At 64.5% G+C, this 57,139-nt stretch carries 48 protein-coding genes and 1 riboswitch (2 of these 49 cut by a window edge); of the genes, 31 read left to right on the plus strand and 17 right to left on the minus strand.

Annotated features, from left to right (window positions below; translation table 11 throughout):
- The 4 genes from FJ956_RS07905 to FJ956_RS07920 form a co-directional block, all read left to right on the plus strand.
- On the plus strand, positions 1 to 411 hold the final stretch of the coding sequence (locus FJ956_RS07905; protein WP_181170087.1) for a CpaE family protein. Its footprint begins 873 nt before the window's first position; only the last 411 of its 1,284 coding nucleotides appear in the window; its start codon lies beyond the left edge, outside the window; it ends in the stop codon at positions 409 to 411.
- 30 nt (positions 412 to 441) lie between these two features.
- Positions 442 to 1,938: a CpaF family protein gene (locus FJ956_RS07910; protein ID WP_140673264.1), complete on the plus strand. Its 1,497-nt coding sequence runs from the start codon at positions 442 to 444 to the stop codon at positions 1,936 to 1,938.
- 131 nt (positions 1,939 to 2,069) lie between these two features.
- Positions 2,070 to 3,083 carry a type II secretion system F family protein gene (locus tag FJ956_RS07915; protein WP_140673266.1) on the plus strand — a complete coding sequence of 338 codons (1,014 nt, stop codon included), beginning with the start codon at positions 2,070 to 2,072 and terminating at the stop codon, positions 3,081 to 3,083.
- A gap of 13 nt (positions 3,084 to 3,096) precedes the next feature.
- The gene (locus FJ956_RS07920; protein ID WP_140673268.1) at positions 3,097 to 4,113 is read left to right on the plus strand and encodes a type II secretion system F family protein; all 1,017 of its coding nucleotides are present in this window, start codon (positions 3,097 to 3,099) and stop codon (positions 4,111 to 4,113) included.
- 89 nt (positions 4,114 to 4,202) lie between these two features.
- On the opposite strand, the gene FJ956_RS07925 is transcribed toward FJ956_RS07920, so the two are convergent.
- Positions 4,203 to 5,030, minus strand: coding sequence for a tetratricopeptide repeat protein (locus FJ956_RS07925; protein ID WP_140673270.1), 828 nt, complete (start codon positions 5,028 to 5,030; stop codon positions 4,203 to 4,205).
- Between the two features lie 125 nt (positions 5,031 to 5,155).
- Between FJ956_RS07925 and FJ956_RS07930 the strand changes: the two genes are divergently transcribed.
- From FJ956_RS07930 to pdeM, 5 genes are all read left to right on the plus strand, one after another.
- Complete coding sequence (locus FJ956_RS07930) at positions 5,156 to 6,520, plus strand: leucyl aminopeptidase family protein (RefSeq protein WP_140673272.1); 1,365 nt, start codon at positions 5,156 to 5,158, stop codon at positions 6,518 to 6,520.
- A 72-nt stretch (positions 6,521 to 6,592) separates the two neighbouring features.
- Positions 6,593 to 6,943 (plus strand): MarR family winged helix-turn-helix transcriptional regulator, encoded by a 351-nt coding sequence (locus FJ956_RS07935; RefSeq protein ID WP_040985896.1) that lies wholly within the window; start codon positions 6,593 to 6,595, stop codon positions 6,941 to 6,943.
- A gap of 38 nt (positions 6,944 to 6,981) precedes the next feature.
- Positions 6,982 to 7,833 (plus strand): NlpC/P60 family protein, encoded by an 852-nt coding sequence (locus tag FJ956_RS07940; protein WP_140673274.1) that lies wholly within the window; start codon positions 6,982 to 6,984, stop codon positions 7,831 to 7,833.
- Positions 7,834 to 8,097: 264 nt separating this feature from the next.
- On the plus strand, positions 8,098 to 10,644 hold the full coding sequence (locus tag FJ956_RS07945) for a ligase-associated DNA damage response DEXH box helicase (protein WP_140673425.1): 2,547 nt from the start codon (positions 8,098 to 8,100) through the stop codon (positions 10,642 to 10,644).
- 47 nt (positions 10,645 to 10,691) lie between these two features.
- A complete protein-coding gene (gene pdeM, locus FJ956_RS07950) occupies positions 10,692 to 11,408 on the plus strand; it encodes a ligase-associated DNA damage response endonuclease PdeM (RefSeq protein WP_140673276.1) in 717 nt (238 codons plus the stop codon).
- Between the two features lie 3 nt (positions 11,409 to 11,411).
- On the opposite strand, the gene FJ956_RS07955 is transcribed toward pdeM, so the two are convergent.
- Genes FJ956_RS07955 through FJ956_RS30460 form a run of 4 tightly spaced genes read right to left on the minus strand, consistent with a single transcriptional unit; the run spans position 11,412 to position 16,173 of the window.
- Positions 11,412 to 12,350 (minus strand): DmsC/YnfH family molybdoenzyme membrane anchor subunit, encoded by a 939-nt coding sequence (locus tag FJ956_RS07955; RefSeq protein WP_140673278.1) that lies wholly within the window; start codon positions 12,348 to 12,350, stop codon positions 11,412 to 11,414.
- Positions 12,351 to 12,356: 6 nt separating this feature from the next.
- Positions 12,357 to 13,091, minus strand: coding sequence for a 4Fe-4S dicluster domain-containing protein (locus tag FJ956_RS07960; protein ID WP_140673280.1), 735 nt, complete (start codon positions 13,089 to 13,091; stop codon positions 12,357 to 12,359).
- Positions 13,088 to 16,018, minus strand: coding sequence for a molybdopterin oxidoreductase family protein (locus FJ956_RS07965; protein WP_140673282.1), 2,931 nt, complete (start codon positions 16,016 to 16,018; stop codon positions 13,088 to 13,090). The genes FJ956_RS07960 and FJ956_RS07965 overlap by 4 nt, the downstream gene beginning before the upstream one ends.
- Positions 16,015 to 16,173 carry a hypothetical protein gene (locus tag FJ956_RS30460; RefSeq protein ID WP_181170088.1) on the minus strand — a complete coding sequence of 53 codons (159 nt, stop codon included), beginning with the start codon at positions 16,171 to 16,173 and terminating at the stop codon, positions 16,015 to 16,017. Before FJ956_RS30460 ends, FJ956_RS07965 begins: the two co-directional genes overlap by 4 nt.
- Positions 16,174 to 16,297: 124 nt before the next feature.
- On the opposite strand from FJ956_RS30460, the gene FJ956_RS07970 reads away from it, so the two are divergent.
- On the plus strand, positions 16,298 to 17,185 hold the full coding sequence (locus tag FJ956_RS07970) for a LysR family transcriptional regulator (protein WP_140673284.1): 888 nt from the start codon (positions 16,298 to 16,300) through the stop codon (positions 17,183 to 17,185).
- A 290-nt stretch (positions 17,186 to 17,475) separates the two neighbouring features.
- Here FJ956_RS07970 and FJ956_RS07975 read toward each other — a convergent pair whose 3' ends face one another.
- The 4 genes from FJ956_RS07975 to FJ956_RS07990 form a co-directional block, all read right to left on the minus strand.
- A complete protein-coding gene (locus tag FJ956_RS07975) occupies positions 17,476 to 18,732 on the minus strand; it encodes an Hsp70 family protein (protein ID WP_140673286.1) in 1,257 nt (418 codons plus the stop codon).
- Between the two features lie 198 nt (positions 18,733 to 18,930).
- Positions 18,931 to 19,722 carry a TIGR02186 family protein gene (locus FJ956_RS07980; protein ID WP_140673288.1) on the minus strand — a complete coding sequence of 264 codons (792 nt, stop codon included), beginning with the start codon at positions 19,720 to 19,722 and terminating at the stop codon, positions 18,931 to 18,933.
- Positions 19,722 to 20,645, minus strand: a complete 924-nt coding sequence (locus FJ956_RS07985; protein ID WP_027169296.1) for a sulfite exporter TauE/SafE family protein — start codon at positions 20,643 to 20,645, stop codon at positions 19,722 to 19,724. Before FJ956_RS07985 ends, FJ956_RS07980 begins: the two co-directional genes overlap by 1 nt.
- 192 nt (positions 20,646 to 20,837) lie before the next feature.
- Complete coding sequence (locus FJ956_RS07990; RefSeq protein WP_140673290.1) at positions 20,838 to 24,914, minus strand: SEL1-like repeat protein; 4,077 nt, start codon at positions 24,912 to 24,914, stop codon at positions 20,838 to 20,840.
- A 454-nt stretch (positions 24,915 to 25,368) separates the two neighbouring features.
- Between FJ956_RS07990 and FJ956_RS07995 the strand changes: the two genes are divergently transcribed.
- From FJ956_RS07995 to FJ956_RS08020, 6 genes are all read left to right on the plus strand, one after another.
- Positions 25,369 to 25,833, plus strand: a complete 465-nt coding sequence (locus tag FJ956_RS07995) for a MerR family DNA-binding transcriptional regulator (protein ID WP_140673427.1) — start codon at positions 25,369 to 25,371, stop codon at positions 25,831 to 25,833.
- Positions 25,834 to 26,066: 233 nt separating this feature from the next.
- A complete protein-coding gene (locus FJ956_RS08000; protein ID WP_140673292.1) occupies positions 26,067 to 27,863 on the plus strand; it encodes an acyl-CoA dehydrogenase in 1,797 nt (598 codons plus the stop codon).
- A 52-nt stretch (positions 27,864 to 27,915) separates the two neighbouring features.
- The gene (locus tag FJ956_RS08005; RefSeq protein ID WP_135872877.1) at positions 27,916 to 29,088 is read left to right on the plus strand and encodes an acyl-CoA dehydrogenase family protein; all 1,173 of its coding nucleotides are present in this window, start codon (positions 27,916 to 27,918) and stop codon (positions 29,086 to 29,088) included.
- A gap of 33 nt (positions 29,089 to 29,121) precedes the next feature.
- A complete protein-coding gene (locus tag FJ956_RS08010; RefSeq protein ID WP_140673294.1) occupies positions 29,122 to 30,330 on the plus strand; it encodes an acetyl-CoA C-acetyltransferase in 1,209 nt (402 codons plus the stop codon).
- 12 nt (positions 30,331 to 30,342) lie between these two features.
- The gene (locus FJ956_RS08015) at positions 30,343 to 32,562 is read left to right on the plus strand and encodes a 3-hydroxyacyl-CoA dehydrogenase NAD-binding domain-containing protein (protein ID WP_140673296.1); all 2,220 of its coding nucleotides are present in this window, start codon (positions 30,343 to 30,345) and stop codon (positions 32,560 to 32,562) included.
- Between the two features lie 10 nt (positions 32,563 to 32,572).
- On the plus strand, positions 32,573 to 33,115 hold the full coding sequence (locus FJ956_RS08020) for a thioesterase family protein (RefSeq protein WP_140673298.1): 543 nt from the start codon (positions 32,573 to 32,575) through the stop codon (positions 33,113 to 33,115).
- Between the two features lie 16 nt (positions 33,116 to 33,131).
- Here FJ956_RS08020 and FJ956_RS08025 read toward each other — a convergent pair whose 3' ends face one another.
- The gene (locus FJ956_RS08025) at positions 33,132 to 34,781 is read right to left on the minus strand and encodes an ankyrin repeat domain-containing protein (protein ID WP_140673300.1); all 1,650 of its coding nucleotides are present in this window, start codon (positions 34,779 to 34,781) and stop codon (positions 33,132 to 33,134) included.
- 277 nt (positions 34,782 to 35,058) lie between these two features.
- On the opposite strand from FJ956_RS08025, the gene FJ956_RS08030 reads away from it, so the two are divergent.
- From FJ956_RS08030 to FJ956_RS08040, 3 genes are all read left to right on the plus strand, one after another.
- A complete protein-coding gene (locus FJ956_RS08030) occupies positions 35,059 to 35,361 on the plus strand; it encodes a hypothetical protein (protein WP_140673302.1) in 303 nt (100 codons plus the stop codon).
- A 110-nt stretch (positions 35,362 to 35,471) separates the two neighbouring features.
- Entirely contained in the window at positions 35,472 to 36,113 is a 642-nt protein-coding gene (locus FJ956_RS08035) for a helix-turn-helix transcriptional regulator (protein ID WP_140673303.1), read from the plus strand.
- 10 nt (positions 36,114 to 36,123) lie between these two features.
- Positions 36,124 to 36,981, plus strand: a complete 858-nt coding sequence (locus FJ956_RS08040) for a thermonuclease family protein (protein WP_348641033.1) — start codon at positions 36,124 to 36,126, stop codon at positions 36,979 to 36,981.
- On the opposite strand, the gene FJ956_RS08045 is transcribed toward FJ956_RS08040, so the two are convergent.
- Positions 36,944 to 38,593, minus strand: coding sequence for a lysine--tRNA ligase (locus FJ956_RS08045; RefSeq protein WP_140673307.1), 1,650 nt, complete (start codon positions 38,591 to 38,593; stop codon positions 36,944 to 36,946). The genes FJ956_RS08040 and FJ956_RS08045 overlap by 38 nt on opposite strands.
- A 212-nt stretch (positions 38,594 to 38,805) precedes the next feature.
- On the opposite strand from FJ956_RS08045, the gene FJ956_RS08050 reads away from it, so the two are divergent.
- Positions 38,806 to 39,219 (plus strand): tellurite resistance TerB family protein, encoded by a 414-nt coding sequence (locus FJ956_RS08050; protein ID WP_140673309.1) that lies wholly within the window; start codon positions 38,806 to 38,808, stop codon positions 39,217 to 39,219.
- A 14-nt stretch (positions 39,220 to 39,233) separates the two neighbouring features.
- On the opposite strand, the gene FJ956_RS08055 is transcribed toward FJ956_RS08050, so the two are convergent.
- Positions 39,234 to 40,055 (minus strand): transporter substrate-binding domain-containing protein, encoded by an 822-nt coding sequence (locus tag FJ956_RS08055; RefSeq protein ID WP_140673429.1) that lies wholly within the window; start codon positions 40,053 to 40,055, stop codon positions 39,234 to 39,236.
- A 279-nt stretch (positions 40,056 to 40,334) separates the two neighbouring features.
- Here FJ956_RS08055 and FJ956_RS08060 point away from each other — a divergent pair, with 279 nt between their 5' ends.
- The 3 genes from FJ956_RS08060 to FJ956_RS08070 all read left to right on the plus strand — a co-directional run bounded on the left by FJ956_RS08060 (position 40,335) and on the right by FJ956_RS08070 (position 42,564).
- Entirely contained in the window at positions 40,335 to 41,066 is a 732-nt protein-coding gene (locus FJ956_RS08060; protein ID WP_140673311.1) for a LuxR family transcriptional regulator, read from the plus strand.
- A 98-nt stretch (positions 41,067 to 41,164) separates the two neighbouring features.
- On the plus strand, positions 41,165 to 41,803 hold the full coding sequence (locus FJ956_RS08065) for a GNAT family N-acetyltransferase (protein ID WP_140673312.1): 639 nt from the start codon (positions 41,165 to 41,167) through the stop codon (positions 41,801 to 41,803).
- Between the two features lie 11 nt (positions 41,804 to 41,814).
- Positions 41,815 to 42,564, plus strand: a complete 750-nt coding sequence (locus tag FJ956_RS08070; protein ID WP_140673314.1) for an enoyl-CoA hydratase-related protein — start codon at positions 41,815 to 41,817, stop codon at positions 42,562 to 42,564.
- 119 nt (positions 42,565 to 42,683) lie between these two features.
- Here the strand turns inward: FJ956_RS08070 and ppk2 are convergent, their stop codons facing one another.
- On the minus strand, positions 42,684 to 43,589 hold the full coding sequence (gene ppk2 / locus FJ956_RS08075; protein WP_140673317.1) for a polyphosphate kinase 2: 906 nt from the start codon (positions 43,587 to 43,589) through the stop codon (positions 42,684 to 42,686).
- A gap of 203 nt (positions 43,590 to 43,792) precedes the next feature.
- On the opposite strand from ppk2, the gene FJ956_RS08080 reads away from it, so the two are divergent.
- From FJ956_RS08080 to FJ956_RS08090, 3 genes are all read left to right on the plus strand, one after another.
- Positions 43,793 to 45,058 (plus strand): ATP-binding protein, encoded by a 1,266-nt coding sequence (locus FJ956_RS08080; RefSeq protein WP_140673319.1) that lies wholly within the window; start codon positions 43,793 to 43,795, stop codon positions 45,056 to 45,058.
- A gap of 108 nt (positions 45,059 to 45,166) precedes the next feature.
- Positions 45,167 to 45,889, plus strand: a complete 723-nt coding sequence (phoU, locus tag FJ956_RS08085; protein ID WP_140673321.1) for a phosphate signaling complex protein PhoU — start codon at positions 45,167 to 45,169, stop codon at positions 45,887 to 45,889.
- Positions 45,890 to 46,075: 186 nt separating this feature from the next.
- The gene (locus FJ956_RS08090; RefSeq protein WP_140673323.1) at positions 46,076 to 47,080 is read left to right on the plus strand and encodes a magnesium and cobalt transport protein CorA; all 1,005 of its coding nucleotides are present in this window, start codon (positions 46,076 to 46,078) and stop codon (positions 47,078 to 47,080) included.
- A gap of 111 nt (positions 47,081 to 47,191) precedes the next feature.
- On the opposite strand, the gene FJ956_RS08095 is transcribed toward FJ956_RS08090, so the two are convergent.
- Positions 47,192 to 47,710 (minus strand): GcrA family cell cycle regulator, encoded by a 519-nt coding sequence (locus tag FJ956_RS08095; protein WP_140673325.1) that lies wholly within the window; start codon positions 47,708 to 47,710, stop codon positions 47,192 to 47,194.
- A 357-nt stretch (positions 47,711 to 48,067) separates the two neighbouring features.
- Between FJ956_RS08095 and FJ956_RS08100 the strand changes: the two genes are divergently transcribed.
- The 3 genes from FJ956_RS08100 (at position 48,068) to FJ956_RS08110 (ending at position 51,347) form a co-directional block, all read left to right on the plus strand.
- Positions 48,068 to 49,267, plus strand: a complete 1,200-nt coding sequence (locus FJ956_RS08100; protein ID WP_140673327.1) for an aspartate aminotransferase family protein — start codon at positions 48,068 to 48,070, stop codon at positions 49,265 to 49,267.
- Positions 49,268 to 49,283: 16 nt separating this feature from the next.
- Positions 49,284 to 50,195 carry an ornithine carbamoyltransferase gene (gene argF, locus FJ956_RS08105; RefSeq protein WP_140673329.1) on the plus strand — a complete coding sequence of 304 codons (912 nt, stop codon included), beginning with the start codon at positions 49,284 to 49,286 and terminating at the stop codon, positions 50,193 to 50,195.
- 123 nt (positions 50,196 to 50,318) lie between these two features.
- On the plus strand, positions 50,319 to 51,347 hold the full coding sequence (locus FJ956_RS08110) for an Hsp33 family molecular chaperone (RefSeq protein ID WP_140673331.1): 1,029 nt from the start codon (positions 50,319 to 50,321) through the stop codon (positions 51,345 to 51,347).
- A gap of 279 nt (positions 51,348 to 51,626) precedes the next feature.
- On the opposite strand, the gene apaG is transcribed toward FJ956_RS08110, so the two are convergent.
- The gene (gene apaG, locus FJ956_RS08115; protein WP_140673333.1) at positions 51,627 to 52,019 is read right to left on the minus strand and encodes a Co2+/Mg2+ efflux protein ApaG; all 393 of its coding nucleotides are present in this window, start codon (positions 52,017 to 52,019) and stop codon (positions 51,627 to 51,629) included.
- 346 nt (positions 52,020 to 52,365) lie between these two features.
- On the opposite strand from apaG, the gene FJ956_RS08120 reads away from it, so the two are divergent.
- On the plus strand, positions 52,366 to 53,508 hold the full coding sequence (locus FJ956_RS08120) for a ceramide glucosyltransferase (RefSeq protein ID WP_140673335.1): 1,143 nt from the start codon (positions 52,366 to 52,368) through the stop codon (positions 53,506 to 53,508).
- 28 nt (positions 53,509 to 53,536) lie between these two features.
- On the opposite strand, the gene FJ956_RS08125 is transcribed toward FJ956_RS08120, so the two are convergent.
- A complete protein-coding gene (locus FJ956_RS08125) occupies positions 53,537 to 54,727 on the minus strand; it encodes an O-succinylhomoserine sulfhydrylase (RefSeq protein WP_140673337.1) in 1,191 nt (396 codons plus the stop codon).
- Positions 54,728 to 54,783: 56 nt separating this feature from the next.
- Positions 54,784 to 54,861: riboswitch (SAM riboswitch) on the minus strand.
- A 77-nt stretch (positions 54,862 to 54,938) separates the two neighbouring features.
- Here FJ956_RS08125 and FJ956_RS08130 point away from each other — a divergent pair.
- A complete protein-coding gene (locus FJ956_RS08130; protein ID WP_140673339.1) occupies positions 54,939 to 56,033 on the plus strand; it encodes a 2'-deoxycytidine 5'-triphosphate deaminase in 1,095 nt (364 codons plus the stop codon).
- Between the two features lie 551 nt (positions 56,034 to 56,584).
- On the opposite strand, the gene araD1 is transcribed toward FJ956_RS08130, so the two are convergent.
- Positions 56,585 to 57,139, minus strand: the 3' portion of a protein-coding gene (gene araD1 / locus FJ956_RS08135; protein ID WP_140673341.1) for an AraD1 family protein. 438 nt of this gene lie beyond the right edge of the window; 555 of the gene's 993 nt are visible here — the last part of the coding sequence; the start codon falls outside the window, past its right edge; its stop codon occupies positions 56,585 to 56,587.

Consider the following 57,139-nt stretch of genomic DNA (forward strand, 5'->3'; position numbering starts at 1 on the left):
AAGAACACGCTGATCAAGGCGGACGAGATCGTCATCACGGCCACGCCCGAGCTCGCAAATCTTCGCAACACCAAGAACATGATTGACATGCTGAAGCGGCTGCGTCCGAACGATCCGCCGCCGAAGCTGATCATCAACCAGGCGGGGGTACCGAAACGGCCTGAGATCGCGGCGTCCGATTTCGCCGAACCGCTCGGCATCACGCCGATGGCCGTGATCAACTTCGAACCGCTGCTGTTCGGCAATGCCGCCAACAACGGCCGTATGCTGAGCGAGATGGACGCAAAGAGCCCGGTCGTCACCACCATCAATGAAATAGCGCATGTGCTGACCGGACGCAGCGAAATCAAGGCAAAGAAGAAGGCAGGCCTGGGCTCGATCCTCGGCAAGCTCTCGCGCAACAAGAAGTGACGCTGATTGAGCGGCATCGGGTAGTCGATCATGTTTGGTAAAAGAGGCAAAGACGACGGCAGCCGGGCAACGCCCGAATTCCGTCCGCCGGCAGCTCCCGCCGCGCCCGCTTCGACGGGGACGATGACGGCCGAGCGGCCGGCTGCGCCGACCTCCAGCGCGCCCGCCGCTCCGCCCGCGCGCCGTCCTGTCGAGCCGCCGCCTATGGCGCCGGAGCCGCCAAGAAAGGTCCAGCGCGAGCGCTCGGAAACCTATTACGACACCAAGAGCCAGGTCTTTTCCGCGCTCATCGACACGATCGACCTGTCGCAGCTCGCCAAGCTCGATCCCGAGAGCGCACGCGAGGAAATCCGCGACATCGTCAACGACATCATCGCGATCAAGAACTTCGCAATGTCGATCTCCGAGCAGGAAGAGCTGCTCGAGGACATCTGCAACGACGTTCTGGGCTATGGACCGCTGGAGCCGCTGCTTGCCCGCGACGATATCGCCGACATCATGGTCAACGGCTCCAAGAACGTCTACATCGAAGTCAACGGCAGGGTCGAGCAGACCGGCGTCCGTTTCCGCGACAACCAGCAGCTGCTCAACATCTGCCAGCGCATCGTCAGCCAGGTCGGCCGCCGCGTCGACGAATCGAGCCCGATCTGCGATGCGCGCCTGCCAGACGGCTCGCGCGTCAACGTCATTGCGCCGCCGCTGTCGATCGACGGCACCGCGCTCACCATCCGCAAATTCAAGAAGGACAAGCTGACGCTGGACCAGCTGGTCAAGTTCGGCGCCATCTCGCCGCAGGGCGCGGAAATCCTCAAGATCATCGGCCGCGTCCGCTGCAACGTCGTCATCTCGGGCGGCACGGGCTCCGGCAAGACGACGCTGCTCAACTGCCTGACCAACTATATCGACCGCGAGGAGCGCGTCATCACCTGCGAGGATTCGGCGGAACTGCAGCTGCAGCAGCCGCATGTGGTCCGTCTCGAAACCCGGCCGCCCAATCTGGAGGGCGAGGGCGAGGTGACCATGCGCGACCTGGTCAAGAACTGCCTGCGCATGCGGCCCGAGCGGATCATCGTCGGCGAAGTGCGCGGACCGGAAGTGTTCGACCTTTTGCAGGCGATGAACACCGGCCACGACGGCTCGATGGGAACGATCCACTCGAACAGCCCGCGCGAATGCCTCAACCGTATCGAATCGATGATCGCCATGGGCGGCTACTCGCTGCCGCAGCGCACGGTGCGTGAGATCGTCGTCGGCTCGATCGACGTGATCATCCAGGCGGCTCGTCTGCGCGACGGCTCGCGCCGCATCACCCACGTCACCGAAGTGGTCGGCATGGAAGGCGATGTCATCATCACCCAGGATCTTGTCCTCTACAACATCAAGGGTGAGGACTCGAGCGGCCGGCTGGTCGGCGAACATGTGTCGACGGGTATCGGCCGCCCGCATTTCTGGGACCGCGCCCGCTATTATGGCGAGGAGCAGCGCCTCGCCACCGCGCTCGAGGCGATGGAGAAACGCGCTGACTAGAGCATTTTGCAGCCAAGTGGAATCAATTGGCGTCGCAGAAATGCGGCTAAAACAAACAGATAGAGCGGGATGCCGACATCTATTTAACGCATCCCGCTCTAACGCATCTGGAGGTGTAGGGGCCCCGGTCGATGTTCGGAATTGACACCACCGTACTGGCTTTCATCGCGCTTGCCGGCTTCAGCGCCGGCGCGGTGGCTTATGCTTTTCTGTTCACGCGCATCGACAACGAGAAGCAGGCCGGCAAGCGGCTTCAGACCGTCAAGACAGCCGAAACCGACCGGTCGGTGGTGAAAGCGACGCGCGACCGTGCAGCGGAAGCGGTCAAGCGGCGAAAAAACGTCCAGGACTCGCTGAAGCAGCTCGACGAGAAACAGAAGACCAACGATCGCAACGTCAAGAAACCGCCGCTGAAGGTTCAGATCCGCCAAGCCGGCATGCAGGTTCCGATCGAGCGTTTCTATATCTATTCCGCTGTCTGCGGGATCATCCTGACGGCCGTTCTCTTTTTCCTCGGCGCGCCTCTATGGGCTTTGCCCGGTGCCCTGCTGGTGGGCGGCCTCGGCCTGCCGCGCTGGTTCGTGTCGTTTCGCCGCACACGTCGCGTCAAGGCCTTCCTGGAAGAATTTCCGAACGCGCTCGACATCATCGTGCGCGCGGTCAAGTCCGGCCTGCCGCTCAACGATGCGATCCGCCTGATCGCCAACGAATCGCCCGAACCGGTCCGGTCCGAATTCCGCCGCATCGTCGATTCCCAGCAGATGGGCATGTCGGTGCCCGACGCTGCCATGCGCATGTCCGAGACGATGCCGTGCAGCGAAGCCGGCTTCTTCGGCATCGTCATCCAGATTCAGTCGCAGGCCGGCGGCAATCTGTCCGAGGCGCTGGGCAACCTTTCACGCGTCCTTCGCGACCGCAAGAAGATGAAAGCCAAGGTCCAGGCGCTTTCTATGGAAGCCAAGGCATCCGCCGTCATCATCGGCGCCTTGCCCTTCGTCGTCGCCTTCCTCGTCTATCTGTCGAGCCCGAACTACATCATGCCGCTGTTCACCACCAATGTCGGCAACCTGATCCTCGGCTGCTCGGGTGTGTGGATGTCGATCGGCATCCTGGTGATGCGCAAGATGATGAACTTCGAAGTGTAGGGGCGCGGATCCAGTGACAGAGCAGGTTGTCAAAACACTCACCGACCCTTCTTTCCTGATCGCGATGCTGGTCGGCATTGCCGTTTTTGCGACCGTCTTCACACTCATGCCGGCGTTCGGCGCCACGTCGCTCAAGTCGCGCATGAAGAGCGTGGCGCTCGAGCGCGACAAATTGCGCGCCGAGCAGCGTGCGCGGCTGGCCAACGAGGCCGACCGCCGTCGCAAGGGCCTGCGCGAGGAGCAGTCCATCGGCATGCGCAACATCGTCGACCGCCTGGATCTCAGGCGCGCTCTTGCCGACGAAAACACCGTCCAGAAGCTCAAGGTCGCCGGCTTTCGCGGCCAGAACCCGCTGACGCGCTTCCTGTTCTTCCGCCTCGTCCTGCCATTCGTCGGCTTTGCCTTGGCGGCCGTCTATCTGTTCGTGTTGGGCGGCCTGCCGCAGCAGCCGGCCTCCATCAAGCTGTTCGTCTGTGTCGTTGTCGCCTATGGCGGCTTCTACGCGCCGATCCTCTACGTCAACAACCGCGCGACCAAGCGTAAGCAGTCGATCCAGCTGGCGTGGCCGGACGCGCTCGACCTGATGCTGATCTGCGTGGAATCCGGCATGTCGGTGGAAGCGGCCATGCGCAGGGTTGCCGACGAAATCGGTGCGCAGTCGGTGGCGCTTGCCGAGGAATTCGTGCTCACCAATGCCGAGCTGTCCTATCTGCAGGATCGCAAGATCGCCTATGAGAACCTGGCAAGCCGCACCGGCCTGGAATCGGTGAAGTCGGTGTCGCAGGCCCTGGTCCAGGCCGAACGCTACGGCACGCCGGTGGGGCACGCGCTGCGCGTGCTCGCCTTGGAAAGCCGCGACATGCGCATGAACGCCGCTGAGAAGAAGGCCGCCGCACTTCCGCCAAAGCTCACCGTGCCGATGATCCTGTTCTTCCTGCCGGTTCTTTTCGCCATCATCCTGGGTCCGGCCGGCATCCAGGTCAGCCAGCGCGGCATCTTCGGCGACCAGCACAGCTCCTCCAGCCAGTAGCCGGGCCATTCGCATCAATGAAAAAAGCCGCGCGGATCCCCGCGCGGCTTTTTTCATTGTCGAAGCGGTCGGCGCTTGGCAGCGTCGGGTCAGTTCGTGGCGACCTTCGCCTTGCCCTTGTCCTGATCCTTGAGCTGGCTCCAGGCATTCTGCTGGGCAAGCATCTGGCGCAGATAGGCGACGTTGGCCTGCGCCTGCTCGGGCGACAGCTCCTGAGAGGCGATCTTCTCGGCCTCGTCGAAGCGGCCCTGCAGTCCGACGACCAGCGCCAGGTTCTGCCGCACCCTGCTGTCGGCGCCGGGCTGCTGCGCGGCCGAGCGCATATAGGTTTCGGCCGTGCGCAGGTCGCCCTCGAGCACGTAGGACATGCCGAGATTGGACAGCACCGAGGGCTCGTTCGGCTTCAGTTCCAGCGCCTTGCGATAGTCCTGCCGCGCTTCGTCCTTCTGTCCCATCTGGTCGAGAATGGCGGCTTCCGCCGAAACCAGCTTCCAGTCCGGATATTCGGGCGTCTGCGCGCGCCGCACGGCATCGAGGGCTGGCTCGAACTGGCCGTTGGCGGCAAGCGCCTTGCCATAGGCCGCAAGCACTTCGCGATCCTTGGGATAGGCGATCGCCAGCTTGCGCATCACCGCCAGCGACTGGTCGGCGTCGCCGTCCATCTGCAGCGCCGCGGCGAAGTTCATCGCGATGCGCCTGTCGTTCGGACTGCGGGCGTAGGATTGGCCGAGCCTGGACGTGGCGGTACGCAATTCGCCGGACGACATCGTTTCCAGCGGCCTGCTGTCGGAGCGGGAGATGGAACCCGTGGTGAACTTGCTGGTGCTGCCGCAACCGGCCACGCTGGCCGCCAGCGCCGCCATGAAAGCCGTGGTGATCAGACGCTTGGCTGTAAGGTTCAACGCTTCGGTCGGCATCGGCGCCCGGTCTCCATTCCTGTGCGGCCATTGGCTGGCCGTCTTCCCTCCGGCAGAAATATTCTGTTAACCCTAACGGACCGTTAAGAAGCGCCGACTCGAACTGTTCGGCCGGAGATCATCGCATGCCTGTCGAGCTCGTCGAGCAGAAGCCGGAAGCCGCCTTGCCTGTCTATCTGGTGGCGAAGGACGCCTTTGAAGCGGCGGCGCCGCCGCCCTCCGCCGTCGCCTGGGCGAGGGCCAACGGTTTTTCCGGCGAGGCAGGACGCACGCTGGTCCTGCCGGGTGAGGGTGGCGGCCTTGCCGGCGCGCTGTTCGGTATCGGCGACGGCGACAGCACCCTTGCCCTCGGCGCGCTCGCAAGGGCGTTGCCGGAAGGCGACTGGCATTTCGCGTCGGGCCCGGCGCAGCCCGAACTCGCGGCGCTCGCGCTTGTCCTGGGCGGCTATGTCTTTACACGCTACGGCAAGAAGCCCGGCAAGGCTCTGCGCTTTGCGCTTCCCGAAGGCGCCGACGCCGCGTATGTCCGCCGTGTCGCCGACAGCGTGTTCCTGGCGCGCGACCTCGTCAACACGCCGACCAGCGACCTCGGTCCGGTCGAGCTGGAAGAAGCCGCCCGAAAGCTGGCGGTCGGCCATGGCGCCGATATCGCCGTGATCCATGGCGACGATCTCCTGATGCGCAATTTCCCGATGATCCACGCCGTGGGCCGGGCCTCCACCGGCGCGCCGCGGCTGATCGACATGACTTGGGGACCGGGCGACGCGCCGAAGGTGACGCTGGTCGGCAAGGGCGTCTGCTTCGATACCGGCGGCCTCGACATCAAGCCGTCGTCGGGCATGCTTCTGATGAAGAAGGACATGGGCGGCGCCGCCAATGTGCTGGGCCTTGCCTCCATGATCATGGCGGCGAAACTCAATGTCCGGCTGCGCGTGCTGATCCCCGCCGTCGAGAATTCGATCGCCGGCAATGCCTTCCGGCCCGGCGACGTGCTGCGCAGCCGCAAGGGCATCACGGTCGAGATCGGCAACACGGACGCCGAAGGCAGGCTGATCCTGGCCGACGCGCTGGCGCTGGCCGATGAGGAACAGCCCGCTTTGCTGATCGACATGGCGACGCTGACCGGTGCCGCCCGAGTCGCGCTGGGGCCCGATTTGCCGCCTTTCTACACCGCCGACGAGACGCTTGCCGCCGATCTGGCCGCGGCGTCGGTCGCGGTCGAGGATCCACTGTGGCGCATGCCTTTGTGGCGTCCCTACGATGCGAAGCTTTCCTCGAAGATCGCCGACATCAACAATGTGACGACGGACGGCTTTGCCGGATCGATCACCGCAGCGCTTTTCCTCAAACGCTTCGTCGAGAAGACTCACAGCTGGGCGCATTTCGACATCTTCGCCTGGAACCCGGCCGACCGGCCCTACGGCCTGACCGGCGGCGAAGCGCAAGGCATTCGTGCGCTGGAGCGGATAATTACGCAGCGATTTGCCTAGGCCAGAAGACCAAGTCGGCGGAAAACCCGTCACTGAAACGGAACCGAAACAATTTGCCGGCATGCTTGGGCGATGTCGATCTCGATGCGCCCGAGCCAGGCCTTGCGACTGTGGCAGCAGGTGATGCTGGCCCAGGTGCGCGACGGTGAGCCCGATCTCACCATGCGCCAGACGGCGATCCTGTTCACCATCTACCTCGATCCGCCGCCCCACACTGTGCGCGGGCTGGCCGCCAAGCTCAACGTCACCAAGCCGGTCATCACCCGCGCCCTTGATACCATGGGAGCGCTGAAGCTGGTCTCGCGCCATCGCGATGAACTCGACAAGCGCAACGTGCTGATCCGGCGCACGGTGGAAGGTGCGCTCTTTGTCGAGCGCTTCGGCGATGGTATCGTCGCCAGGGCGCACGAACTGCCCATCTGACCTCATTGCTGACGACTGGATTTATCGATTTGACCGCCATGGATGCCCGCCTTCATGCCTTCCGCTCCGACCTTGCCGATGCGAGGCTGAAGGGCGAGGTCGCCGCCGATCGCTTCGTCACCGGCCGCCCGGCGCGGATCATGGCCTCGGTCGCCGACCTGCGCAAGGCGCCGCGCCCAGATGCGGGTGTGAACACGCAGGCGCTGTTCGGCGACGACGTGCTGGTGTTCGAGGATGCCGAAGGCTGGGCTTGGGTGCAGGCCGAACGCGACGGCTATGTCGGCTATGTGGCCGACAATCTCCTTGGCGCGCGCGACCATGCGCCGACCCACATCGTCTCCGTGCCGCGCACCTTCCTCTATCCGGGACCGGATCTGCGCTTTCCGATCAGCGGACAGCTGTCGATGGGGTCGACCGTTACGGTGACCGATTCGGCCGAAACGCGCGGCACACACTATGCGCTGCTGCCGTCAGGCCAAGCGATCATCGCCGGCCATCTGCGGCCGATCGCCGAACTGGCCGAGGACTACGTCACCGTCGCCGAAAACTTCCTCGGCACGCCCTATCTCTGGGGCGGCGCCTCCGGCTTCGGCATCGACTGCTCCGGCCTCGTGCAGTTGGCAATGCGCATGGCCGGCAGGCAAGTGCTGCGCGACTCCGACATGCAGGCGGCATCGGTCGGCACGCCGTTCGAGCCGGGCCCGGACTATTCAGGACTTCGGCGCGGCGACCTCGTCTTCTGGAAAGGCCATGTGGCTGTTATGACCGACGCAAAAGACATGATCCACGCCAACGGCCACACCATGCTGGTCTCGCGCGAAGGCCTGAAGGAGGCGGTCGAGCGCATCGGCTATCTCTATGGCGGCCCGACGGGGTTCAGGCGGCCGTAGAGCCCTTTACCTCTCCCCTTGTGGGAGAGGTCGGATTGCCCCGATTTGCCCTTCGCAAATCGGATGGCAATCCGGGTGAGGGGTAGCTTGGCGCCAAGCTTCATCGTCGTCCCAAGCCCCCGCGTCTCACTCCGCTGGAACACCCCTCATCCGTCTTGCCGCTTCGCGGCAATCCACCTTCTCCCACAAGGGGAGAAGGGAAAATGATCCCCTTTTGTTCCGATTTTCCTTGGCGATTGCTTGCCGCCGCGCTACCTCTTGCGCGTGACCGAGCAGCCGCGCCTCGCCGAGCAGAATGCCGCCGTCCTGCTGCCCGAACCTTTCGTCAGATGGTTCGGCGAAAAGGGCTGGTCGCCGCGCGCCCATCAGCTCGAGCTTTTGGCAAAGGCGCAAAGCGGCCAATCGGTGCTGCTGATCGCGCCGACCGGCGCCGGCAAGACATTGGCCGGCTTCCTGCCGTCGCTGACCGAGCTGGCCGACCGTCCGAAGCGAAAACCCGGCCAGGCGCATCGCGGCATCCATACGCTCTACATCTCGCCGCTCAAGGCTTTAGCCGTCGACATAGAGCGCAACCTCGGCAAGCCGGTCGAGGAGATCGGACTGCCGGTCGCCATCGAGACGCGCACCGGCGACACGCCTTCGCACAAGCGCCAGCGGCAGAAACTGGCGCCGCCCGACATCCTGCTCACCACGCCCGAGCAACTCGCGCTTCTGATCGCGGCAGGCGATGCCCGGCGCTTCTTCGAGGATTTGCGCTATGTCGTGCTCGACGAATTGCATTCGCTGGTCACCTCCAAGCGCGGCCATCTGCTGGCGCTTGGCCTGGCGCGGCTTCGCAGCTATGTCCCCGGACTGCAGACCATAGGCCTGTCGGCAACGGTCGCCGAGCCGGACGAGTTGCGGCGCTGGCTGGTTGCCCAGAACCCACCAGGCACCATGGCGGGGCTGATCACCGTCGCCGGTGGCGCCAAGCCGGACATTTCCATCCTCGACTCGCGCGAGCGCGTGCCATGGTCCGGCCATTCGGCCCGCTACGCCATTCCAGAGATCTACGAGGCGATCAAACAGCACCGCACGACGCTTCTCTTCGTCAACACACGCAGCCAGGCCGAGCTTTTGTTTCAGGAGCTTTGGCGGGCGAACGAGGACTCGCTCCCCATCGCCCTGCATCACGGCTCGCTCGATGTCGGCCAGCGCCGCCGTGTCGAGAAGGCAATGGCCGACAATGCGCTGCGCGCCATCGTCGCCACCTCGACGCTCGATCTCGGCATCGACTGGGGCGATGTCGATCTGGTCGTGCATGTCGGTGCGCCGAAGGGGGCGAGCCGTCTGGCGCAGCGCATCGGCCGCGCCAACCACCGCATGGACGAACCGTCGAAGGCGATCCTGATCCCGGCCAACCGCTTCGAAGTGCTGGAATGCCGCGCCGCGCTCGACGCCAATTATCTCGGCGCGCAGGACACCCCGCCGCTGATCAAGGGCGCGCTCGACGTCCTGTCGCAGCATGTGTTGGGTGTCGCTTGCGGCGGGCCGTTCGACGCCGACTTTCTGTTCGAGGAGGTGCGAAGTGCAGCCCCCTATGCGGCGCTGGAGCGCGAGACCTTCGACCGCGTCATCGACTTCGTTGCCACCGGCGGTTACGCCCTGAGGAACTACGAGCGTTATGCCCGCATCCGCCGCAACAAGGATGGGCTGTGGCGCGTCTCCAACCCGCGCGTCGCGCAGCAATATCGGCTGAATGTCGGCACCATCGTCGAGATGCCGGAACTCAATATCCGCTATGTCCGCCAGGGCCGGGGCATGGCGGGGCGCGGAGGGCCGGTGCTCGGCAAGATCGAGGAGTATTTCGCCGAGACGCTGCGTCCGGGCGACAATTTTCTCTTCGCCGGCAAGGTGCTGCGCTTCGAAGGCATTCGCGAGAACGAGTGCGTGGTCTCCAATGGCGCCGGCGCCAACATCATCGTGCCGTCCTATGCCGGCGGCAAGTTTCCGCTTTCGACCTATCTTGCCGAACAGGTGCGCGGCATGCTGGCCGACAGCGACCGCTGGAAACTCTTGCCCGAGCAGGTGGCCGACTGGCTCCGGATCCAGCAGGAGAAATCGGTGCTGCCGAAGCGCGGCGACCTTCTGGTCGAGACCTTTCCGCGCGGCAACCGCCATTACATGGTCGCCTATCCCTTTGAGGGACGGCTGGTGCACCAAACGCTCGGCATGCTTTTGACCCGCCGGCTGGAGCGCGCCCATGCCAGGCCGCTGGGCTTCGTCGCCACCGATTACTCGCTGGCGGTATGGGCGCTGGACGATATGGCGGCCTCGTTCAAGGCTAGGAAGCCATCGCTTGGTCAGCTCTTCGACGAGGATATGCTGGGCGATGATCTGGAGGATTGGCTGAACGAGAGCTGGATGCTGAAGCGCACCTTCCGCACCTGCGCCGTCATTGCCGGACTGATCGAGAAACGCTACCCCGGCCAGGAAAAGAGCGGGCGCCAGGTGACAGTCTCGGCCGATCTGATATACGACGTGCTGCGCAGCCATGAACCTGACCACATCCTGCTGCAGGCGACGCGCGCCGACGCCTCGGCCGGATTGCTCGATGTCAGCAGACTTGGCGAGATGCTCTCGCGCGTGCGCGGTCGAATCATGCATAAGCATCTTGACCAGATCTCGCCGCTGGCGGTGCCGGTGATGCTGGAGATCGGCAAGGAATCGGTCAATGGCGGCGCCAACGACACGCTTTTGATGGAAGCCGCCGACCTGGTCGAAGAGGCGATGGGCTCAGGGCATGGAAGCAATTCCAGGAAGAGTGTGTAGCGGTTTTCCGTCCGGAATTGCATGAAACGGATGAGGACGGAGAGGGGATGAATTTTTCGCTGTCACGCGCAACGCTGATCGCCGAGGCCGACCTTGTCGGCATAGCCGGCGAGCGCGCGGTCTGCGACCGGCGCGGCGTGCTCTATTTCCCCGATCTGCGGCTGCTCGCGGTCTCCGATCTGCATCTCGAAAAAGGCTCGTCCTTCGCCAGGCGCGGCGCGCTGATCCCGCCCTACGACACCGGCGCGACCTTGCTGCGGCTTCAGGCGATCATCGCCGACTACCAGCCGCGCATCGTCGTCAGCCTCGGCGATTCCTTCCACGATGGCGGCGGCGCCGAGCGCATGCACCAGAGCTTCCGCGAGCACCTGGAGGCGATGATGGCCGGCCGCGATTGGTTCTGGGTCGCCGGCAACCACGACCCGGATGCGCCAGCCGACCTGCCGGGCGAGACCGTGCGGGAACTCGCCATCGGCTCGCTGCTCTTCCGCCATGAGCCGTCGAAGCTACGGGTCGAAGGCGAGATCGCAGGCCATCTGCACCCTTGCGCGCGCATCGTCCAGCGCGGCCGCTCGGTCCGGCGGCGCTGCTTCGCCGGCGATGGCGGCCGCATGATCATGCCGGCCTTCGGCGCTTATACCGGCTCGCTCAACGTGCTCGACCGCGCCTATGCCGGCCTGTTTCGGCTGGAAACGCTGATGGCCTATATGCTGGGCGCCGAACGCATCTTCGCTATTTCCGGCTCGATGCTGAGGCCAGGCTGAAACTCACTGCCTGCCGTAATAGAGCGTGACCGTGTGCTTCGCCTCGGCGAAGTACAGCCAGCGCTCGACCAGCATGCCGGCAAGCTGCGCGACGGCTGCGAGCACGGATGCGATCGCCCCCAAAGGCCATGGCAGGAAGAACACCATAGCCAGCAGGATGGCGGGCCCTGCGAAGGCCAGCGCCTGCGCGATCCGCCGCAGCTTGGCGCTGTGCTTGCGCGCGATGCGAAAGCCCATTTCCTTCAGCAGATAGTTTTCTTCCGTGTGCGGCCACTCGATAGACCGTACCGTGCCGCCGACGAGGCCAGTCGCCGTGTTGGGGGTGGTCGGGATCTCCAACCGGTCATTGTAGCGCCAGGTCGCAAGCTTCCAGGCCCAGCCGGCGAGCGTGGCAAGCAGAGCCGCGAGCAGCACCGCCGTTGAACCCAGCTTGAACCCCTGAAGCAAAGCGTTGGCGAGAACGCTTCCGGTCATCGCTGCGAAAATGAGATAAGCCGGCAAAGTATAGCGGCTGTGCCATTGGGCGATTGGCTTGAGTGAAGCATAGATCATGCCGGTCGTGCAGACCGTCACCACCGCGCCGGCCGCCGCCACCAGGCCGGCGGCTGCCACCCAACTGCCGTTGCGGCCGAGAAACACCCAGCCGATGCCGAACATACAAGCAGGAACGAAGGTAGCGACCGAGGCCACGCCTTCGCGCGAAAGCCAGGAGCTGCGCCATTGCGAGAAGGCGCGCCAGGCACGCTCCGGCCGGCCAAGATGGCCGGTCGATGACAGCAATCCGGCCGCGATCAGGCCAAGCGCCAACCCCATGCCGATAAAGCCCAGCCAGAAATCGGCTGGGATGTACCCCAGCCCGCCAAGCGTGCCGAGCAGCGCCAGCAGGCCGTAACCGGCCCCGGTGGCGGTGGTGAAGAACACGACGGAAACGGCGGGATGCATGATCGGTCAGTTCGAAAGCATGCGGTCTATCCAGCCGAGAAAGCCGCCCTCGGCCCGGATCGGCTCCAGGGCCGGCGCGTCGACCTTCGCCGCGCGCTCGCTGCGGGCGCGCGGCGGCAAATACCGGTTGGTCGGCTTGTAGCCGAGCTCCGGCATCAGCGCGACGCCGCCACGCTCCTCGACGAGCTGCGAGATCGCCGAAGCCGGATCGCCGAGATCGCCGAAATGCCGGGCGCTGGTCGGGCAGGCGGCCACACAGGCCGGCACGCGGTCTTCCACCGCCAGATTGTCGTTGTAGATGCGGTCGACGCACAGCGTGCATTTCTTCATCACGCCGACATCGGTGTCGAATTCGCGCGCGCCATAAGGGCAGGCCCAGCTGCACAATTTGCAGCCGATGCATTTATCCTCGTCGACCAGCACGATCCCGTCCGAGGCGCGCTTGTAGGAGGCGCCGGTCGGGCAGACGGTGACGCAGGCCGGCTGCTCGCAATGCAGGCAGGAGCGCGGGAAGTTCACCGTGCGGCCGCCCAGTTCCGTCGTGTGCTCGTAACTATGCACGCGGTTGAACCAGACGCCGTCGACATGTCCGCCATAGGGGTCGATGTCGGTCAGCGGCGCCATGTGGCCGCCGGTGTTCCACTCCTTGCAGGCGGTGACGCAGGCCTGGCAGCCGACGCAGGTGTCGAGGTCGATGACGAGGCCGAGTTTTTTCTCGGTTCGAGCGGGAAGACAAGTCATTCGGCGGCTTCCCTTTTCATGCGAAACGCGGCGCCGAAGCGAAGCACTTCGGGCGAAGGCTCGAAATGCGGCGGTAGGGCGAAACGCTCGAATTGAGGCTCGGTGAAGCCGGCTTCCTCGGCCGCGCATTTGACGATGCGCACGCGCACGTCGAACCACGCCGCCTGGCCGGTGACCGGATCCGAATTCGAATAGCGCTTGCCGTTGGCGCTCGCCGCGGTCTGGTCGCCGATGATGTGGTTGAGCAGGAAGCCGCGATTGCCTTCCGCCGCGTCGTCCTTCAGGCCCCAGCTGCCGCGCCGCTTGCCGATGGCGTTCCAGGTCCACACCGTGTCCGGGTTCACGCCGTCGATCAGCTTGATCTGGCCCTTCACCCGGCCGTTGACGCTTTCGATCCATACCCAGTCATCGTCGGCGAGGCCAAGCCTGGCGGCCGTCTGGTGATGTACGAACAGCCGGTTCTGGCTGGTGATCTGCCTCAGCCACGCATTCTGCGAGCCCCAGGAATGGTACATGTGCATCGGCCGCTGCGTCAGCGCATGCAGCGGATATTTTTCGAGATCGACGGCGTCTTCCTCGAAGGGCGCATACCAGAAGGGCAGCGGGTCCATATAGGCCTCGATGCGGCCGCGCTCGGCGTCCGGCGGCTGCACTTTTCCATGCCCGCGCCCGGCAAGCCTGAACCGCTGCATCGGCTCCGAGTAGAGCTGGAAGACAATAGGCTCGGCCTTGGGGATGAAACCCATCTCGACGGCGAAGTCGAGATAGGCGCGGTTGCCCATTTTGTAATAACGCTGGTCGTCGGAGAAATCGTGATGCCAGAAGCCGCCATTGTCGATGTAGCGCTGCAGCTGGTTCGGGTTGACGTCGCCCCTACCGATCGCGCCGCCATCGCTGCCGCGCCAGCCGGCCAAAGGGCCGATGCCGGGCGTGCGCTCGTGGTTGACGATGTAGTCGGCATAGTCGCGGTATTTGGCCGAACCGTCCTCGTCGACGAAGCCTGGCAGGCCAAGCCGCGCGCCGAGCTCGATCAGCACCGACTGGAACGGCCGCACGTCGCGGTCCGGCTCCACCACGGGATGGCGGATGGCGTCACCCGGACCGTCCGCATGGCTGATCGGCCGGTCGAGCAGGCTGATGCAGTCATGCCGCTCTAGATAGGTGGTGTCGGGCAGCACCAGATCGGCGAACGCCACCGTCTCGGAATAATAAGCGTCGGAATAGATGATGAAGGGGATCTTGTAGGCGCCCGCCTCGTCCTTGTCGGTCAGCATACGAATGGTCTCGACCGTGTTCATCGACGAGTTCCACGCCATGTTCGACATGTACATCATCAGCGTGTCGATCGGATAAGGATCGCCGGCCCAGGCGTTGCGGATGACCGAATGCATCAGTCCGTGCGCGGCGAGGGGCGCTTCCCAGGAATAGGCCTTGTCGATGCGGGTAGGCCGCCCGTCATCGTCGACGAGCAGATCGTCCGGTCCGCAGACGAAGCCGAGCGGCATGCCGTCGAGCGGAGTCATCGGCTGGGTGTTTTTTCCGCATGGCTTCGGCCCCGGCGGCGCCGGGCGCGGATAGGGCGGCTTGAAGCGAAAGCCTCCCGGAACGTCGACCGTGCCGAGCAGCACCTGCAGCAGGTGGATGGCGCGGCAGGTGTGAAAACCATTGGAATGGGCCGAGATGCCGCGCATGGCATGCATCGAGACAGGCCGTCCCTTGATCGTCTCGTGCCGCCGGCCCGCCCAGTCGGTCCAGGCGATCGGCAGTTCGATCGTCTGCTCGAAGGCGACATGCGCCAGTTCCGCCGCGATGCGGCGGATCGTTTCCGCGCTGACGCCGCAGCGTCCCGCCACGGCGTCCGGTGAGTAGGTCTCGTCGAGATAGCGCTCAGCAATGAGCTGGAACACGGGCACGCAGCGCCGGCCGCCGACCTCATGGCTGCCGGTCAGCGCCGGTTTTGCTTCGGGGCCGGCCGCATTGACCGGCTGCTTCGCAACCCTGTCCCAAGCAAGCGGGTTGCCGGCATCGTCGCGAACGAACAGCCCGTCGTCGGCGGCCCCCGGCTCCTGCACGACCAGCACCGCCGCGTTGGTGTAGCGCAGCAAATAGTCGAGATCGACGCGCCCGGCCTTGAGCAGTTCATGGATCAGCGCCAGCACGAACAGGCCGTCGGTGCCCGGACGGATGCCGATCCAGTCGTCGGCGATCGCGTTGTACCCGGTGCGGCAGGGATTGATCGAAACCACCTTGGCGCCACGCGCCTTGAGCTTGCCGAGGCCAATCTTGATCGGGTTGGAATCATGGTCCTCGGCTACGCCGAACAGCATGAAATATCGGGTGTTGTCCCAGTCGGGCTCGCCGAATTCCCAGAACGAGCCGCCGATCGTGTAGAGCCCGCCGGCCGCCATGTTGACGGAGCAGAAGCCGCCATGCGCGGCGAAATTGGGCGTGCCGAATTTCGACGCCCACCAGCCGGTCAGCGATTGCGACTGGTCGCGTCCGGTGAAGAAGGCGAGCTTTCTCGGATCGGTGCGGCGGATCGCCGATAGGCGCTCGGTGGCGATGGCCAGCGCTTCGTCCCACTCGATCTCGCGGAATTCGCCGGAACCGCGCGGCCCGGTCCTCCGCAGCGGCTTCCTCAGCCGCGCCGGGCTGTAATGCTGCATGATGCCGGCGCTGCCCTTGCCGCAGATCACGCCGCGGTTCACCGGGTGGTCCTTATTACCGTTGATATAGCGCACCTTGCCGTCCTTGATGTGGACGTCGATGCCGCAGCGGCAGGCGCACATGTAGCAGGTGGTCTTGGCGGTGCGGTCGGAGATGCTTGGCGAGGTCTCGACGCCGTCGCCCTCGTCCGGCGCTCGGCTGTCGGCCAGCGGCCGCTGCGAGGGGGTGGAGTTGGCGCCGCGCGGCGCGGCTTTGCTCATGATCCGCGAACGCTCTTGCCGTTCACCATCTTAGCCTTCGTCTTGGGACCCGGGCCGCGCATATAGTGGAGCTCGGGGTGATAGCGCTCGCCGGCGAGCTGCCGCTTCAGACGGCGGTTCCAATGCGCGAACAGGGATTTGAAGCGCCCTATCATTTCCCACTCTTGGTCTCTGACGACCAATTTTTTCCAACTTCCGACAAAAACTTAGAACAAAGCCATTGATGCGTCTAACAAGCAGCTCTTGTAATTCCGATCGATTTTGCTTCTTAGTTGCACCATGACTCTCGACCAGTTGCGCATCTTCGTCGCCGTCGCCGAGCACGGCCATATGACCAAGGCCGCCGAGCGTCTCGGCATCTCGCAATCGGCGGCGTCGGCCGCCATCCGCGCGCTCGAAAGCCAGCATGGCGTGCGCCTGTTCAACCGGGTCGGCCGCAACATCGAACTGGCGCAGACTGGCCATCGCTTCCTGCCGGAGGCGAAGGCGGTCCTGGATCGCGCCGCCGCTGCCCGCGGCGTTCTGGAGGATGTCTCGCAGACCGTCGCCGGCAGCCTGTCGATCGCGGCGAGCCAGACCATCGCCAGCTACTGGCTGCCGCGTCGCCTTGCTGCCTTCCACGAAGCCTATCCGGCTGTGAAGCTGAGCGTGACGATCGGCAACACCAGGCAGGTCGAGACCAATGTGCTGGACGGCCGCGCCGATTTCGGCCTGGTCGAGGGCCGCACCGAGTCCGACATCCTGCGCCGCGCCACGGTCGATGAGGACCGCCCGATGCTGGTGGTCGCGCGCTCGCATCCCGAGATTCCGATGACGCGGGCGGGAAACTTCGACATCAGGGCCTTGCGCTGGATCATCAGGGAAGGCGGGTCGGGCACGCGCGAGGCGCTGGAGGATTTCGCGCTCAGTCAGGGGGTTCCGCCGGCGGAATTGCAGATTTTCCTCGTCCTGCCCAGCAACGAGGCCGTGCGTCAGGCCGTCGAAGCCGGCGCGGGGGCGACGATCATCTCGGAGCTCGTCGTCGCGCGCTCCCTGGCGGAGGGCAGCCTCAGGGCCGTGCCGGTCGAACTGCCGAAACGCGACTTCGCCATGATCACGCACCGCGACCGCCAGGCGAGCCTCGCCCAGATGGCGCTGAAGGCGCATCTGGGTGGAAAGGTCGGCTGATCTCGGGACAGCACCCGAACTATGTCGTTGGCATGTTGATCATCGCGAACGCTCGCGATTAGCCGAAAGCCTCCGAACTTCGTCATTCACGGGCGGAACGACGCGAAGCGGAGCGTAGACCCGAGAATCCATTCCGTGACCTTCGACGTGGAGTGCAGCGGAGCAGAATTCTGCATCGGAGCGGCTCTTATGCGTCACGGAATGGATCCTCGGGTCTGCGCTGCGTCGCTTCGCTCCTTGCTCCGCCCGTGGATGACGAAGTGAGGGGCGGTTTCGCCATTCTCCGTCGGTCACGCGTATTTGCGCTGCGCATCCAGCGCTAGGCCGAGGCCGACCGAGCCGAACATGTCGCCCTCGATGACGGCGGCCTGCGGCACCAGCGACAGGATCCGCCGCTTCGCCAGCGGGATGGCGGTCGAACCGCCGGTGAGGAACACGGCGGTGATGGCCGAGGCGGCAACGCCAGCGTCGGCGATCGTTTGTCTCACCGTCGCGGCCACGCGTTCGATATCGCCGCCGATCGTCTCCTCAAGGCCGGCGCGCGTGATCTCGGCCGCGAAGCGCGCGCCGGGCAGCGACACCTTCACTTCGGCCGAGGACTGGTCGGTCAGCGCGATCTTCGCCCTCTCGACGAGGCCCGCCATCGCATGGCCATAGCGCTGCTCCACGACATGGATGAAGCGGTCGACGAGGTCGGGCCGCTCGGCCTCGTAGCGGATCTGCCGCAGGTCGTTCATCGCCTTGGCGGTGTAGACGAGGTTGATGCGCTGCCAGGTCGCCAGGTCGATGAAATAGGCAGCGGGCAGGTTGCGCTTGTGGTCCTTGGTCCGTGTCAGATAGCCGAGCTCGGGCATGACATGGGCGATGCTGAGCAGCCGGTCGAAATCGGTGCCGCCGATATGGACGCCGCGATTGGCTAATATATCGGCCTTGCGATCAGTCGAGCGCGCGCGCTCCGGCGAGACGCGCACGATCGAAAAGTCGGATGTGCCGCCGCCCATGTCGACGATCAGCGCCAGCTCCTCGCGCGCGACCTTCTGCTCGTAATCGAGCGCCGCCGCGATCGGCTCGAACTGGAAGGCGATGTGCTTGAAGCCCTGCGCGCGCGCTGCCTTTTCCAATTCGCCCTGCGCCTTCATATCGGCGGCCGCGTCGTCGTCGACGAACTGCACGGGCCTGCCGAGCACCACGTTCTCGACCGGTCCGCCCGCATCTTCTTCCAGCCGCTTCTTCAGATGATCGATGAACAGGCCGATGATGTCGATGAAGCCGATCTGGCGCGCCTTGATGCGTGTCTTTTCATTGGCGAGCGAGCTGCCGAGAACGCTCTTCAGCGAGCGCATCAGGCGGCCTTCGATGCTGTCGGTGTAGTCGCTGATCGCACGACGGCCGAAATAGGTGTAGCCGTCCTCGAAGTTGAAGAACACGGCGCTTGGCAAGGTGGATTGCTCGCCTTCCAGCGCCACCAGTCGCGCCCGGCCGTCGCGGATCACGCCAACGGTGGAATTGGACGTGCCGAAATCGATGCCGCCGAATGCCGATCGCATCGCAGCCTCCTGTCGTTGCCTGGGGCAGGGTTGCCGACGACGCGTTGCGCGCCGTCATCCGGATTGCCGGACCGCTCTGCCGAAATCGAAATGTGTGTGCTTGTCCCTAGGGCTGGGAGGCGGCGATGTATCGCAAAACCGGGAAAAGGGAAACCCTCTTTTCACGGAAAATGGGTCTTCCCATTTTTCCCGCGGGTATCAATCCTTGCGGAAGATGAGCCGGCCCAGCCAGCCTGTCAGCATGGCGAGCGATATGGCGAACACGCCATAGAGGAAGGAATAGTCGTGCGCGACGCGGAAGACTGACTGCTCGAAGCCGGACTTGCGGATTTCGAGCTGGGCCGAGCTTTCCTTGACGAACATGCCGCTCTTGAACAGGAAGGCGCGGGCCTTATGGGTTCCCACCGGCACGTTGGGCGCCAGCCGCACGGTGGCGCGAAACAGGTTCTGCGACAGGAACTGCACGCCGCCGACATTCTCGCTGTAGAGGCCTGTCGCCGCCTTGCGGTCGCGAAGTGCCGCGGTGAACTCCTCGATGGTTGCCGGGCTGTCGGTCTCGTCGGCCGGCTTCATGTAGAGGTTCTGCGCGCCGAGCGAGAGCTGCTTGTATTTGGCAGGCTCGGCGATGTCCTGCAGCGGCCGCGTGGTCGCGACGGAATAGGAGACCGGCACGTTCTCGAACGTCTCCGAGTCCAGATTGACCCAGACGCCGAGCACCCGGTCCTTGCGCCGGACGACAACAGGGCGTGGCGGGCCTTCGAGCACGACGATCACGTCATAGCGCCCCTGGCGCGCGACCAGCGGATCGGGATTTTCCAGCGATCCGAAGATGGTCAGGTCGGCGCCGGAGAAACCCGCCGTGATCGAAACGGCGTCGGTCGACAGGCCGATCTGGATGCTTTCGGCAGGCGGCGTTTGCGCGGTTGCCGGGGAAAGGACAAAGAGCATCGACAACGAGGCGGCGGCTGCGAATGCTCTCAGTCCCACCATCAGTTCAGGCCCGCGGCGGACAGCGAATAGAGATTGGGCGGCGTCACGAAGAGGTCGACGGCAAGGCGGATGGCGACGGCCAGCACCAGCATCGCCAGCAGCGCCCGCAGTTGTTCGCCGCGCAGCCGCTGGCCGGCCTTGGCGCCATATTGGGCGCCGGCGACGCCGCCGGCCATCAGCAGGAAGGCCAGGATCACGTCGACCGTCTGATTGGTCGTGGCATGCACCAGGGTCGTATAGGCCGACGTGAAGATGATCTGGAACAGCGAGGTGCCGATGACGACATTGGTCGGCACCTTGAGCAGGTAGATCAGCGCCGGCACCATGATGAAGCCGCCGCCGACGCCCATGATCGACGACAGGAAGCCGATCCCGGCGCCGAGCCCGAGCACCGGGATGACGCTGACGAACAGCTTCGATGCGCGGAAGCGCATCTTGAACGGCAGCCGGTGGATCCAGTTGTGCTGGCCGGATTTCTTGAGCACCGGTGCTGCACCGCTGCGCGAGGCGCGCAGCGCGTTGACGCTTTCGACCAGCATCAGCCCGCCGACCGTGCCGAGCAGCACGACGTAGAGCAGCGAGATGAACAGATCCAACTGGCCAAGCCGGCGCAACAGCGCAAAGACGAAGATACCGGCCGTCGAGCCGACGATGCCGCCGGCCAAAAGCACGCCGCCCAGCTTGAAGTCGAGCGTGCCGCGCTTGAAATGCGAAAGCGCGCCGGAGAAAGAGGAGGCGATGACCTGGTTTGCGCCGGTGGCGACGGCGATCGCCGGCGGGATGTTGTAGAAGATCAGGAGCGGTGTGATCAGGAAGCCGCCGCCGACCCCGAACATGCCCGACAGGAAGCCCACCGCCGCGCCCATCGCCAGCAGCACGAAGACGTTGACGGAAATTTCCGCGATCGGGAGATAGATGCCCACCCGTCTGTCTCGATCAGTTTGTCTGTCGGCGCATAGTGCCGTCCCCGGACAGTAAAGCACCGAAAAGCCAATTTTTTCTTGCGACGGCGCGGCGGCGGGTTCAACCCCCGTCGCCGCGCCGAAACAAAAACCATCTCAATCAGTTAACAGGCAAATGTGTGGCAAGGCGTCGTGTATGCGACGCGCGTGCCGTTATTTCTTCGCCAGGAGCGCCTTGACGAGCGGCGCGTCGATCTCGCCTGTCGGCTTCATCTTGTTGTCGGTCTGGAAGGCCATGATGGCGGTCTTGGTCTTGCCGCCCATCAAGCCGTCGGCGCCGCCGGCGTCGTAGCCGTTCTTGTTGAGGATCAGCTGGATGTTCTTCACCGCCTTCTTCATGTCGATACCGGCGGTGGTCTGCGGCGCGCTGTCCTGCCAGGACTCCGGAACGTCGGCCGAATTGGCGGCCGCGTTGAGCGGCTTGGCCTTCCACAATTCCGTGGCCGCGCGCGCTCGCTCGAGCTGCTCGGGCCGCAGCGCGTTGGCGATCTCGTCGCGCTTGGCGGCGGCGTCCTTGTCGCCGGTCTTGGCGACCAGCGCGAACCATTTGTAGGATTCTTCCAGGTTCTGCTTCATGCCGACGCCCTTGGCGGCCAGGATGCCAAGGTTGAACTGGCTGTCCTTGACGCCGAGGTCGGCGGCTTCCTGGAACCAGTGCGTCGCCGATTCATTGTCGGTCACGCCGTCCGCCGCCATGGCGAACAGCACCGCCAGATTGTGCATTGCGCTGGCGTTGCCCTGTTCGGCGGCGAGCTGGTAGTAGGTCTTGGCCTTCTTGATGTCGCGCGCGACGCCGATGCCTTTTTCGTAGAAATTGCCGATACGGTATTCGGCCGGCGCGAAGCCGAGCTCGGCCGACTGCTCATACCATTTGGCGGCCGCCTTCACGTCTTCCTTCACGCCGCGCGATTCCGCATAGCGCGAGCCGATCTCGAACAGCGCCTTGGCGTCGCCGCCGGCGGCCGCATCGTGCAGCGCCACCGGGCCGATTTCGGAGGGAATGTCGAATTTGGCCGCGGCCGTCTGGCTTGCCGCAGGCGGTACGGCGCCTGTCGTGTCGGCGGAGGTGGCCGCCGGCGCGCCGGAGGGGGCGCTCTCGGCGGCGGGGCTGGCCGTCTCTGAGGCCTTGGCCATCGGCTGCGTGTCGCCATCCGTGTCCGTCGCGGTGGCGGCGGCGGCAGGTTCGGACGGCGTCGCCGACGCCATCGGGGCCGGCGCCGGCTCGGCAGGCGCGGCAAGCGTCACTGGCGCGGGCGCCGGTTCGGCCGGCATGGCGGCGGCAGCTTCAGGACTTGCGGGGATGGAAGCGGCCGGCGCCGCGTCCTTGACGGGCTCGGCCTGCCTGGCGGGGCGGGCCGGGGTGCTTTCGGCCTGCGCGGTGTCCGTGTCGGCCTTCGGCGCGGCTGTTGCATCGAGCGAAGCCGTATCGACTGTCTGCGTGGAGATGATCGGGGCGGGCTGGTTGTTGGCCGTTTCGACGGGATCGGCCAAGAAGGCCTTGCCCAGCTGCAGGCCCGCCAGCGCCATCATGATCGCTGCCGCCGCCATCAGGATCGGCTTGCGCCGCGCCTTGAGCAGGTCGCCTATCCTCAGCGCCTTCACCGGGCCGGTCATGGTCGATTGCCGCTTCAGCGTGTCGGCTTCCGCCGCGGCGGCCTGGGCCGCACGGCGGGCCGCGGCGATGAAATCGGACTTGGCGGCGTCGCCCTCGGCGCGCCGGGCCGGCTGGCCGCCACGCTCGTCGCGCACGCGCTTCATGATGGCGTTGAGGTCCGGCGCGCCGGACCCTGGTTCCAATGGCCGGTTGGCGGCCTTGGGGTCGAGCGGCTCGTCGATGTCGACGCTTGGCACGTCGCCCACCGGCGTCGAGCCGGCAAGCGGCTGCGTATCCGCATCCTTCTTGCCCTTGAAGGCGCGCGCCAGGCCGCTGAACATCGATTTCCTGCGGCCGGCCGTCTCGCTCTTGTCGCCGATCGCGTCCGGTCCGAGCGCTGCCATGGCCGCTGCGGCCGCGGCTTCCGCAGGCGTGCGCGGCGCATCTGGCTCATCGCGCATGATCGCCGCGGCGCGGCCTTCCAGGCTGGCCATGTCTCCCGTGAGCGGCAGCGGCTGGTCGATGTCCATCGAAGGCGCGTCCTGCACCGCGATCTTGCCGCCGCGGCCGCCGCGCTTGCCGGCCGGCTGCGGATCGACCAGCTCGCTGACCGCTTCGCTGGCCTCGCTCGTTTCCAGCGAGCCCAGCCGGTCGACGATCTTCAGCAGCGTGTCGTGGATCGCCTCGAATGTCCGCGAGTTGCGCTCGTCGGAGCGCCGGGTGAGCGCCTCGAGCGTCTTCAGGTCCTGGGCGAGGCCGGCAACGGCGATCGCGTTGGTCTGGGCCGTGCTGGACGTCGAGTCGGAAAGCGATTTGACGGCGCTCTCGGCCGCCTCGCGCGCCACGCTCAGGATGGAATCGCGCGTGCCGGCCAGCGACTTTTCGATCTGGTTTAGGCGCGGGCTGATGTCTTCGAACTCGGGCAGCGGCGTGCCGGGCTTGGAAAGATGCGCCGACAAGCCGGCGACCTGCGCTTCCAGACTGCGGATCAGCGCCGGATCGATGCCCGCGACCTGCTGCGCGGACGATTCCAGCCGGCTGGAAATGTCCTCGAGCCGGCTTTCCAGCCCGCGGATCGCCATCTCGTTGGCGGGATCGGGCGTGCGCGTCTCGATGCGCTTGACCAAAGCGGTGAAGCGGGCGTCGATCGCCTCCATGATGCCGGCGCTCTCGTCCCGGCGCGTGCGCTGGTCGAGCCTGTCCGCGACCTCGTCCAGCCGACGCTCGAGATCGCGGAACAGCATATTGCTCTGTTCGATCGCATCGCCCTGGCGGCGCTCAAGCAGCATTGACAGCGCATCGAAGCGCTGCTCAAGGCCCTGGAAGATCTGGTCGGCATCCGGCATGGCCGGCGCGCGGTCCATCTTGTCGGTGATCAAGGCGATCTGCTTGCCGAGCCGCTCCATGGCCTGCTCGGGCAGGTCCGCCCTGCCGGCCAACTGATCCACACGGCTGGACAGGAGACTGAGGCGATCCAGAACTTCCGCTCCAGGCCGCGACTGGGCGACCTCTTCGATCTGAACCGCCAGGGAGGCCATGCGCTTCTCGATCCGGCCGAAGGTTTCGGGGTCGAAGGCATTGGCCTGCGCGGCCACGGTTGACGCGACGATGGCGCGCGAAATCTCATCCAGCCGTTCGTCGATCATAGCGAGTGTCTCGCCGCCGCGCGCGGTCTGCTGGCCGGCGAAACGGTCGACCGCGCCGGCAAGCGTGCGCACCTTCTCCTCCATTGAGCGCAGCGAAAGCGATTCCGGCAGGTTGCTGACGGCGCTGCTGATCTGTTCGAGCCGATCGGTCAGCACCGAAAGGCTCGGGCCTTCGGCGCGCTTGCGCTGGTCGGCGTCGACGCGGTCCTCGAAGGCGCTCCAGCGGCGGTCGAAATCGTCCCAGCGGCGGTCGACCTTCTGCAGGCTTTCCTCGCGCGCCAGCGTGTCCAGCGCGCCCTTCACCTGCTCCAGTTCCAGCCGCAGCAGGTTGACGCTGCGGTCGTCGCTTTTTTCCGCGAGCGTCTGGATGGCTCCCGAAAGCCGCTCGAATTCGAGGCCGAGCTCGGCGCTGCTCTTGTCGGGCATACCGTTCGACGGAGCGCCGCGCTGGCTGTTGGCCTGCATGGCGCGATCGATGTCCTGGCGGAACGCTTCGAATTCGCGCTGCAGGCCGACGGTCATCTGGTGGCGCAGTTCCTCGCGCAGGCCGCGCAGTTCGACCGCGATCTTGCCGACCATGGCGACGCTGTCTTCCTGGCCGCGCACGCGGTCGATGTCACGCGCGATCGCCTGGTAGCTCTGGTCGAAGGCGGGCGCGGCGGGCGCCGGATTTTGCGGCGCGCGATTTTGCGGCCATTGAGTCTGCGGGCCGGGATTTTGCGGTGCCGGATTCTGCGGCGGCCGGTCCAGCGGCCTTTGCGCGGAATAGGTATCCTCGTACCAGCGCGGCTGGCCGTAAGGCTGCGTGCTTGGATAACGCGGCTCGACTGGCGACCGCCGCAGGTCGGGGCGATCGGGCATGTCGGCGCGCGTCCGGTCCAGCCGCTGCTCCAGCGTTTCGAGCGAGCGGTTCAGTTCTTCGAGCGAGGGCTGCGGCCGGCGTTGCCTGCCGGCGTTGAGTGTATCGAGATAGGACCGCTTGCTGTTCATCGATGCGCCCGTGTTCAGAATGGCCGGCCAAAGGCCGGTTTCCCAAAGTACTGTCGGGAACGAAGCGAGCCGGGCGGTTTTGCCGCGGAGGAAGACGGGCTTCCCGGGTTTTCACCCGCGCTTCGAAAACCGTGAAAAATTCGCTACAGGATAAACACGGGTGACCGACATGCGCACATTTCGCCCAACGTGGTAAACAACGCGTTAACCAAGCTTAAGAAGACGCGCATAAATCAGGCGCCGCCTTTCGGGTGGTGCGGCATAAAGGTCCGTTTTGACAACGCCCTTGCGTCACCCCGCGGCTGTCGATATAGAATTGACGTAAACGTAAAAGGTGCGAAGCCGTGCCTCTTGCGATTGACTTGTTGCAACCACGATTGGAAGCACGCCCCCGCTTCCATTCAGGCGACGCTTGGTCCGCGACCGCGACGCCACCAGGGGAAAGCCAGTGACCATGAAACTTGTTTCGCCCGGCGAAGCCGCGGCCAATACCAATGACATACCGGTCGAAGCCGGCGAGGAATTCGTCCGCATCGGCGAGATGGCCAAGAAATACGGTGTGACGCTGCGCACGCTGCGTTTCTATGAAGACAAGGGCCTGCTCAATCCGCATCGCGACGGCTCGACCCGTCTCTATACGCGCCGCGACAAGGCCCGGCTGAAGCTGATCCTGCTCGGCCGCAAGGTCGGGTTCTCGCTGCGCGACGTCAAGCAGATGATGGATCTCTACGATCCGACCGGCACCAACACCAAGCAGCTGCGGCTGGCCCTCGACAAGTCGGAGAAGCAGCTCGCCCGCCTGCAGAAGCAGCGCGCGCTGATCGACGACGCCATCAACGAGTTGAGCACGTCGATGACGGCGGTGCGCCAGATGCTCGTCGAACGCACCGCGGCGCCGCAGGCCAGCGCCGCCGGCTGAACGCTGGCTCGACAGGGACGATCCCAGAAATGGAGAGCCGCGCGGCTATAGCCGCGCGGCTTTTTTGTCGCCAAAATGCCGGACCGCTCACATAAATTTTTGGCTGCGACGAAGTTGACGTTTACGCAAACGTCAAAATTTGCTATCCGGGCATCGACATCGGTCCGGCCTCCTGTCCAGGACGTGGATAAGGAACTTCCTGGCCGGCTGGCACTATAAGGGTGGAGGAAGGCATGACGGTTTACAGGGCGCCGGTCCAGGACACGCTGTTCGTTCTCAACGACGTGCTGGGCTATCAGCGCTATTCCAACCTTCCGGGCTTCTCGGACGCGACGCCCGACGTGCTCGAGGCGATCCTCGCCGAGGGCGCCAAGCTTGCCGAAAACGTCATGCATCCGTTGAACCGCGTCGGCGACATGGAAGGCTGCGTGCGCCATGACGACGGCTCGGTGACGACGCCCAACGGTTTCAAGGACGCTTACGACCAGTATCGCGAAGGCGGCTGGATGGGGCTTGCAGCGCCTGCAGAGTTCGGCGGCCAGGGCCTTCCTTACGCCGTCCACACCGCAGTTTCCGAATACATGATCTCTGCCAACATGGCGCTGATGATGTATCCCGGCCTGACGCAAGGCGCGATCGCGGCGATCGTCACCCACGGCACGGACGAGCAGAAGGCGACATGGCTGCCCAGGCTGATCGAGGGGGTCTGGACCGGCACCATGAACCTGACCGAGCCGCATTGCGGCACCGACCTCGGCCTGCTGCGCACCAAGGCCGTTCCCAATGGCGACGGCACCTACAGGATTTCCGGCCAGAAGATCTTCATCTCCGCCGGCGAGCACGACATGGCGGACAACATCGTTCATCTGGTGCTTGCCCGCGCCGAGGGCGCGCCGGAAGGCGTCAAGGGCATCTCGCTGTTCATCGTGCCGAAGCTCAAGCTCGATGCCTCGGGCAATCCCGGCCAGCGCAACACGCTCTCCTGCGGCTCGATCGAGGAGAAGATGGGCATTCACGGCAACTCGACCTGCGTCATGAATTATGACGAGGCGGAGGGCACGCTGCTCGGCGAATTGAACGGCGGCCTGAAGGCCATGTTCACGATGATGAACGAGGCCCGCCTCGGTGTCGGCCTGCAGGGGCTTTCGGTCTCCGAGATCGCCTATCAGAACGCCGTCTCCTACGCCAAGGACCGCCTGCAGGGCCGCTCGCTGTCGGGCGCCAAGGCGCCGGACAAGAAGGCCGACCCGATCATCGTCCATCCCGACATCCGCCGTTCGCTGATGACCATGAAGGCCTTCAACGAGGCCGGTCGCGCGCTGGCGTTGTGGACGGCGATCAAGTCCGACGTCGCGCATCGCTCCGGTGACGACAAGGACCGCCAGGCGGCCGACGACTACACCGGCCTGATGACGCCGGTGGTCAAGGGCGTGCTCACCGACAAGGGTTTCGACCATGCGGTGATGGCGCAGCAGGTGTTCGGCGGCCACGGCTACATCGAAGAGCACGGCATGAGCCAGTTCGTGCGCGACGCCCGCATCGCCATGATCTATGAAGGCGCCAACGGCATCCAGGCGCTCGACCTCGTCGGGCGCAAGCTCGGCCTTAATGGCGGCCGCGCGGTGCAGGCCTTCTTCAAGGAAGTCGGCGAGTTCTGCGAGGAAAACCGCACTGATGAGAAGATGGCGCCGTTCACCAAGGCGCTGAAAAAGGGGCTCAACGATCTGCAAGCAGCCACAATGTGGCTGGTGCAGAACGGTATGGCCAAGCCCGACAACGCCGGTGCCGCCTCGACCGACTACATGCACCTCTTCGGCCTGGTGGCGCTGGGCTATATGTGGGCGCAGATGGCGAAATCCGCTGAGGCGAAGCTCGCGGAAGGCGCCAACGGCGCTTCGGCGTTCTACGACGCCAAGCTGGTGACCGCGCGCTTCTTCATGGAGCGCGTCATGCCGGAAACGGCGACGCGTCTCGCTCGCATATCGAGTGGCGCGGACACGCTAATGGCGCTGCCGGCGGAAGCGTTCTAGGTTTGTCCGGCCGGCATTGCCGGTCCACCAAAGTCGGAACGCGGAGGAAATCGTGGCGACAAATCCAGCCGAAATTCTTGGTCTTCCGAAGCCCGCCTGGGCTGCGGACGAGGTCGGCATGCTCTATGACATGGCGACCCGCTTCATGGCGGAAGAGATCGCCCCGCGCTACGACGAGTTCGAGAAGAACGAGATGTTCGACCGTGAGAGCTGGCTGAAGGCGGGAGCGGCCGGCCTGCTCTGCGCTTCCATGCCGGAGAAATACGGCGGCTCGGGCGGCACCTTCGCGCATGAGAGCGCCATTATCGAGGCGATCGGCCATGTCGGTGTCGACGGCTTCGGCATCGGCCTGCACAATTCGATCGTGGCACCCTACATCCTGCATTACGGCTCTGAGGAGCAGAAACAGAAATGGCTGCCCAAGCTCGCGACCGGCGAGCTGATCGGCGCCATCGCCATGACGGAGCCCGGCGCCGGCTCCGACCTGCAAGGCGTCAAGACCCGCGCCGAGAAGGACGGCAACCATTACAAGATCAGCGGCTCGAAGACCTTCATCACCAATGGCCAGCTTGCCAATCTGATCATCGTCGTCACCAAGACCGATCCGGACAAGGGCGCCAAGGGCACCTCGCTGATCGTCGTCGAGACCGACGAGGTCGAGGGTTTTCAGCGCGGCCGCAACCTCGACAAGATCGGGCTGAAGTCGAACGACACCTCCGAGCTGTTCTTCAACGACGTGCGCGTGCCGACCTCGAACCTGCTCGGCCACGAGGAGGGCAAGGGCTTCGTCCAGCTGATGCAGCAGCTGCCGCAGGAGCGGTTGCAGATCGGCACCGGCGCGATAGCCATGATCGAGCGGGCGCTGGCGCTGACCATCGACTACGTCAAGGAACGCAAGGCCTTCGGCAAGGCCGTCATCGATTTCCAGAACACCCAGTTCAAGCTGGCCGAACTGAAGACCGAGGCAACCATCGGCCGCGTCTTCTACAATGACTGCGTCGCCCGCCACATCGACGGCGGCCTCGACCCGGTCACCGCCTCGATGGCCAAATACTGGCTCAGCGACCTGCAGGGCAAAGTCGTCGACGAATGCCTTCAACTGCATGGCGGCTATGGCTACATGAATGAATATCCGATCGCCCGCATGTACCGCGACGCCCGCGTCCAGCGCATCTACGGCGGCACCAACGAAATCATGAAATTGCTGATCGGGCGCTCTCTCTGAGCGCGGCGGCCGGCAAAGCCAAGGAGCACGAAAATGACTGAGGCTTACGTCTATGACGCCGTGCGCACGCCGCGCGGCAAGGGCAAGAAGGATGGCGCGCTGCACGAGGTGCCGGCGGTCAGGCTCGCCGCCAGGACGCTCGAGGCGCTGCGCGACCGCAACGGGCTCGACACCGGCAATGTCGACGACATCATCTTCGGCTGCGTCGACCCGGTCGGCGAGGCTGGCTCCGTCATTCCGCGCGCCGCCGCCTTCGAGGCCGGCTACGACACAAAGGCGCCTGGCATGCAGATATCGCGCTTCTGCGCCTCCGGCCTCGACGCCATCAATTTCGGCGCCGCCAAGATCGCGCAAGGCGCGGACGAGATCGTCATTGCCGGCGGCGTCGAATCCATGTCGCGCGTCGGCATGGGCATGTCCGGCGGCGCCTGGTTCATGGACCCTTCCGTCGGCCTGCCCGGCTGGTTCGTGCCACAGGGCATCTCGGCCGACCTGATCGCCACCAAATACGGCTTTTCCCGCGACGACGTCGACGCCTATGCCGTCGAGAGCCAGAAGCGCGCCGCGAAAGCCTGGGCCGACGGCCGCTTCAAGAATTCGGTGATCCCGATCAAAGACCAGAACGGCCTCACCATTCTCGACCATGACGAGCACATGCGGCCCTCGACCGACATGCAGTCTCTGGCCTCGCTCAACCCGTCCTTCGTCATGCCGGGCGAAATGGGCGGCTTCGACGCGGTCGCCGTGCAGAAGCATCCTGAGGTCGAGGAGGTCAATCACGTCCATCACGCCGGCAATTCCTCCGGCATCGTCGACGGCGCCGCCGCCGTTCTGCTCGGCTCCAAGAAGGCCGGCAAGGCGATGGGACTGAAGCCGCGCGCGCGCATCCGCGCCTTCGCCAATATCGGCTCGGAACCGGTGCTGATGCTGACCGGTCCGGTCGACGTCACCGAGAAGCTGTTGAAGCGCGCCAAGATGAAGTTGTCGGACATCGACCTATTCGAGCTCAACGAGGCCTTCGCTTCCGTGGTGCTGCGCTACATGCAGGCCTTCGACATCCCGCACGACAAGATCAACGTCAATGGCGGGGCGATCGCCATGGGCCATCCGCTCGGCGCCACCGGTGCCATGATCCTGGGCACGGTGCTGGACGAGCTGGAGCGTCGTGACCTCAACACCGCGTTGGTCACGCTCTGCATCGGTGCCGGCATGGGCACCGCCACCATCATCGAACGCGTCTGAGGGAGAGAGACTATGAGCTACATCAATTTCACCCTCGACACCGACGCCGACGGCATTGCGCTGATCACCTGGAACATGCCGGACCGCTCGATGAACGTGTTCACCGAGGAGGCGATGCTCGAGCTCAACGCCATCGTTGACAAGGTGGCCGCAGATGCCGCCATCAAGGGCGCGGTGATCACCTCGGGCAAGGACAGCTTCTCCGGCGGTGCAGATATCACCATGCTGCAGAAGATGCTGGCGACCTTCGCTGCCGAGAAGTCGAATGATCTCGACAAGGCGACCAGGGCGCTATTCGAGAATGCCGGCTACATGACCGGCCTGTTCCGCAAGATCGAGACCTGCGGCAAGCCGTTTGTGTCGGCGATCAACGGCACCTGCATGGGCGGCGCCTTCGAGATGTCGCTCGCCTGCCATGGCCGCGTCGCCGCCGATTCCGACAAGGTGAAGATGGCGCTGCCCGAGGTGAAGATCGGTATCTTCCCCGGCGCCGGCGGCACCCAGCGCGTGCCGCGGTTGACCGACCAGCAGCAGGCGCTGCAGATGCTGACCACCGGCCAGAACCTGACGCCGCAGAAGGCAAAGGCAATGGGCCTGATCCACGAGATCGCCGAGCCTTCGAAACTCGTCGAGACCGCCAAGGCGATGATCAAAAACGGCCTGAAGCCGGTGGCACCCTGGGACGAGAAGGGTTTCAAGCTGCCCGGCGGTCCGATCTATTCGGCCGCCGGGGCCAATCTCTGGCCGCCGGCCATTGCCATCCTGCGCCGCGAAACCTACGGCAATTATCCGGCCGCGGCCGCGATCCTGAAATGCGTCTATGAAGGCCTGCTGGTGCCCTTCGACACGGCGCTCAGGATCGAGCAGCGCTACTTCACCGAGATCATGCAGTCGAAGGAAGCAGCGGCGATGATCCGCTCGCTGTTCCTGTCGCTGCAGGAACTGAACAAGGGTGCGCGCCGGCCGGCCGACGTGCCGGAGACCAAGTTCAAGAAGATCGGCATCCTCGGCGCCGGCTTCATGGGCGCCGGCATCGCCTATGTCACCGCGCGCGCCGGTATTCCGGTCGTGCTGCTCGACCGCGACCTGCCGTCGGCCGAGAAGGGCAAGGCGCATTCCGACAGCCTGATGGCCGATCAGGTCAAGAAGGGCCGCGCCAAGCCGGAAGACAAGGACAAGCTCCTGTCGCTGATCACGCCGACGGCGGATTATGCCGACCTTGCCGGCTGCGATCTCGTCGTCGAGGCGGTCTTCGAGGATTCAAGCGTCAAGAAGGAGGCCACCGAGAAGGCCGAAGCGGTGCTGAAATCGTCGGCGATCTTCGCTTCGAACACGTCGACGATCCCGATCACCGCTCTGGCGAAGAACTCGGCTCGGCCGAAGAACTTCATCGGCATCCACTTCTTCTCGCCGGTCGACAAGATGATGCTGGTCGAGATCATCCTCGGCAAGAAGACAGGCGACAAGGCCTTGGCCGTCGCCTTCGACTTCGTGCGCGCCATCAAGAAGACGCCGATCGTCGTCAACGACACGCGTGGCTTCTACGTCAACCGCTGCGTGCTGCGCTACATGTCGGAAGCCTACAAGATGCTGATCGAGGGCGTGCCCGCACCGATGATCGAGAACGCCGCCAAGGCTGCCGGCATGCCGGTCGGCCCGCTGGCGCTGACCGACGAGACGGCCGTCGACCTTGCCCAGAAGATCATGAAGCAGACCATCAGGGATCTCGGCGAGAAGGCCGTCGATCCCAGGCAGATGGCACTGATCAACACCATGGTCGGCACGCATGGCCGCTTCGGCCGCAAGAACGGCAAGGGTTTCTATGACTATCCGGCCAAGCCCGCGAAGAAGAAGCTGTGGCCGGGCCTCAAGGACCTCTATCCGCAGCTGAAGCCCGAGAAGGTCGACTATGAGGAGCTGAAGCAGCGCCTCTTGGTGACCATCGCGCTGGAAGCGGCGCGCGTGATGGAAGAAGGCATCGTCACCGATCCGCGCGAGGCGGATGTCGGCTCGATCCTCGCTTTCGGCTTTGCGCCCTTCACCGGCGGCGCGCTGTCCTACATCGACGGCATCGGCGCCAAGCGTTTCGTCAAGATCGCCAAGGGGCTGCAGAAGAAGTATGGCGCCGAGTTCAAGGCGCCGAAGCTCCTGCTCGACATGGCCGAGAAGGGCGAGACCTTCTACCAGCGCTTCGACCCCTACCAGAAGGGTGAGGTCAGAGAGGCGGCCTGACCAACCCCAGATGTATGTCTGGGGGCGAATGGCCCGCACCATGGCCACGGCGTCGAGCCGTGGCCCCTACAGGGTCGGCGACGAAAGCCGGCTGGCCTTTCGCTGCCTGCCGATCGACATCGACTTCAACCTGCATCTCAACAACGCCCGCTACATGATGCTGGCCGATCTTGGCCGTATCGACATCTTCCTGCGCATCGGGTTGATCGCGCTGGCGCGCAGGAACGGCTGGGCGCCGATGATCGGCGGGCTGCAGGTGGCCTATGTGCGCGAGATCAAGCTGTGGCGGCGCTTCGAGGTGGTCTCGTCGATCGAGACCTGGGAAGGCACCTCCGTCATCGGCAGGCACCGTTTCGTCCTCGATGGCGGCGAGACGGCGGCGCTGATCCTGACCACCGGAGGCGTCTATGACCGCGGCGGCCGCCGCTTCCTCGACATCGACGAGGTCGTCGCGGCGCTCGGCCACGCCGCCAGTCCACGCCCGCCGACCGAAGCCGAGCGGGCCTTCATGGTCTCACATAGGAACTTGCGCGAACAGGCCAAGGCGGCCTGATCGCGCTTCGAAGCGGTCATTCCGCCCTGCCGAGCAGGAAGTCGGCCACCTCGTCCGAAAAGACCATCAGATCGTCATCAAAGGCGACAACGGCCCGCCTGCCTTGCGGATCCGGCCGACCGGTAGGCATCCCGTGCGCCACAAGCGTTGCGGCGCAACCCACCCAGTCTCCACCGGGTTCGGGCTCGTTGACTGATGCCCAGCCGAGCGTTCCACGCACGTCACCGCCGAAGCCATGCTTCTCTTTCCAGTCCGCGCCGTGCTCCAGCAGGAAGGTGGTGAGGTCAGTATCGCCACGAAAGACGGCATGGTTCAACGCCGAGGCGTCCCAGTCGCCGCCGCGCCGGGCGGCCGGCCAGCCGAGCCTGACCATCGTCTTCACCGCGACGCCGCAGCCCTGTGCGGCAAGCTCGGGCAGAAGCCGCAATTGCTGGTCCGACAGCGAAGCCGGCAGGTCGGGCCGGCGAGCCTTGATCGCGCGGGCCGTCGTCTCGTCGCCGGCTGCGCAGGCGGCGATGAAGCGCTCATCGTCGGGAAGCGGGGCGTCATCTCCAGCTTGCCGCAGCAGCGCGGCAACATCCGGCAGCCCGAAGCGCAGGGCGACCTGATAGGCGCTCAAACCCTCGGGCGTTCGCGCTGTCGGGTCGGCGCCGGCGCCAAGCAGCGCTTCGATATGCGCCGGCGAACGTCGCCGCCGGATTGCCCACAGAAGCGGCCTGCCCCAATCGGAGGTCGGCGGGCTCCCGGCCGGTTCGTTCGGATCGGCGTCCGGCGCGGCAAGCAGCAGGTTCAGCGCCTCCAGGCTGTCGAGATCGAGAACCCGATACAGCGCGTTCGAACCCATGACGCGAGCGCCGGCCTCGAGCAGAAGCCGCGTGCAGGCCGGGTTCTCGAGCGAATGGTAGAGCGACTCGCCGTCATTCGGATCGGCACCGGCATCGAGCAACAGCTTCGTCATCTCCAGATCGTGGTTCTGGCCGGCCGCGCCATAGAGCGCCGACAGTCTGTATTCGTCTGAAGGATTTTCCAGCGAGGCCGGCGGCCAGCGGCTGCCCACTGCCTGGTTCGGATCGGCGCCGGCCTCGAGCAGCAATCTGGCGGCGGCATGAAGTGCATCGCGAAAGCGCGGCAGCCGCACTAGGCTCGAATGGGTCACGGCCACCAGCGGCGGCAGGTCCAGCGGACCGCCAGGGCGGTTGAGCCAGCCGGCATCCTGCTTCGTCGCCTCCCGCAGGACGGCTTCCTCGCCAACCGCGCAGGCCAGATACGCGTCGCCTTGGATGAAGCCGGGATGCTCTTCGACCATGCGCGCGGCGGCCGCCGGGCTCGCCCGGTCGGTGCTGCCGCTGATGTCTCCGGCATAGATGAGCCCCGCCCAGTTGTGGATCGAGGCGGCACGGTCGGCGCCATAGGCACGTTGCGCAGTGACGAAGCTGCCGAGGTCGCGCCAGGAAGCAAAGCCATATTCGCGCGCCAGGCAGGACTGGGCGTCATGCAGGCGCAGGCCGAGCGCAGCGATTGCCTGATCGTCCTTGCCCGCCGCCGAGGGCAGGCTTTCGCGGAAGCGGGCGAGCGCGTTCGGTTCGCCGCGCCGGTAGGCCGCGAGCAGGTCCTTGGCCTGCTTCTTCAACAGGTCGAGGTCGGGACGGTTGGGGAGTTGGTTCATGAAAACCTCCGTGCGTTCTTCGCCGAAGGTCCGCAAATCCGGCTGCACAAAGGTTTGGCTGTCAGCTCATCGAAGCAAGTGGGTTCAACCCTTCCCGCGGACCCGGAAGCGGCTTGCACCGCAGGCTGGACCATAGGGTTATTCTGCAACTGAGGTCAATCCGGTGGGGCCATGGCTGGCTTGATCACGCTTTGGCGAGCGGCGGCGGCGGCTTTCTTGCTGCAGGCTAGGATGATAGATTAGTTGTTGCTAACGGAAGTGTTGAGGAGCGATCATCATGCGCATGATGTTGAGAATTTCCGTTCCGACAGTGGAAGGCAACAAGGCGCTCAAGGACGGCAGCATGGAGAAGTTCATTGAGCACAGCCTGTCCGAGCTGAAGCCGGAGGCGGCCTATTTCACCGCGGAGAAGGGCCAGCGAACGGCCTACTTGTTCGTTGACATCAAAGACAGTTCCGAAATGCCATATTTTAGCGAGCGCTTCTTCCTTGCGTTCAATGCCACCGTTGACTTCATCCCGGTGATGAACGCGGAGGAACTGAGGAGGGGCCTGCCGAAGGCCTTGGCCGGGATCGGATAGGGTCCACGCCGCGCTTTCTTGATGATCCGCCGGCCACGCCGGTGGACAATGGCGTGGTCGCGCGCTAGACAGGCTTGAGGCATTTTTTCCTGTTCTGAAGGAGAGCGCGCGTGCTCTCACACGACCGCGTATGGGCCGCAATCGACGCTCTCGCCGAGCGCTATTCTCTATCGGCTTCCGGTCTTGCCCGGCGCGCGGGTCTCGATTCGACGGCCTTCAACAAGTCGAAGCGCCTGTCTTCCGACGGCCGGCCGCGCTGGCCCTCGACCGAATCGCTGGCCAAGATCATCGAGGCCACCGGCGCTTCGCTGGAGGAATTCACCGGACTGGTCGAAGGACGCGGCGGCGCCTCCGTCGCCCAACATCGCAGCGCGGTTCCGTTGCTCGGCTTCGCTCAGGCCGGCGCGGGGGGCTTCTTCGACGATGCCGGCTATCCGGCGGGGCAGGGCTGGGACCTAGTCGAGCTTCCGGCGCGGGCGACCGAGACGTCCTACGCGCTGCAGGTGCAGGGCGATTCCATGCTGCCGCTCTACCGCAACGGCGACGTGCTGATCGTCGAACCCGGCGCGCCGACGCGCAAAGGCGATCGCGTCGTGGTCAAGACCACAGCCGGCGAGGTGATGGCCAAGGTGCTCGACCGGCAAACGGTGAAATCGATCCTGCTGGTTTCGCTCAACCCAGCTCACCCGGACCGTGACATCCCGGCGCGCGATATCGAATGGGTGGCGCGCATCGTCTGGGCGAGCCAGTAGGTCCGGACCGGTGCGGCTTCTTCAAACAGCCCTGGCGGTTCTGGCAATTCCGGTCATGGCGGCGCTCGTCGTGACCGGCGGGCGCGCAATCAAAAGCCGTGAGAGCACGATCGCGGTGGACCGGATCGATCCGGATGCGCTTGCAGATCCAGGCACTGAGACGCCGCCGGAAGAGCCGGTGACTTCGGCCATTCCCACGCCCGCCGCTCCGCCACCACCCGTTCATTCGAGGGCCATCGATCCCGAAGTGGTGGCGCCGCCCGCTCTTTCGGATAACGAGCTCGAACGAGTGGAACCGCGCGCGCCGCTCAGCGATCTGGCGCTGGCCGCGCCACCCAAGCCGCCCAAGTTGAAGATGCCGGACGACTGGAACGGCACCAAGCTGTTCCAACCGGTCGCCACGGCCGCCGGGCTGATCGAGGCAAAGGGCTATGCGGTCGCCGTGTCCGGCGTGGACGTCGTCAAAGCCGACGAAACCTGTAGCGACGCGGGCAAGACCTGGGCCTGCGGCGCGCGCGCCAGGACAGCTTTCCGCGCCTTCCTGCGCGGCCGCGCGGTCGCCTGCACGGTGCCGCCCGAGGGCGGTCGCGACACCATTTCCGCCGAATGCCATATCGGCAATCAGGACGTCGGCCAGTGGCTGGTCGAGAATGGCTGGGCACGCGCCGCGCAAGGCGGTCCCTATGTCGAGGCCGAGAACAAGGCTCGCACGGCCAGGAAGGGTATTTTCGGCTCAGCGCCGAAGCTCGACGGTCTGCCGGCGCTGCCGGCCGCGTCAGGTCCGGCGCAGGTTGCGCCGGATTCGATCCTGCCGGCCGATGGCGGCGACGTTACGCCGCCAACTGACCTGCCAGCGCCCGCTCAATGAGCGCGCGCGTCTCGGCGATGCCGTAAAGCGCCGCGAAGGAACCGAAGCGCGGCCCGCGTTCCTGGCCGATCAGCACCTGGTAGATCATCTGGAAGAAGGCTACCGACACGCCAGGCCCGCCCTCCGGGCTCTGCTTGGAATGATCCTGGTAGCGCTCGATCTTGCGTGCCACGTTGAGCGCCGCGTTCTGGATCGCCTCGCCGTCGGCACCCTGCGGCAGAGCCCCGAGCGCGTCGGAGAGCTTTGCCAGCGCCTCGCGCTCCACCTCGTCGGCGGCGCGGAAAACCTTGGTCGGCTTCACGAAGTCGTCGAAATAGCGGATCGCGTAGCCGGTCAGCCGGTCGAGTTCCGGATGCGTCTTCGGCGTCACACCCGGCGCGTGCCGCGAGATGAAGCCCCACAGCACCGCCTTGTCATGCGCGTTGGAGGCGCTGACCAGGTTGAGCAGCAGCGCGAACGGCACTGGCAGGTCGATGGCCGGCGGGTTGCCGTCATGCATGTGCCATACAGGGTTGCCGAGCCGCTCCTTCCAGTCCTGGCGCGGATAGGCGCCAAGGAAAGCGTAATACTCGTCCACCGCCTTCGGGATGACGTCGAAATAGAGCTTCTTCGCCTGCCGCGGCCGCTGGTACATATAGAGGCCGAGGCTTTCCGTCGGCGCATAGGTCAGCCATTCGTCGATGGTGAGCCCATTGCCCTTCGACTTCGAGATCTTCTGGCCCTCCTCGTCGAGGAACAGCTCGTAGACGAAATGCTCCGGCGCGTGTCCGCCGAGGATGTTGCAGATGCGGTCGTAGATTGCCGCATTGGTCTGGTGGTCCTTGCCGAACATCTCGAAATCGACGCCGAGCGCCGCCCAGCGCATGCCGAAATCCGGCTTCCACTGCAGCTTCACATGGCCGCCGGTGACAGGCAGCGTCGTCTCGGTGCCTTCGTCGTCGAAGGTGATGGTGCTGGCCTTGGCGTCGACATTTATCATCGGCACGTAGAGCACACGGCCGCTCTTCGGCGAGATCGGCAGGAACGGGCTGTAGGTCGCCTGGCGCTCCGGCCCGAGCGTCGGCAGCATCACGCCCATGATCGCGTCATAGCGTTCGGCTGCGCGCAGCAGTACCTCGTCGAAACGGCCGGCCTTGTAGTACTGCGTCGCGCTGGCGAATTCGTAGTCGAAGCCGAACGTATCGAGGAAGCGGCACAGCATCGCGTTGTTGTGGTCGGCGAAGCTTGCATAGTCGCCGCCGAACGGGTTGGGCACCGATGTTAGCGGCATATGCAGATAGGGCTCCAACGCCGCGCGATCCGGCACGCTCTCCGGGATCTTGCGCATGCCGTCCATGTCGTCGGAGAAGCACAGAAGCTTGGTCTTGACCTTGTCTTGCGTCAGCACGCGGAAGGCATGCCGCACCATGGTCGTGCGCGCCACCTCGCCGAAGGTGCCGATATGCGGCAGGCCGGACGGGCCGTAGCCGGTCTCGAACAGGACGGTCTCGGGAAAGTCCTTGCCCTTGTAGCGGGCGATGACTTTCTTCGCTTCCTCGAACGGCCAGGCCTTGCTCTCGGCCGCCGCGACAAGCATCTCGGGAGTGAGATCGATGATGTTTGATCCCGTCATGTCAAAGTTCCAGTCATGGCCGTCTTCGCGGCGGATAAGGATTTGTCGACCGGTCTCTAGGCGTCACAGGCCGGAGCGTCAACGATTTGCGGCGCTTTTACTTGCGGCGCCATAATGGCGCTCCTACGTTCGAGGTCCATCATCCGGTGCATGTCATCCAAAAGTGTGTCACGGCTTTGTGGAGATGACATGCACGCCTTTAGGAGTGTTGAATGCCTTTACTGACGCCGCACGAAGCCCTGATATATCTGATGGTCATCACTTCGGCTTCTGACCGCGACATGACGGATGTCGAGCTGGCGCGGATCGGCGATGTCGTCCGCTCGTGGCCAGTGTTCGTCGATTTCAACCACGACAGGCTGATCAATGTCGCGCAAGCCTGCCAGAAGGCGTTGCATGACAAGGACGGGCTGGAAGGCGTGCTCGCGCGCGTCGCCGAGGCGCTGCCCGAGCGGTTGCGCGACACGGCTTACGCCGCCGCCTTCGAGGTCGCCGCCATCGATCTCGAGATGCGTATGGAAGAGGTCAGGGTGCTGCAGCTCATCCGCCTCAAGCTCGATCTCGATACGCTGACCGTCGCCGCGATCGCGCGGGCGGCCAAGGCGCGCCTGCGCACGCTCACCTGAAGAAGCCTGCGGGCTTAAAAGAAGCTGACGGGGAAATAGCGCAGGTAGAACTCGGCGAAGCTGCCCTTGATCGAGATTTCCTGCAGCCCGTAGTCGATGGCTGCGGCAAGCGCGGTATCGCTCTTGCGGGTGGCGATCGCCATGCCCGAGCCCAGATACTCGGGCGCCAGATACGGACCGCCGGCGAAGCGGCAGCAGCCGGCGGCGTCCGAGCCGCCCAGCCAGAAGGCGAAGCGCATGCCGTCGCCGAAGGCGGCGTCGACCTTGCCGGCCTTGAGGCCGGCGTAGAGGTCTTCCGATGTGTCGAAGGTCACCACCTGGACGGTGTTGAAATAATCGCGCAGCATTTTCTCATGCGCCGAGCCGGCGACGACGCCGACCCGCTTGCTGCGCAATTTGTCGAGGATCGGCTCGGCGAAGGCTTTCGCCTTGGGCATGATGAAGCGCGCCGGGAATTGCATGTAGGAGCGCGAGAAGGCGTATTTCTCTCGGCTGTCCGGCGTCGCGGCGATGCCGGCGATGATCGCCTCGCCTTCGCCTTTCTGCAGAGCGTCCTCCAGCTCGCTCCACGGCAAGGCCTGGACCTGGCATTTTTCGACGACGCCCAGTTCCGCGCAGATCGCTCGCGCCAGATCGATGTGGAAACCCGACAGCCGGCCGGCGCCGTCGAGGAAGTTGAAGGGCGGAAAATCTGTGGTGGTGAGGAATCTGAGCCGCGGCAGCGCGGAGAGATCGGGCTTCGGCAGCCGCTCCTTGGCGTCCCACAGCACCGGCACCTGCGGCTCCGCACCTTGAGTCGCGCCGGCAAAGGGCAGCGCGCCGCCCAGCACCGACATCAGGGCCAGAAATATCCACCGCAAGATCACGATATGGCTCCGCGCCTGTCCCCGTTCCTCGGCTTTTCGTATGAAAATGGGGCGGCCACAACGGTTTTTGATTTCAAGCGGCCGAATTAAGCGTATGATTCAGCGCGTTTGCAAGTGACCTGCGTGCCGGAAGGGGGAAGCTACCGGCTTTGCTAAGGCAATTGCGACCGAGGGTTGATGGCGAAGGGGTGTTCGGGCATCTACCGTCGGCAACGAGAAAAATAGAAGCAACATGGGGTAGATGTTGCGATGGGCCTGTTCGACAGAACTTTGGAATACATAGACCAGTTGCAGCATGCTGGCACCGCGGCCGCGGTCTGCGAGAGGCTGCTCGGCGTCACCTCGAACTTCGGCCTGACCGCGCTGATGGCAGGAACCGTGCCGCAGCCGGGAACGCCGCGTGGCCGGCAGAAACAGCATGTGATGCTTTGCGACTGGCCCGGCGATTGGCTGGAGCGCTATGTGGCGCGCAACTATGTCGACCACGATCCGGTCGTCAGTCACATGAAGCAGCTTCAGGCGCCGTTCCAATGGCGGGACGCTTCCAAGAACGCCCTGATCGACAAGAGCAGCGACGAAGTCATGGGCGACGCGCGCGAGTTCAAGCTGCGCGACGGCCTGGCGTTTCCGCTGGTCACGCTCGACGGCCAGATCGTCATGGTCTCGCTGGGCGGCGAATCCGTGGAATTGTCGGATGCGGAATTCGGAATGGTATCGCTCGCGTCGACCTATGCGATCGGCCGCGCCATGCAACTCCACACCAAGGTCGACAGCATCATCGATCACATAGAATTGACGGCGCGTGAGCGGGAATGCCTGCAATGGGCCGCCGTCGGCAAGTCTGAATGGGAGATATCTCAAATTTTAGGCATCTCGGAACATACTTCCGAGAAACATCTTCTTAACGCCAAGAGCAAACTGGGCGCAGCCAACCGGGTGCAGGCAGTCGCGGAGGCGATTAGACGTGGCTATATTAGTTAGGTCGGCCGTGCCGACCTAGAAATTCTTGCCTGCGCATTCGCGCAATATTTTAAGGGACATCACGGCCGTACCTTCCTCTTAAGCCTAGGAGACGGCTGATGCTTTTTGCCCTTACCACTCAGGAATTGATGGAACGTCCCGACCTCTGGGAGGCGGTCCATCGCTTGCGCTACAAGATCTTCGTCGAGGAGATGGGATGGACCGATCTTGATCGTCCGGACCAGCTCGAGATCGACCAGTTCGATCACGACGAGGCCGAGCACCACCTCGTCATCCGCAACGGCGAGCTGGCTGGCTACCAGCGGATGCTGCCGACCACACGGCCGCATCTGCTCACGGACGTGCTGTCGGATCTCTGCGAGGGGCCGTCTCCCTCAGGACCGAATGTCTGGGAACTGACCCGCTATGCGGTGGCTCCCGGCTTTCGTGACGGCAAACGCGGCGTCTCGACGGTCGGCACCGAACTCATCGCCGGCTTCGTCGAATGGGGCCTGAAGCGCAACGTCAATCAGGTCATCATCGAGTTCGAGCCGATGTGGGTGCTGCGGGCGCTGCAACTGCACTTTCTGGCAAAGCCGCTCGGCTACCAGCGCAGCTATGGCAACCAGCAGGTCGTGGCGACACTGCTCACCTTCACCGAGCATACGCTCGAGATCGTGCGGGCGCGCCGCAACCACCACCTGCCGGTGCTGAACCGGGGCTATCCCGGTCTGCTCGGCCTCAAGCAGGCTTCGTGATGGAGGCGGTCATGAGTTTCCATCCCGAACCGGAACTGCGCGGCCATACGCTGGTCGTCACCGTGTCTTCGCATGACGGCCGACCGGTGCTCGACAGGCACGCCTATGCGAGCCTTGCCAGAACCTTGCGCGAAGCGGCGGTCAATGACGAGGTCCGCGTCGTCATGCTGCGCGGCCTTGCCGGATGCTTCTGCCTTGGCGGCGACTTCTCGGAGTTTCTCGACGCCACCAAGCACCGAGAGTTGATCGCCGCCGTCACCGACATGTTCCGCATGTTGGCGACCTTCCCCAAGCCGGTCCTTGCCTGCGTCGACGGCGATGCCGTCGGCGTCGGCTGCACCATCCTGTTCCATTGCGACATGGTGATCGCTTCCCGGGGCAGCACCTTCAGGGTGCCGTTCGTCGATTTCGGCCTGGTGCCGGACGCGGCGACCAGCATCCTGGCACCCCAGAAGCTCGGCTACGCCGGCGCCTTCCGCTTCTTCTGCCTGGGCGATACGCTGGGCGTCGAAGACGCCAAGGCGCTCGGCCTGGTCGGCGAGGTCGTGACGCAAGGCAGCGCCGAGGAAGCGACGCTGGCGAGGGCGAAACAGCTGGCCAAGAAGCCTGTGGCGGCACTGCTGCAGACGCGCAGCCTGCTCAAGGGCGACACGGACGTCTTGTGCGACCGCATCGATCACGAGATCACGCTGTTCCAGCAGGCGCTCCAGGATGACGCCACGCTGAAGCGGCTGCAGCGGATCGCGCGCCTGGCTGCCTGAGCGCCTGGCCTAAAACCTCAGCGCCGCGCAAGCCGAAAGGCGCGCGGCGCTGTAATTCGCCCGGAACCGCGTTACCACGCAGGCAGGGCAGGCCGGCGGTTCCAGACGAAGAACGACAGCTAGTCCTTCAGGAATTCCGGTCCCTCGCCGATGATCTTCTTGTCGGGCTTGCCGATGGCATCGAGGTCGCGGCCGTCATAGGGCAGGGAAAGCAGGATACGCTGGATCACCGCGAGCCGGGCGCGGCGCTTGTCGTTGGCCCGCACGACGATCCAGGGCGAGAATTCCTTGTGCGTGCGCTCGATCATCTGGTCGCGCGCCTTGGTGTAGTCGTCCCACTTGCCGACGCCGGCGATGTCGATCGGCGAGAACTTCCAGTTCTTCAGCGGCGACCAACGGCGGTCATGGAACCGTTCGAGCTGGGTCTCGCGGCCGATGTTCAGCCAGAACTTGAAGAAATGGATGCCCTCGTTGCAGATCATCCGCTCGAAATGCGGCGTCTCGTCGAGGAATTTTTCGTGCTGCTCCGGCGTGCAGAACCCCATGACCGGCTCGACGCCGGCGCGGTTGTACCAGGAGCGGTCGAAGGTGACGAACTCACCCGAAGTCGGGAAATGGTCGACATAGCGCTGGTAATACCACTGCCCCGCCTCGGTCGGGGTTGGCTTGGTCAGGGCGACGTTGCGCGCCGTGCGTGGGTTCAAATATTGCCGCAGCACGAAGATCGTGCCGCCCTTGCCAGCCGCGTCTCTGCCTTCGAAAAGCGCCATCGCCCGCTTGCCGGTGGCCTGCAGCCAGGCCTGCGCCTTGACCAGTTCGATCTGCAGAGCCTCGAGCTCCTTTTCGTACTCCTCGCCTTTCATCTTCTTGTCGTAAGGATAGCCGCCGGCGGTTAGCTTGTTGTCCTCGATCCAGTCCGGGAGCACAGGATCGTCGATGTCGAACGCGCGCTCCTTGCCGCCGATCTTGATCTTGATCGGTGCCGTGGCCGGCACCGCTTCAGCCGTTTCCTTGGCCTTTTTCATCCAGACGAACCTTTCCAGTTTGCGGACTCATGCTATGGAGCCTGTGCAGCGCAGCGCGCATTCGGGCGCAAAAACGCTGTAGCATTTTGATTTTGCGCATGAACCTTCGCGAAAATCGATCCTGATTTTCAGGGTCCCATGCGTCAGGCCGGTTCAGCGAGCCGCTGGCCGGTCGAACGGGATGCGGGGGGTGGCGCGGGCCTATGGCAGAGACGGGCGCAGGACAAAACAACAGGGGGCAGGCCTTGGCGGCGCGGCTGTCACGCAACCGCTGGCTGCTTGGCGCGGGTGTTCTCGCGGTCCTTGCCGTTTATTTTTTCGCCGGCGCCTCCGTCTATGTGCTGATGCTGGCCCTGGCCGCGCTGGCGGCCGCCGCGCTGCTGCCGGCAAATGCCGAACGCCGGCCAGCCGATACGGGAGCAGCGATCGAGGCAAGCGGGCTGCAGCGGCTCTCCGGCGAGTATCTGGCGGCCGCGGTCGCCGATCCGCTCATCATATTCGATCGCTCCGCGGCCATGGTTCACGCCAACGCCGCCGCCTTCGCCGCCTTCGGCGGGCTGGCTCCGGGAATGTCGCTGGCATTGAAGTTTCGCGCGCCGGAAATGCAGGCGCTGCTCGACGGCATCCTGTCGGGGCAGGTCGCCGCCGATGCGGTCGACTACACCGAGAAGCTGCCGGTGGAGCGGACATATCGGGTCAGCGCGTCCACGGTCGGCCATGCCACCGGCCTTTACGTTCTGGTGTTCAAGGATCAGAGCGAGACGCGTCGCATCGATCGCATGCGAGCCGATTTCATCGCCAATGCCAGCCATGAGCTGCGCACGCCGCTCGCCTCGATCGCCGGCTTCATCGAGACGCTGCGCGGGCCGGCCCGCAACGATCCGGCGGCGCGCGACCAGTTCCTGCAGATCATGCAGAACCAGACCGGCCGCATGGCCCGCCTGATCGACGATCTGCTCTCGCTGTCGCGGTTGGAGATGAAACCCTATCTGAGGCCGGGCACGGAGGTCGATCTTCGCCAGACGATCGACAGCGTCATCGATTCGCTCGGGCCGCTGGCCGGTGAGAACGGCGTCGTCATCGAGCGGGAGTTCGCCAACGGGCCGCTCGTCGTTCCCGGCGACCGCGACGAACTGTTCCAGGTTTTCGAGAATCTCCTAGAGAACGCCTGCAAATACGGCCAGTCAGGCGGGCGCGTCACCGTATCGATCGCCGGCGGCGAGGATAGCCAACAGCCGGGCTTCGACGTCACGATAAGGGACTATGGTCCGGGCATTGCCGAAGAACACATCCCGCGCATCACCGAGCGCTTCTACCGCGTCGATGTCGAAAACAGCCGCACCCAGAAAGGCACCGGGCTTGGCCTTTCGATCGTCAAGCATATATTGACCCGTCATAACGCAAGATTGTCGATCAAGTCGGAAGTCGGCAAGGGCGCGGCGTTCACGGTTCATTTGCCGGCTCGCTGATCGTGTATCGGTTGCCAACCGGGATTTTCTTCTTTCTGTCATGCGGTTCGCGTATCAGCGACGGATTGAGGGAACGCACCAACCGGCACAAACCGGGAAGGCATATCCATGCAGTCCGTCCATATCGCCAGTGCCTATGATGAAGAGCTGAAGTTCCTGTCGAAGCGCATCGCCGCGATGGGCGGCCATGCCGAGCGCATGGTCGAACAGGCGGTCGCGGCCCTGGTGAACGTCGACCATGGCCTCGCGCAGAAGGTCATCCAGGATGATCTCGTCCTCGACGAAGGACAGCGCGAGATCGACGACAAGGCCATCATCATCATCGCCAGGCGCCAGCCGATGGCGACGGACCTGCGCGAGATCGTCGGCGCGATCCGCATCTCGGCCGATATCGAGCGCGTCGGCGACTTGGGCAAGAACGTCGCCAAGCGCGTGGCCTCGGTCGACGGCCGCCAGCCGAATAGCCTTTTCCGTGGCCTGGAGGCCCTTGCCAATCTGGCGCTGACGCAGCTCAAGGAAGTGCTCGACGTCTATGCCTCGCGCTCGGTCGAGGGGATTGGCCTCGTGCGCGACCGGGACGACCAGATCGACGCCATGTACACCTCGCTGTTCCGCGAGCTTTTGACCTACATGATGGAAGATCCGCGCAACATCACGCCCTGCACGCATCTTCTGTTCTGCGCCAAGAACATCGAGCGCATCGGCGACCACGCGACCAATATCGCCGAGACGATCTATTACATCGTCACGGGCGACCAGATGCCAGCCGACCGGCCGAAAGGCGACAAGACCGACAAGGTCGTGCTTCCTGGCCCGGTGCCGGCTAAGTGAACCGGCGCCTCTCGAACGGCTTTCTAATATAGGCTAAGCTCCTCCGCGCAATTCCAGGAAAAGTGTGAAACGGTTTTCCGTCCGGAATTGCGTGAAATAAGGAGATTGGGCGGTTCGTCGTTTCCGTGAAACGGTGAAACGTTCCAGGGACAGCGATTTGTCAGTCGCGGTCTCGGGAGGTTTGCGATGGAACAAGTTCGGAACCTGACCCCGGCCCTAACGTCGGGCATCATTGCATCCAGCGTCTATTCGGGCGGCACGCGCATCGCCGACATCGCGATCGAGCAGGCCGGCGAATGGGCGGCAAAACCCGGCCATGTCGTCTGGATCGGCCTGCTCGAGCCCGATCGCAACCTTCTGCTCCGGGTGCAGGCGCAATTCCACCTGCATGATTTGGCGATCGAGGATGCCGAGCATCCGCATGCGCGCCCGAAGATCGAGCAATATGGCGACGCCCTCTTCATCGTCGCCCGCACCGCGCAATTGATCGACGGCCGCGTCACTTTCGGCGAGACGCATCTGTTCGTCGGCACCGGCTACATCGTCAGCGTCCGGCACGGCCCGTCGACCTCCTACGCCGCCGTGCGTCAGCACTGGGAGAGCTGCCCGCATTCGCTCGCCAAGGGCGAGGATTTCGTCCTCTACGCCATCCTCGATTTCATCGTGGACAACTACATGCCGGTGCTGGAGCAGATCGAGGACGAGGTGGAGGCGATCGAGGACAAGGTGCTTTTGAAGCCGATGACCGGTTCCGATATCGAGCGGCTTTACATGCTGCGCCGCGATCTGCTGCGCCTGCGCAATGCGGCGCTGCCGCTGGTCGAGGTCTGCCGTCGGCTGACCAGCGCCGACCTGCCGCAGATCCATGCCGCCATGCATCCGCTGTTTCGCGACGTGACCGACCACATCCGCACCGTGCAGGAAAAGATCGACTCCCTTCGCGAGGTTCTGGCCTTCGCCTTCGAAGCCAGTCTGCTGGTCGGGCAGAGCCAGGAAACCGCAATATCCAAGAAGCTCGCATCATGGGCCGCCATTCTCGCCGTGCCGACGGCTTTCGCCGGCATCTACGGCATGAACTTCACCGATATGCCCGAACTGAAGATGGAATACGGCTACCCGATCGTGCTCGTGGCGATCGCGGTGATCTGCTCGTTCCTGTACTGGCGGTTCAGGAAGAATGGATGGCTGTGAAATAGGGGAGTAAGGGAGTAGGGCAGTAAGGGAGTAGGTATAAAAGACTAGCGAAGCGCGTAGCGCATGAAGCGCTCTTTCCCTATCCCCTACTGCCTTACTCCCCTAATCTTACCTTGCCCTGCGCCGCTCTCCCGCCGGCTGGAACGCCACCCGGGAATGATACTTGCAATAGGGTCCCGTTTCGGCGGCGTCGTTGCCGCAGAAGTTGAAGTCCTCCGAGAGCGGATCGCCGTTCGGCCATTTGCAGGTGCGTTCGGTAAGCTCGACGAGCTGCAGATGCCGCGAGATCGGCACGACCACGTTCTCGACCGGTCGGATATAGTGGCGGGCGACCGGCTCGGCGTCGAACTGCACCTGCAGCGCGGTGGCGCCGATGGTGGTGGTCATGTGACGCGTGGCACTTGCGGCGCGGGTCACCGATTTCTGCATCGAGGCGCCTTGCGTCGCCTTCTTCTGTCGCGCCGGGGCGGCCGTCGCGCGGCCGCGGCCCGACAGCTTTAGGCGATGCACCTTGCCGATGACGGCGTTGCGGCTCACCCCGCCGAGCTGCGCGGCGATCTGGCTGGCGCTCAGACCCTCCGACCACAATTTCCTGAGAAGTTCGACCCGCTCGTCAGTCCAGTTCATGAGACCGCGCTCCTGCTGAGGCGTGCGGCAGTCAGAATCCTTTCCCGCCCCCGGCTCTCGCCGGGCAAACAACACCACATATACCGGGTGATTAGGTCCGCCGCACGAAATCTAGTTATTTCTCGACTACAAATACCTTATGCGCTGACTCGGTGACAAGAGTCCCCAGGGCAACACGATTCGGTTTTTTCGGTTTTCCCCAACTTGCCGGTCTACTTATGAGCCGGCGTGGCGTCAGGGGCTTGCCACGCGCTTCTGCGTGACGTTTTCGTTGACTTCATGGCCGAAAAACATGATAAGCCGCAAAGGCCGCCGCATTGGCGGCTTTTTTGATTTCCGGTTCCGGAGACGCATATAATGAGCGGTTCGGCGCTTTACGAGACCTTTGCTCGCGCACCCTTGGCTTTCGACCGTGGGGAGGGGACCTGGCTGGTCACCGACAAGGGCGAGCGATATCTCGACTTCGCGGGCGGCATCGCGGTGAATTCGCTGGGCCACAGCCATCCGCATCTGGTGGCGGCGCTCACCGAGCAGGCCGCCAAGCTGTGGCACGTCTCCAACCTCTATGAGATCCCGGAACAGCGCCGGCTGGGCGAGCGGCTGGCCGAAGCGACCTTTGCAGACAAGGTGTTCTTCACCAACTCCGGTGCCGAGGCGCTGGAATGCGCCATCAAGACGGCCAGGCGCTATCAATTCGTCAAGGGCCATCCCGAGCGTTTCCGCATCATCACGTTCGAGGGTGCCTTTCACGGCCGCACGCTGGCGACGATCGCCGCTGGCGGCCAGTACAAATATCTCGAAGGCTTCGGCCCGAAGGTCGAGGGGTTCGACCAGGTGGCTTTCGACGACATCGACGCCGCTGAAAAGGCGATCACGCCGGAGACGGCGGCGATCCTGATCGAGCCGGTGCAAGGCGAGGGCGGCATACGCCCTGTGCCGACGCAATCGCTGAAGCGGCTGCGGCAACTCTGCGACAAGCACGGCCTGCTGTTGGTCTTCGACGAGGTCCAGTGCGGCATCGGTCGCACCGGCAAGCTGTTCGCGCATGAATGGACAGGCGTCACGCCCGACCTGATGGCGATAGCCAAGGGCATCGGCGGCGGCTTTCCGATGGGCGCCTGCCTTGCCACCGACGAGGCGGCGACCGGCATGACGGCTGGCGTGCACGGCACCACCTTCGGCGGCAATCCGCTGGCGATGGCCGTCGGCAACGCCGTGCTCGACATTGTCCTGGCCGACGGCTTCCTCGAGGACGTGCAGCGCAAGGCGCTGCTGCTGAAGCAGGGGCTGGCCGGGGTCGCGGACGAATTCCCCGACGTCATCGAGGGCATCAGGGGAACCGGCCTGATGCTCGGCCTGAAATGCGCCATGCCCAACACCAAGGTGAACATGGCGCTGCGCGACCAGCACCTGCTTGCCGTGCCGGCGGGCGACAACGTCATCCGCCTCCTGCCGCCGCTCACCGTCACCGACGAGGAGATCGGCGAGGCGCTGGAGCGCATTCGCGGCGGCGCCAAGGGCCTGACCGACGCGATTGCGGCCGAAGCCGCGAAATAAGTTCTGGAACCCGCCGATGAGTGTTCGCCACTTCACCGATCTATCCGCCGTTTCCGCAGGCGACCTGCGCATCATGCTGGACGACGCGGTGGCGCGAAAGACCAGGCTCAAGGCGGGCGAGCGTTCAAAACCGCTCGATGGCAAGGTGCTGGCCATGATCTTCGACAAGCCGTCGACGCGCACGCGCGTATCCTTCGATGTCGGCATGCGCCAGCTCGGCGGCGAGACCATCATGCTGACCGGCACCGAGATGCAGCTCGGCCGCTCGGAAACCATCGCCGACACGGCAAAGGTGCTGTCGCGCTATGTCGACGCTATCATGATCCGCACCACCTCGCATGACCGGCTGCTGGAACTCACCGAGAACGCCACCGTTCCGGTCATCAACGGGCTGACCGACGACACGCACCCCTGCCAGCTCATGGCCGACATCATGACCTTTGAGGAACATCGCGGGCCGGTGGCCGGCAAGACCTTCGCCTGGACCGGCGACGGCAACAATGTGCTGCATTCGCTCCTGGAAGCCTCGGCGCGGTTCCGCTTCAACCTCAATGTCGCGGTGCCGGAAGGCAGCGAGCCTTTCGAGAAATATGTCGACTGGTCGAAAGCCAATGGCGGTAAGGTCCGGTTTTCCAGGTCCGCCGAGGAGGTCGTCGACAAGGCCGACTGCGTCGTCACCGACAGCTGGGTCTCGATGGGCCAGGAGCATCGCGCCCGCGGCCACAACGTCTTCCTGCCCTATCAGGTCAATGCGGCGCTGATGGCAAAGGCCAAGCCCGACGCGTTGTTCATGCACTGCCTGCCGGCGCATCGCGGCGAGGAGGTCACCGACGAGGTGATCGACGGGCCGCATTCGGTGGTCTTCGACGAGGCCGAGAACCGGCTGCACGCCCAGAAGGCGGTGCTGGCCTGGTGCCTGGGCGCTTGAGAAGGGCCAACCTGACCGCTTCCGGCCCGATCGGGCTCAACTTGATCTGGGGATATGTGATGCCTATTTGCGGGCCATCACGTAAATTGAACGCGCTTCGACGCATGCGGCTCATCGGGTTGCATGGCTGCGCCCCGGAGTTTTGTCATGTTGGAAACCCATACCTTGGCTGAGCATAAACCCCAACTCGGTGAATTCGGCTTCGCCGGCGACGATCACGTCGTGCCTTACGAGGTCGCGCCGCTCGATGTGCGCGGCCGCACCGTGCAGCTCGGGCCGATGCTCGACGCTATTCTGAGCCGCCACGATTATCCCGAGCCGGTCGCCCGCCTGCTGGCGGAAGCCTGCGTGCTCACCGTGCTGCTCGGCACCTCGCTGAAGTTCGAAGGCAAGTTCATCCTGCAGACCCGCACCGACGGTCCGGTCGATATGCTGGTGGCTGATTTCACCACGCCGCATGCGCTGCGCGCCTATGCGCGCTTCGATGCCGACCGGCTGCAGGCGCTGACCGCCGCCGGCGAGACCTCGCAGCAGATGCTGCTCGGCGACGGCGTCCTGGCTCTGACCATCGACCAGGGCGCGCATACGCAGCGCTACCAGGGCATCGTCCAGCTCGACGGCACCTCGCTCGAGGATGCCGCGCGCACCTATTTCCGGCAGTCGGAGCAGATCCCGACCGATATCAAGATGTCGGTCGCCAAGCTGGTCACGCCCGGCCCAGCCGGCGCGCGCGAGCAGTGGCGCGCCGGCGGCATCCTGGCGCAATTCCTGCCGCAATCGCCGGAGCGCATGCGCGTTCCCGATATTTCGGGCGGCGACGGAGACGACCGCGAGCTGACGGACCACCCTGCCGACAATTCCTGGCAGGAGTTGCTGGCGCTGCTCGGCACGATCGAGCCGACGGAGTTGATCGACCCGACGGTGGGCGCCGAGCGGTTGCTCTACCGGCTGTTCCACGAACACGGCGTCCGCGTCTTCCGCGGCGTGCCTGTCGCCGACCAGTGTTCCTGCTCGCGCGACAAGATCCGCGGCATTCTCGAAGGCTTTTCGGCCCAGGAGATCAAGGACTCGACCGAAGACGGCGGCATCCATGTCGCCTGCGAGTTCTGCTCGACGCAATACGACTTCGACCCGGCCGAATTCGCGAAGTAGGAATCTTTCCTTCTCCCCGTTTCACGGGGAGAAGGTGTCACGAAGTGACGGATGAGGGGCGACGCGGCGGTTGATGGTAGTCGCTTGCGTCCCTCAAGCAGTCATATGCGCCGAAGAACTTACAAGCCGGCGCCGCTCATGCCCTGCTGGACATTTCTCCCCGTGAACGCAGGGCAATTGCATATGGCTTTGGGAGTTCGGATAACCGGCATGCCTCGCGTTGGTCTTCGCCGATAAAACCCATACGCGATTGCCCTGCCGTTAACGGGGAGAAAGAGGCTAATTCACCGTCCGCCTTGTCCCCGGCATATCGAGCGAGAAAGCCGGAATGGCGATATCGAACGTCTCGCCGCGGCCGTTGCGCATCGTGTAATGGCCGACCATGATGCCTGACGGCGTCGAGAGCGGGCAGCCCGAGGTGTACTGGTAGCTGTCGCCTGGATTGAGTTCCGGCTGGTCGCCGACGACGCCGGCGCCGCGTACCTCCTCGACCCGGCCCTGGCCGTCGGTGATGTGCCAGTAGCGCGACACAAGCTGCACGAGCTCGTCGGAGCGGTTGTCGATCGTTACCTGATAGCCCCAGACATAGCGGTTCTCGGACGGATCGGATCGGTCCTCCAGAAAGAAGGGCCTGACCAGCACTTCGATGTTGCGCGTCACTGCGCGATACATGGGCCACTCCGGTTGCCGCCGCCGCGGAATATATGTCACGCTCCGCCCTTAGTAGACGCAGCGCCGACCATCCTGCCAGCCTTGTAAGCGCAGGTGCCGAAAAACAATGTCATTTAAGTGACACATGACAATGTTGGTGTGCACAAACCGTGCCGGGCGACTCGGGCGCTTTGTAACTGATGAAACGGCCGCGTGCGGCCTGGAGCAATTCCAGGAAAAGTGTGAGCGGTTAGGCTCGGCGGCTTCGCCGTAGCCTTCCGTCCGGAATTGCGTGAAAACAAAGAGATAGAATGGTTCGCCGTTCCGTGAAACGGTGAAACTCTCTATCGGGAGTGACCAGATCTCGATGGAACTGACTATCGCAGCCGGCTTGGCTTCGTCAGCCCTTCTTTTCTCCAATCTCGCCAGCATCCTGCTCGCCTCGTCGCGGCTGAAACGGCGGCATGTCATCGCGCCGCCCGGCGGCTCGCAGCCGGTCTCCATCATCGTTCCGTCGCGCGGCGTCGAGCCGTTCACGCAGGAGACCTTGCAGCGCGCCTTCTCGCTCGATTGGCCGCGCTACGAGTTGATCTTCTGCGTCGCGCAGGCCGAAGACCCGGTGATCAAGCTGATCGATGCGGCGATCGCGCGCTGCCCGAAGGTTCCCGCGAGGCTCCTGATCGGCGACGATCGCGTCAGCGCCAATCCCAAGCTCAACAACTGCGTCAAGGGCTGGCAAGCTGCGCGGCACGATTGGGTGATCCTCGCCGATTCCAACGTGCTGATGCCGAGGGACTATGTCCAGCATCTGATGGCGGCATGGCGCCCGGATACCGGCCTCGTCTGCTCGACGCCGGTCGGCTCGCGGCCGGACGGTTTTTGGGCCGAAGTCGAATGCGCCTTCCTCAACACGCTGCAGGCGCGCTGGCAGTATGCCGGCGAGGCGCTTGGGCTCGGCTTCGCCCAGGGCAAGAGCATGCTGTGGAACAAGCCGATGCTCGATGCCAATGGCGGCATCCAGGCTTTGGCCGCCGAGATCGCCGAGGACGCGGCCGCCACTAAGCTGGTCAACAGCCTGGGCCTGCGCGTCAATCTCGTCGCTTCGCCTTTCGAGCAGCCGCTCGGCCAGCGCCGGCTCGCCGAGATATGGTCGCGCCAGGCGCGCTGGGCGCGGCTGCGCCGCGTCACCTTCCCGCTGTTCTTCGCGCCGGAGATCCTGACCGGCGCCGCGATGCCGCTGCTTCTCGCGCTGATTTCGGCCGCATTGGCCGGCGTCAGCCTGCCGACCACGGCGCTCTGCGTGCTCGCGGCTGCCTATCTGCCGGAATGCCTGCTTGCCTGGGCAAAAGGCTGGTACCTGTCGCCGCGCAGCGTCACCGCGATGCTCGCGCGCGACGCGATGCTTCCGGCCATCTGGGCGCGCGCCTGGTTCGGCGGCGCCGTCGAATGGCGCGGCAATGCCATGACCATCCGCACCAAGGCGATGACCGAACTGGAAGAGCTTGCCTGAAGCTCCGGCCGCAACGGGCCGCAGCCTGCTATTTGGCCGCCTTCAGCGCCTGCTCGATGTCCTCCAGCAGATCGTCGGCGTCCTCCAGGCCGACCGAAAGCCTCAGAGTGCCGGGTCCTATGCCGAGTTCGGCCCGCGCGTCGTCGCTCAGGTTCTTGTGCGTCGTCGTCGCCGGATGGGTGATCAGGCTCTTGGCGTCGCCGAGATTGTTCGAGATCAGCACGATGTCGAGCGCGTTCTGAAAGGCGAAGGCCGCCTGCTTGCCGCCCTTGACGTCGAGGCAGATCAGCGTCGAGCCGCCCGACATCTGCTTCTTCACGACATCCGCCTGCGGATGATCGGCCCGGCCCGGATAGATGACGCGGGCTATCTCCGGTCGGCCGGCGAGGAAATCCGCGATCTTGCCGGCGCTTTCGGTCTGCTGGCGCACGCGCAGCGGCAGCGTCTCCAGGCCTTTCAACAGCGTCCAGGCGTTGAAAGGCGACAGGCTGGGACCGGTGTGGCGGAAATAGTCGTGCAGGTTCTCGTCGATCCACTTCTTGTCCGAAAGGATGACGCCGCCGAGGCAGCGGCCCTGGCCGTCTATGTGCTTGGTCGCCGAATAGACGACGATATGGGCGCCGAGCTGTAGCGGCTTCTGCTGCAGCGGCGTGGCGAAGACATTGTCGACGATCACCCGCGCGCCGATCGAATTGGCGAGCTTGGTGACCGCGGCGATGTCGACCACTTCCAGCGTCGGATTGGTGGGGCTTTCGAGGAAGAACAGCTTGGTGTTCGGCCTTATCGCCTTTTCCCAATTGGCGATGTCGGTGCCGTCGACCAGCGTCGCCTGGATGCCGTAGCGCGGCGCCAGCGTCTCGACCACCCAGCGGCAGGAGCCGAACAGGGCGCGCGCCGCAACGATATGGTCGCCGGCCTTGGCGCTGCAGAGCAGCGCGGCCGAGACGGCGGCCATGCCGGAAGCGGTGGCGCGGGCATCCTCGGCGCCTTCGAGCGCGCACATGCGCTTTTCGAACATGTCGACCGTTGGGTTGGCGTAGCGCGAATAGATGAAGCCGGGCTCCTCGCCCTTGAAGCGGGCCTCCGCCGCCTGCGCGGTCTCGTAGACATAGCCTTGGGTGAGATACATCGCCTCGGATGTCTCGCCGAAGCTGGAACGCAGCGTTCCGCCATGCACGAGTGCCGTCTGAGGTTTCCAGTTGCGCTTCTTGGTGCTCATAGCCCTGCTTCCAGACACAAAAAAACCGGCCGCGAAGTCGCAACCGGTCCATATAGCCTTGCGGCTCGACGGTCCTTTAGCGACTTGTTTAACGTGGCTGCAAGCCGACCGGCCAAATCACCACGGGATAACGACCCTTTAGACCCGCGCCGCGCTTGCGTCAATTGCCGGCTTCATTAAGAGGTTTGTACCAGCAGAGCGGAGCAAGACTTTGCGGCAGACAGGCATTCTTCCCGACCAGGATATTTCCGCGCTGTTCCAGTCCGGTGCGCTGAAGTCGCCGCGCGCGCTGGACACCAACCAGATCCAGCCGGCCAGCCTTGACCTGAGGCTCGGCGACACGGCCTTCCGCGTGCGCGCCTCCTTCCTGCCCGGCCCCGATCATCGGGTAGCCGACAAGCTCGAGCGGCTGAAGTTGCATGAATTCAGCCTCGCCGGGGGCGCGGTGCTGGAAACCGGTTGCGTCTACATCGTGCCGCTGCTCGAAAGCCTGGCATTGCCGGCCGAGGTTTCAGCCTCTGCAAATCCGAAGAGTTCGACCGGGCGGCTCGACATCTTCACCCGAGTGATGACCGATCGTGGCCATGAGTTCGACAAGATCGCCGCCGGCTATCGCGGGCCGCTCTATCTCGAAGTCAGCCCGCGCACCTTCCCGATCGTCGTGCGCGCCGGCTCGCGGCTGTCGCAGATCCGTTTCCGCACCGGCAACGCGGTGCTTTCCGAGAGCGAGCTGCGCGACCTCCATCGCGCCGAGATGCTGGTTGCCACCGAGCCGCCCAATATTTCAGGCGGCGGCATCGCGCTCTCCATCGACCTCGACGGCGACAAGGACGGCCTTGTCGGCTATCGCGGCAAGCACCACACCGGCCTGGTCGATGTCGACAAGCGCGCCGCGCAGGACGTCGTCGATTTCTGGGAGCCGATCTACAAGAGCGGCGCCGGCGAGCTGGTGCTCGATCCGGACGAATTCTACATCCTGGTCTCGCGCGAGGCCGTGCACGTGCCGCCGCTCTATGCCGCCGAGATGACACCCTTCGATCCGCTGGTCGGCGAGTTCCGCGTCCATTATGCCGGCTTCTTCGATCCGGGCTTCGGCCACTCCGCCGCCGGCGGCAGCGGCAGCCGCGCGGTGCTCGAAGTGCGCAGCCACGAGGTGCCGTTCATCCTCGACCACGGCCAGATCGTCGGCCGTCTTGTCTACGAGCACATGCTGCAGCGCCCGCAGGCGCTTTACGGCACCGATCTCGGCTCGAACTACCAGGCGCAGGGCCTGAAGCTATCCAAGCATTTTCGGGCAGCGCGCTGAGGTTTGAACTGCCAATCTCCCCCCTCGTGGGGGAGATGCCCGGCAGGGCAGAGGGGGGCGCGAAGGATCGCTGGCTTATCCTTCGTCATTCTATGGCGGAGCAAGGAGCGAAGCGACGCGGCGCAGACCATAGAATCCATGCCGTGACGGCTGAGAGCCGCTACGGTCCAGAGCGTTCACCAGCCGATCCCGCGAAAGAGCCCGAACCATTCCGCATTGGCTTTCTCGATCGATTCAATCGTCCATTGGCGTGGCCGGCAAAGTCGTTAGTGACGCCGATATAGATCGCGTCGCCTTTTCTCGCTCGCGGTCATGTAACCACAGCCTGTCATGTTGCCATCTTAGCTGGCGCTGTCGCCAACGGCTATTCTGGACCGCAGCAGCCTATGGCCAATGTCACGGCATGGATTCTAGGGTCTGCGCGCGTCGCTTCGCTCCTTGCTCCGCCCTAGAATGACGAAGGCGGATCGGCGGCGGGACAGCGCTCCCCTGACCTGCCGTCCATCTCCCTCTTTGAGGGATCCAAGGGAGATCACGCTGTCATCGGCGCCTCACAGCGCCTTCACCGCCACCTTGACCGGCTTCTCGATCTCCAGCGGATTGCGCAGCGGCAGGCCGAAATCCTGCGCTTCGATCTCGAACGTATCGCCGGCCTCGGTCCTGACGCCATCGGCGAAGGATAATGTCGCGGTGCCGAACATATGCACATGCACGTCGCCCGGCTGGCGGAAGGCCGAATATTTGAAATGATGGTGCTCGAGATTGGCGATGGTGTGCGACATGTTCGCTTCGCCGGACAGGAACGGCTTTTCCCACAGAAGCTTGCCGTCGCGCCAGATGCGTGATGCGCCGCGGATGTCGGCCGGCAGGTCGCCGATCAGGATCTCGGGGCCGAACGAGGCGTTGCGCAGCTTGGAGTGGGCGAGGAACAGATAGTTCACCCGCTCCGTCACGTGGTCGGAGAACTCGTTCGACAGCGTGAAACCGACGCGGAACGGCGCGCCGTCGTCGCCGATGACGTAGATGCCGGCGATCTCCGGCTCCTCGCCGCCGTCCTGCGCGAAGGCCGGCGACATCAGGGGCGCGCCGGGCGCCACCGCCATCGT

The sequence above is a fragment of the Mesorhizobium sp. B2-4-3 genome, assembly GCF_006442815.1.
In the GTDB taxonomy this organism is placed as follows: domain Bacteria; phylum Pseudomonadota; class Alphaproteobacteria; order Rhizobiales; family Rhizobiaceae; genus Mesorhizobium.

Excerpts from the sequence above, each read along its gene's own strand:
- FJ956_RS07910 (WP_140673264.1), top strand. The coding sequence starts at position 442 with ATGTTTGGTAAAAGAGGCAAAGACGACGGCAGCCGGGCAACGCCCGAA.
- FJ956_RS07915 (WP_140673266.1), top strand. The coding sequence starts at position 2,070 with ATGTTCGGAATTGACACCACCGTACTGGCTTTCATCGCGCTTGCCGGC.
- FJ956_RS07925 (WP_140673270.1), bottom strand. The coding sequence starts at position 5,030 with ATGCCGACCGAAGCGTTGAACCTTACAGCCAAGCGTCTGATCACCACG.
- FJ956_RS07930 (WP_140673272.1), top strand. The coding sequence starts at position 5,156 with ATGCCTGTCGAGCTCGTCGAGCAGAAGCCGGAAGCCGCCTTGCCTGTC.
- FJ956_RS07935 (WP_040985896.1), top strand. The coding sequence starts at position 6,593 with ATGTCGATCTCGATGCGCCCGAGCCAGGCCTTGCGACTGTGGCAGCAG.
- FJ956_RS07940 (WP_140673274.1), top strand. The coding sequence starts at position 6,982 with ATGGATGCCCGCCTTCATGCCTTCCGCTCCGACCTTGCCGATGCGAGG.
- pdeM (WP_140673276.1), top strand. The coding sequence starts at position 10,692 with ATGAATTTTTCGCTGTCACGCGCAACGCTGATCGCCGAGGCCGACCTT.
- FJ956_RS07955 (WP_140673278.1), bottom strand. The coding sequence starts at position 12,350 with ATGCATCCCGCCGTTTCCGTCGTGTTCTTCACCACCGCCACCGGGGCC.
- FJ956_RS07960 (WP_140673280.1), bottom strand. The coding sequence starts at position 13,091 with ATGACTTGTCTTCCCGCTCGAACCGAGAAAAAACTCGGCCTCGTCATC.
- FJ956_RS07965 (WP_140673282.1), bottom strand. The coding sequence starts at position 16,018 with ATGAGCAAAGCCGCGCCGCGCGGCGCCAACTCCACCCCCTCGCAGCGG.
- FJ956_RS30460 (WP_181170088.1), bottom strand. The coding sequence starts at position 16,173 with ATGATAGGGCGCTTCAAATCCCTGTTCGCGCATTGGAACCGCCGTCTG.
- FJ956_RS07970 (WP_140673284.1), top strand. The coding sequence starts at position 16,298 with ATGACTCTCGACCAGTTGCGCATCTTCGTCGCCGTCGCCGAGCACGGC.
- FJ956_RS07975 (WP_140673286.1), bottom strand. The coding sequence starts at position 18,732 with ATGCGATCGGCATTCGGCGGCATCGATTTCGGCACGTCCAATTCCACC.
- FJ956_RS07980 (WP_140673288.1), bottom strand. The coding sequence starts at position 19,722 with ATGGTGGGACTGAGAGCATTCGCAGCCGCCGCCTCGTTGTCGATGCTC.
- FJ956_RS07990 (WP_140673290.1), bottom strand. The coding sequence starts at position 24,914 with ATGAACAGCAAGCGGTCCTATCTCGATACACTCAACGCCGGCAGGCAA.
- FJ956_RS07995 (WP_140673427.1), top strand. The coding sequence starts at position 25,369 with ATGAAACTTGTTTCGCCCGGCGAAGCCGCGGCCAATACCAATGACATA.
- FJ956_RS08000 (WP_140673292.1), top strand. The coding sequence starts at position 26,067 with ATGACGGTTTACAGGGCGCCGGTCCAGGACACGCTGTTCGTTCTCAAC.
- FJ956_RS08010 (WP_140673294.1), top strand. The coding sequence starts at position 29,122 with ATGACTGAGGCTTACGTCTATGACGCCGTGCGCACGCCGCGCGGCAAG.
- FJ956_RS08015 (WP_140673296.1), top strand. The coding sequence starts at position 30,343 with ATGAGCTACATCAATTTCACCCTCGACACCGACGCCGACGGCATTGCG.
- FJ956_RS08020 (WP_140673298.1), top strand. The coding sequence starts at position 32,573 with ATGTATGTCTGGGGGCGAATGGCCCGCACCATGGCCACGGCGTCGAGC.
- FJ956_RS08025 (WP_140673300.1), bottom strand. The coding sequence starts at position 34,781 with ATGAACCAACTCCCCAACCGTCCCGACCTCGACCTGTTGAAGAAGCAG.
- FJ956_RS08030 (WP_140673302.1), top strand. The coding sequence starts at position 35,059 with ATGCGCATGATGTTGAGAATTTCCGTTCCGACAGTGGAAGGCAACAAG.
- FJ956_RS08045 (WP_140673307.1), bottom strand. The coding sequence starts at position 38,593 with ATGACGGGATCAAACATCATCGATCTCACTCCCGAGATGCTTGTCGCG.
- FJ956_RS08050 (WP_140673309.1), top strand. The coding sequence starts at position 38,806 with ATGCCTTTACTGACGCCGCACGAAGCCCTGATATATCTGATGGTCATC.
- FJ956_RS08055 (WP_140673429.1), bottom strand. The coding sequence starts at position 40,055 with ATGTCGGTGCTGGGCGGCGCGCTGCCCTTTGCCGGCGCGACTCAAGGT.
- FJ956_RS08060 (WP_140673311.1), top strand. The coding sequence starts at position 40,335 with ATGGGCCTGTTCGACAGAACTTTGGAATACATAGACCAGTTGCAGCAT.
- FJ956_RS08065 (WP_140673312.1), top strand. The coding sequence starts at position 41,165 with ATGCTTTTTGCCCTTACCACTCAGGAATTGATGGAACGTCCCGACCTC.
- FJ956_RS08070 (WP_140673314.1), top strand. The coding sequence starts at position 41,815 with ATGAGTTTCCATCCCGAACCGGAACTGCGCGGCCATACGCTGGTCGTC.
- ppk2 (WP_140673317.1), bottom strand. The coding sequence starts at position 43,589 with ATGAAAAAGGCCAAGGAAACGGCTGAAGCGGTGCCGGCCACGGCACCG.
- FJ956_RS08080 (WP_140673319.1), top strand. The coding sequence starts at position 43,793 with ATGGCAGAGACGGGCGCAGGACAAAACAACAGGGGGCAGGCCTTGGCG.
- phoU (WP_140673321.1), top strand. The coding sequence starts at position 45,167 with ATGCAGTCCGTCCATATCGCCAGTGCCTATGATGAAGAGCTGAAGTTC.
- FJ956_RS08090 (WP_140673323.1), top strand. The coding sequence starts at position 46,076 with ATGGAACAAGTTCGGAACCTGACCCCGGCCCTAACGTCGGGCATCATT.
- FJ956_RS08095 (WP_140673325.1), bottom strand. The coding sequence starts at position 47,710 with ATGAACTGGACTGACGAGCGGGTCGAACTTCTCAGGAAATTGTGGTCG.
- FJ956_RS08100 (WP_140673327.1), top strand. The coding sequence starts at position 48,068 with ATGAGCGGTTCGGCGCTTTACGAGACCTTTGCTCGCGCACCCTTGGCT.
- argF (WP_140673329.1), top strand. The coding sequence starts at position 49,284 with ATGAGTGTTCGCCACTTCACCGATCTATCCGCCGTTTCCGCAGGCGAC.
- FJ956_RS08110 (WP_140673331.1), top strand. The coding sequence starts at position 50,319 with ATGGCTGCGCCCCGGAGTTTTGTCATGTTGGAAACCCATACCTTGGCT.
- apaG (WP_140673333.1), bottom strand. The coding sequence starts at position 52,019 with ATGTATCGCGCAGTGACGCGCAACATCGAAGTGCTGGTCAGGCCCTTC.
- FJ956_RS08120 (WP_140673335.1), top strand. The coding sequence starts at position 52,366 with ATGGAACTGACTATCGCAGCCGGCTTGGCTTCGTCAGCCCTTCTTTTC.
- FJ956_RS08125 (WP_140673337.1), bottom strand. The coding sequence starts at position 54,727 with ATGAGCACCAAGAAGCGCAACTGGAAACCTCAGACGGCACTCGTGCAT.